Below are 56871 nucleotides of genomic sequence, written 5' to 3' on the forward strand. Positions count from 1 at the left end.
TCACCCTCGCGCAGCCGGTAGACCTGCACCGCGCCCGCCAGCATGCCGAGGCCACCGAGCACGCCGACGACGGCGTAGAGCCAACCGCCGAAGCCGAGCCAGACCGGAACGAGGGCGAGCGGGGCGAGCAGGAGGGAGTACCAGACGATCTGGCGACGGGTGGAATCGGGGCCGGCGACGTTCGGCATCATCGGGATGCCGGCGCGGGCATATTCACCACTCTTGACCAGCGCCAGCGCCCAGAAATGCGGCGGCGTCCAGATGAAGATGATCGCGAACAGGACCAGCGACTCGATGCCGACATGGCCGGTCACGGCCGCCTGACCCACCACCGGGGGGAGGGCGCCGGCGGCACCGCCGATGACGATGTTCTGCGCGGTCGCCCGCTTCAGCCACATCGAATAGATCACGGCGTAGAAGACGATGGTGAAGGCAAGGAGCCCCGCAGCCAGCCAGTTGGAGGCCAGCCCGAGGATCAGCACCGAGCCGACCGAGAGCACGACGCCGAAGGTCAGCGCCTCGTCGGGGCGGATGCGCCCGTCCGGGATCGGCCGCTTGGCGGTGCGGGTCATCAGCGCGTCGATGTCGGCATCCCACCACATGTTGAGGCAGCCGGACGCACCGGCCCCGACGGCGATCATCAGCAGCGAGATCGCGGCGATGACCGGGTTCACGGTGGCATCCGACACCACCATGCCGACGAGCGCGGTGAAGATGACGAGCACCATCACCCGCGGCTTGAGCAGGGCGAAGAAGTCGGAGACTTCGCCACCCGCGGCGGAGTTGAGCGACACGCGGCCGGCGTCGGCGCTCAGGCTGTTCGACAGGCTCGTCATGGAAACCGTGATCTGACGCTTGTTCTGTTGGTCTCGGATCGCGCCGTTCTCGGCGCCGCCCTTTGCGGGAGGCCTCACTCAAGCGATGAGGCCACCGGGAAAGAGCGAGGACCGCCTGAAGCGGTCCTCGCGATCCTTGTTGTCTCGACCGCCTTAGTGGGCCGGCTCGTCGACGATCTTGGGGAGCGTCTCGAACTGGTGGAAGGGCGGCGGCGAGGACAGGGTCCACTCCAGGGTGGTGGCACCCTCGCCCCACGGATTGTCCGCGGCGCGGGTCTTGGAGCGGAAGGCCAGCACGATGCCGATCACAAACACCACCATGCTGAGGGCGAAGACGTGACCGCCGAGCGTCGCGACCTTGTGCCAGCCGGCAAACGCCTCCGGATAGTCGGCGTAGCGACGCGGCATGCCGGCGAGACCCAGGAAGTGCATCGGGAAGAACAGGACGTTCGCACCGATGAAGGCCAGCCAGAAGTGCAGCTTGCCCGCCCATTCCGGGATGACGTGACCGGTCATCTTCGGGAACCAGTAGTAGACACCGGCGAAGATGATGAACACGGCGCCGAGCGAGAGCACGTAGTGGAAGTGCGCCACGACGTAGTAGGTGTCGTGCAGGTACTTATCGACCGAGGAGTTCGCGAGCACGACGCCGGTGACGCCGCCGACCGTGAACAGGAAGATGAAGCCCACCGCCCAGTGCATCGCCGCGGTGAAGCGGATCGAACCGCCCCACATCGTCGCGATCCAGGAGAAGATCTTCACGCCGGTCGGCACCGCGATCACCATGGTCGCGAAGACGAAGTAGGACTGCGTCTGGAGCGACAGGCCGACGGTGTACATGTGGTGCGCCCACACGACGAAGCCGACGACGCCGATGGCGACCATGGCGTAGGCCATGGCGAGGTAGCCGAAGACGGGCTTGCGCGAGAAGGTGGCGATGATGTGCGAGACGATGCCGAAGGCCGGCAGGATCATCACGTACACCTCGGGGTGGCCGAAGAACCAGAACAGGTGTTGGTAGAGCACCGGATCGCCGCCGCCGGCCGGATCGAAGAAGGTGGTGCCGAAGTTACGATCGGTGAGCAGCATCGTGATCGCGCCGGCGAGAACCGGGAGCGACAGGAGCAGCAGGAAGGCGGTGACGAGCTCGGCCCAGGCGAACAGCGGCATCTTGTGCAGCGTCATGCCGGGGGCGCGCATGTTGAGGATGGTGGTGATGAAGTTGATCGCGCCGAGGATCGAGCCCGCACCGGCGAGGTGGAGCGAGAAGATCGCGAAATCGACCGCCGCGCCCGGATGGCCAGCCGAGGAGGAGAGCGGCGGGTAGACGGTCCAGCCGGTGCCGGCACCGGACGATCCCGGCGAGCCTTCCACGAAGAGCGAGCAGAGCAGGCACGCGAAGCCCGACACCGTCAGCCAGAACGAGATGTTGTTCATCCGCGGGAAGGCCATGTCCGGCGCGCCGATCATCAGCGGGACGAACCAGTTGCCGAAGCCGCCGATGAGGGCGGGCATCACCATGAAGAACACCATGATGAGGCCGTGGCCGGTGACGAACACGTTGTAGGTCGCCGGGTTGGAGAAGTACTGGAGCCCCGGCTCTTCCATTTCCATACGGATGCCGAAGGACAGGAACGCGCCGATGATGCCCGCCATGAAGGCGAAGATCAGGTAGAGCGTGCCGATGTCCTTGTGGTTCGTCGAGAGGAACCAGCGGGCGAAAAAGGAGGGCTTGTGGTCGTGGTGGGCGTCATGCCCGGCATGTGCTGTGGCGGTGGCCATCGATCCTTGCCTTAATCAGATGTCTGTCGCCTCTGGCGAATGAAGGATCGGCCGGGACAGGGGCGCCCCGGCCCGATGAAGCGTCAGCGGGCGTCCGCGAGGCGGGCACCGTTGTCGATGGCGGCGTACTTGGTCTTCGCCTCGGTCAGCCACTCGGCATAGGCCTGCTCGCTGACCACGCGCACGGTGATCGGCATGTAGGCGTGACGGGCGCCGCAGAGCTCGGAGCACTGGCCGTAATAGGTGCCCTCGCGGTCGGCCTTGAACCACCACTGGTTCAGGCGACCGGGAATCGCGTCGATCTTGCCGCCGAAGGAGGGGATCGCCCAGGAGTGGATCACGTCCTCGGAGGTGACCTGCACCTTCACGATCTTGCCGACCGGAACGACCATGTCGTTGTCGGTGGCGAGAAGCTTCGGCTGCTGCTCCTCATCGACGTTGGCGTCGAAGGTGAAGCCGCCCTTGTCGCCCTCGGCCGGGTAGACGTAGGACCAGTACCACGCGTGGCCGACCACCTTGACGACGACGTCGGCCTTCGGATCCGAGAGCTGCGTGCGCAGGGTGCGGAACGAGGGGATCGCCACCGCCACGAGGATCAGGACCGGGATGATGGTCCAAGCCACCTCGATGGCCGTGTTGTGCGTGGTGCGCGACGGCGTGGGGTTCGCCTTCTCACTGAACTTGAAGATGCAGTAGAGAATGAGGGCGAGAACGAAGACCGAGATGGCGAAGGCGAGCCAGTGCAGCCCGTGCTCGAAGTTGAGGAGATCGACGGCCTCGGCCGTGACCGGGACCTGACGGCTCATCTGCCACGGCTCGGGCTGGCCGACACCGGCCGCGAGAGCGGAGGAGGACGAACCGAGGAGGGCGCCGAATGCGGCGAGCCCCCACGATGACCGATATTGCGCCTGCGTCGTCCGCATATCCCCGCTTGGCTCCCCTGATGCCTATGGTTTGTTTGCCCTTGAATTTGCCGACGAGCGTCGCAAATCCGAGGACTGCCCGACCTTGTCGCGGGCCTTGCCGGTTCCGGCGGGACCGTGTCGCTGCCGGATGGGCGGTTGCGACGTAGAACCATACTGATCGTAAAACCGCAACCGCAACAGCACGCCCAAGCGTCGCTTGGACGCGGTATCAGGCTTGCGCCACGAGCAATTTGGCTGCCTCTGGGGATACGGATGCAGGATTTCAGCCGGAAACCTGAAGATGACTTTCGCGGGGAGGGTCCCGCGACGTCGGTCAAGGTCGGAACCCTCGTCGTCGCCTACGATGCGCCCGAGGCCCGGCCCGACGCCCGGGCGCTTGCCGTCGAGATGCCCGTCAACGTCGTCTACGGCACCGTGCCCTACGCGGTGATGATGCTCACGCCGTCCGACCTCGAAGATTTCGCCTACGGCTTCAGCCTCACCGAAGGCGTGATCGAATCCCCCGACGAGATCCGCGGCGTCACCGTCGAGCCTGCCGAGGGCGGCTTGCGGCTTCTCGTCGATCTTGCCCCAGGGCGGCTGCGCGAGCATCTCGCCCGCAAGCGCGCGATCAGCGGCCGCACCGGCTGCGGCGTCTGCGGCATCGAGGATCTCGCCGCCCTACCGACCGCCAAGACGCGCTCCGGCCAAGGCTCGCATAAAGGTCCGCAGGTGACGTTGTCGGCGATCCAGGCGGCACTGACGGCACTGTTCGACCGCCAGACCCTCAACCGGGAGACCCGCGCGGTCCATGCCGCGGGTTGGGCGGGGCTCGACGGATCTCTGCTGGCGGTGCGTGAGGATGTCGGCCGCCACAATGCTCTGGATAAGTGCATCGGCGCGCTGCTGCGCGAGGGCGTGCGGCCGGACGAGGGCTTCCTCGTCATCACCAGCCGCTGCTCCTTCGAGATGGCGGAGAAGGCCGCGACGCTCGGCGCCTCGGTTCTGGTGGCGATCTCCGCTCCGACCTCGCTCGCCATCGAGCGGGCGCGCTGCCACGACATGACGCTGTGCGCCATCGCCCGCTCCGACACGCTCACCGTGTTCTCGGGTCGCGAGCGGCTCGTTCTGACCGGGGAGGGCGGCTGAACCATCGCCCCCGCCGCAGCCGATACCGCCTCAGTCGGCGGCGCCGGCCTCGCCGGTGCCGCCGGGAACGACCGTCGCCCCGCCGATCACCCGGACGTTCTTGCGCGGGCCGTCGACCGGCGGATCCTGCCAGCCCTTGCCCGCGGCCGGCGCAGGCTTGGACTCGGCGGACTTGGTGGGCTCCTTCGCGACCTCACCGGTCGCATCCTTGGCAGGTTCGGGCCTGACGGATTCCTTGGCCGGCTCCGGCCGCGCCGCATTCGCTTTCGGCTCGACTGCCCTGGCCTCCTTCGCATCTGGTTTCGCCGGCTCTGATCTGGCGGCTGGCGTCATCGCGGAGGATCCAGCGGGGCTGGAACCGAGGGAGGGTTCCGGAGCGGTCGGTGCGATTCGTGCCTGGGACGGGAGCTTGGGCGTCGGCGCAGTCTTGGCGGCCGCGCGACGCGGCGTCTCGGAACGAGCGACCGCGACCGGATTGACGCCGAGGGGATTGGCCTCCGGCCGCGGCGTCGGCGGCACACGTTCGATGCGGGCCTCGCGGGGCGCCGCCCGCTCGCTCCCGAGGGGTGCATTGCGCAGGCCGGGCACCGAGGGGATGTCGGCGGGCGGCACGATGCGCTCCGCCTCACGGATCGGGCGGCGCGGGCGCATGTCGTCCTCGGTCCAGCCGTAGCCGGGCGCCGCCGGCCGGACGCGCTCCGAGGGATAATAGACGCCGCCGAGCGGCTCGCGCCCGATCACGTCGCCCTCGCGGCCATCGACCACGAGCCGCAGCCGCTGGCCGCGCGGGCTCGTCGCCTCGACGCGGTAGTGGCGCCCGTCGTAACGGGGGCGGGCGATCTCGGTGAAGCCGCGGTCGCGCAGCTCGTCGACGACCTCGCGCGGCGGCAGCAGGCCGTCCTCCTCGAAGTAGACAGCCCGCGGCGGACCGTAGACCTCGCGGTAGAAGCCCTGAGCGGCAGCGCCCTGCAGACACGCTCCGGTCAGGAACAGGGCGGTCAGACCGAATCCGAGTCCGCGACGCAGCGCCGCTCCCTCGCGGCGACCGAGGGCACGAGGGCCGAAGACATGACGGCTCGAAGCCATAGGACCTCTCGAACCAAGCTGACTGTGAAGGAAGGTCCCGGGAGCCCGCTGTTGACCGCGGGTCCCCCGGCGTCACGGCAGACGCGATCCCCGCATTCCCTCCGTGTCGGCAACGTTTTCTAAACGATTGAATGGGGCGAGATTGCGGACCGGCTCGGAACCTGCCACGGGCATCGAAAGGTTTCCGTGCGGCCGGACACGCTGCGCCTGGCGTACCGAGAGCCGAGCCTCGGCTGCGCTGCGCGAAGTCAAGGCATGTTCAAAAGGCTGGCGGTGGCGGCCGACGGCCCCTTGCTGGAATGAATGAAATCTGGCAACGTCCCCCTATAGGACAGCAAGACTGTCCCATTTGTCGCGCTTACCTTTCGTCGTGCTTGGCCGTCGGGCGAGCTTTGGGGATTCATCACGTGATCGACGTGACGTCCGAACGAGCTGATAAACCGGCGATCGCCAAGGCGATCCGGGCGAACGCCGGCTGAACAGGCCGGGGTTTCAGCCCGCGGGTTGGCGGGCGGTTCCGGCAGGAAGAACCCCACCAGACCCGACTTGAAAACGATGGCGCCGGCCCGGTCACCGATGGTGTTCGGGCATGAAACATGCTCGCGTGCGGGCAGGGTCGGAGATCTGCGGACGATGCAAGAAATCCCGTCTGAACTGTCGGTGCCGGCCGTGATCGGCGAGAAGGCCGCCCCGTCGCGGGCCGGCGCCGCGCCGCTGATTCTGCGCGATCCGGCGCTGCCGCGGGCGCAGGGCGCCTACGATCCGGCCCACGAGCGCGATGCCTGCGGCGTCGGGTTCGTCGCGGACATGCATGACCGGCGCAGCCACACCATCGTCCAGCAGGGTCTCAAGATCCTGGAGAACATCGACCACCGCGGCGCGGTCGGTGCCGATCCGACCATGGGCGACGGCTGCGGCATCCTCACCCAGATCCCGCACGGCTTCTTCTCGGAGGAATGCTCGCGCCTCGGCTTCGAGCTGCCGCCGGCCGGCCAGTACGCCATCGGCCAATTCTTCATGCCGAAGGAGGCGGACGCCCGCGCCGCCATCGAGGCGATCGTCGAGAAGACGCTCGGCGACGAGGGCCTGCCGCTGCTCGGCTGGCGCGACGTGCCCGTCGACTCGACCGATCTCGGCAAGGCCGTGAAGGAGACCGAGCCGCATCACCGTCAGGTCTTCATCGGTTGCCCGGCGAGCATCACCGACCAGGATGCCTTCGAGCGGCGTGTCTACATCGCCCGCAAGGTGATCTCGAACCAGGTCTACGGCCTCGACGACGCGCGGGCGAAGACCTTCTACCCCGTCTCGGTGTCGAGCCGGACGATCGTCTACAAGGGCATGGTGCTCGTGCACCAGCTCGGCCACTACTATCTCGACCTGAAGGACACCCGCTTCGTCTCGGCGCTGGCGCTCGTCCACCAGCGCTTCGCCACCAACACCTTCCCGACCTGGCGCCTGTCGCACCCCTACCGGATGGTCGCGCATAACGGCGAGATCAACACGCTGCGCGGCAACGTGAACTGGATGGCCGCGCGCCAGGCCAGCGTCGATTCGGAGCTGTTCGGAAACGACATCTCGAAGCTCTGGCCGATCTCGTACGAGGGCCAGTCCGACACCGCCTGCTTCGACAACGCGCTCGAATTCCTCGTGCAGGGCGGCTACTCGCTCGCCCACGCGATGATGATGCTCATCCCCGAGGCCTGGGCGGGCAACCCGCTGATGGGCGAGGAGCGGCGCGCCTTCTACGAGTACCACGCCGCGCTGATGGAGCCGTGGGACGGCCCCGCCGCGGTCGCCTTCACCGACGGCCGCCAGATCGGCGCCACGCTGGACCGCAACGGTCTGCGTCCCGCCCGCTACATCGTCACCGATGACGGCCTCGTCGTGCTCGCCTCCGAGATGGGCGTGCTGCCGATCCCGGACGAGAAGATCGTCCAGTCCTGGCGCCTGCAGCCGGGCCGGATGCTGCTGATCGATCTCGAGAAGGGCCGCATCGTCTCCGACGAGGAGATCAAGGGCGAACTCGCCTCGGCGCACCCCTATGCCGAGTGGGTGAAGAACACCCAGATCGTGCTGGAGGAGCTGCACCCGATCAGCCCGCGCGCCTCGCGCACGGACGTGTCGCTGCTCGATCGCCAGCAGGCCTTCGGCTACACCCAGGAAGACCTCAAGCTGCTCATGGCCCCAATGGCCGTGACCGGCCAGGAGGCGGTCGGCTCGATGGGCTCGGACACGCCGCTCTCGGCGCTCTCCGATAAGCCCAAGCTGCTCTACACCTACTTCAAGCAGAACTTCGCGCAGGTCACCAACCCGCCGATCGATCCGATCCGCGAGGAGGCCGTGATGAGCCTCGTCTCGTTCATCGGCCCGCGCCCGAACCTGCTCGACATGGAGGGTGCCTCGCGCCGCAAGCGGCTCGAGGTGCGCCAGCCGATCCTGACGAACGGCGACCTCGAGAAGATCCGCTCGATATCGCATTTCGAGGACCGCTTCGACACCCGGACGCTCGACATCACCTACGCGGCCGAGTCCGGCGCGGCGGCGATGGAGGGTGCGCTCGACCGCCTGTGCGACCGGGCCGAGGTCGCGGTGCGCGGCGGCTACAACATCATCATCCTGTCGGACCGCATGGTCGGGCCGGACCGCATCCCGATCCCGGCGCTGCTGGCGACCGCAGCCGTCCACAACTACCTGATCCGCAAGGGGCTGCGCACCTCGGTCGGCCTCGTGGTCGAGTCGGGCGAGCCGCGCGAGGTGCATCATTTCGCGTGCCTGGCCGGCTACGGCGCGGAGGCCGTGAACCCCTACCTCGCCTTCGAGACGCTGGTCGCGATGAAGGACGAGTTCCCGCCGGACCTCACCAACGACGAGATCATCTACCGCTACATCAAGTCGATCGATAAGGGTCTGCTCAAGGTCATGTCCAAGATGGGCATCTCGACCTACCAGTCGTATTGCGGCGCGCAGATCTTCGACGCGATCGGCCTGAACTCCGACTTCGTGGCCAAGGACTTCTTCGGCACGGCGACGACCGTCGAGGGCATCGGCATGGCCGAGGTGGCCCAGGAGACGGTCCTGCGCCACCAGGACGCGTTCGGCGACGCCCCGATCTACCGCAACGCGCTCGATGTCGGCGGCGAGTACGCCTATCGGCTCCGCGGCGAGACCCACACCTGGACACCCGACACAGTGGCCACGCTGCAGCACGCGGTGCGCCTCGGCGCGGTCGAGCGCTACCGCGAATACGCCCGGCTGGTGAACGAGCAGGAGAACCACCTCAAGACCCTGCGCGGCCTGTTCCGGATCAAGACCGCGGCCGATCTCGGCCGCGCGCCGGTCGACATCGCGGCGGTCGAGCCGGCCGCCGAGATCGTCAAGCGCTTCGCCACGGGCGCCATGTCCTACGGGTCGATCTCGAAGGAGGCGCACGAGACGCTCGCCATCGCGATGAACTCGTTCGGCGGCCGCTCGAATTCGGGTGAGGGCGGCGAGGAGCCGCGCCGGTTCGTCACCGGCCCGGACGGTCGCTCGCGCCGCTCCGCCATCAAGCAGGTGGCCTCGGGCCGCTTCGGCGTCACGACCGAGTACCTCGTCAACGGCGACATGGTGCAGATCAAGGTCGCGCAGGGCGCCAAGCCCGGCGAGGGCGGTCAGCTGCCCGGCCACAAGGTCGACGCCAAGATCGCCAAGGTCCGCTACGCGACGCCGGGCGTCGGCCTGATCTCTCCGCCGCCGCACCACGACATCTACTCGATCGAGGATCTGGCTCAGCTCATCTTCGACCTGAAGAACGTGAACCCGGCGGCCGACATCTCGGTCAAGCTCGTCTCCGAGGTCGGCGTCGGCACGGTTGCGGCGGGCGTCGCCAAGGCGCGCGCCGACCACATCACGATCTCGGGCTTCGACGGCGGCACCGGCGCGGCCCCGCTCACCTCGATCAAGCACGCGGGCGGTCCCTGGGAGACGGGTCTGGCCGAGACGCAGCAGACGCTGGTGATGAACGGGCTGCGCGGCCGCGTCGCGCTCCAGGCCGACGGCGGCATCCGCACCGGCAAGGATGTGATGATCGCCGTGCTGCTCGGCGCCGATCAGATCGGCTTCTCGACCGCGCCGCTGATCGCGGCCGGCTGCATCATGATGCGCAAGTGCCATCTCAACACCTGCCCGGTGGGCGTCGCCACTCAGGACCCGGTGCTGCGCAAGCGCTTCAAGGGCACGCCGGAGCACGTCATCAACTACTTCTTCTTCGTGGCCGAAGAGCTGCGGGAGCTGATGGCGGCGATGGGCTTCACGCGGCTGGAGGATCTGATCGGCCGCTCCGACCTTCTCGACAAGCGCGAGGCGATCGAGCACTGGAAGGCCCGCGGCCTCGACTTTTCGAAGCTGTTCCACCGGCCCGACGTGGGTCCGGAGGTGGCGATCCGGCATGTCGAGACGCAGCACCACCCGATCGACACGGTGCTCGACCGCCGCCTGATCGCGGGTGCCGAGCGCGCCCTCGAGACCGGCGAGCCGGTCGTGCTCACCGACGTGATCCGCAATTCGGATCGCGCCGCGGGCGCCATGCTCTCCGGCGCGGTCGCCAAGAAGTACGGCCATGACGGCCTGCCCGACGACACCATCGTGGTGAAGCTGAACGGCACCGCCGGCCAGAGCTTCGGCGCGTGGCTCGCCGCCGGCGTCACCCTCGATCTGACCGGTCACGGCAACGACTATGTCGGCAAGGGCCTGTCGGGCGGCAAGCTGATCATCCGTCCGAGCGACGCGCTGAAGGCGCCGCCCGCGCGCACGATCATGGCCGGCAATACCGTGCTCTACGGGGCGATCGCGGGCGAGTGCTACATCCGGGGTGCGGCGGGCGAACGCTTCGCCGTGCGCAACTCGGGCGCCATCACGGTGGTCGAGGGCATGGGCGACCATGGCTGCGAGTACATGACCGGCGGCGTCGTGGTCTCGATCGGCGTAACGGGCCGCAACTTCGCGGCGGGCATGTCCGGCGGCATCGCCTACGTGCTCGACGAGGACGGCTCGTTCCGCGACCGCTGCAACCTGTCGATGGTCGATCTGGAGCCGGTGGAGGAAGAGGACGACATCATGCGCCGCTTCCACCAGGACGGCGACCTGGAGACCAAAGGCCGGGTCGACATCCTCGCCGACATGTCGGGCCACGACGAGGAGCGGTTGTCGCAGCTTCTGACGAACCACCTGAAGTACACGGGTTCGCCCAAAGCCAAGCAGATCCTCGACGACTGGCCGGGCTACCGCACCAAGTTCGTCAAGGTGATGCCGGTCGAGTACCGCCGGGCCCTGCGCGAGATGGAAATGGCGCGCATGCCGGTGGCGGCGGAGTAGCCAGACGTCACACGGCTGCGTTCTTTCGCGCCATACGGTCGGCGACACGGGCCGCCGACCGCCTCACAGCGATACGGACAGACGGCAAGGCCGCGTGGTCGAGGGATCCGCGCCTGCGAAGGGTTGATCGATGGGCAAGGTCACAGGGTTCCTCGAATACGACCGGCAGGAGCAGAAGTATCAGCTCGCCGCCGACCGCGTTCGGCACTTCCGCGAATTCACGCTGCCGCTCGATGAGCACGACCTGTCGAAACAGGCTGCGCGCTGCATGGATTGCGGCATCCCGTTCTGCCACGGGCCGACCGGCTGCCCGGTCCACAACCAGATTCCGGACTGGAACGACCTCGTCTACCAGTCGGACTGGGAGGAGGCTGCGCGCAACCTACACTCCACCAACAACTTCCCGGAATTCACCGGCCGCATCTGCCCGGCGCCCTGCGAAGAGGCCTGCACGCTCAACCTCGAGAACCAGCCGGTCGCGATCAAGACGATCGAGCAGGCGATCGCGGACCGCGCCTGGAACAATGGGTGGGTGAAGCCCGAGCCGTCGGCGACCCGCACCGGCAAGCGCGTGGCGGTGATCGGTTCCGGCCCGGCCGGCATGGCGGCGGCGCAGCAGCTCGCCCGCGTCGGCCATGATGTCCACGTCTACGAGCGCGAGCCCAAGGCCGGCGGCCTGCTGCGCTACGGCATCCCCGACTTCAAGATGGAGAAGCGCCATATCGACCGGCGTGTGAAGCAGATGGAGGCCGAGGGCGTCGTCTTCCACTACAAGGCCAATATCGGCGTGAACGTGCCGCTGGAGGACCTGACGAGCCAGTTCGACGCCGTGCTGTTCTGCGGCGGCGCCGAGGAGCCGCGCAACCCGCAGCTTCCGGGCCAGGAGCTCGACGGCGTGCACTACGCCATGCCCTACCTCGTGCAGTCGAACCGACGCGTCGGCGCCGAGCCGATGCCGGGCAACGGCGAGCTGCCGATCCTGGCCGCCGGCAAGAACGTCGTCGTCATCGGCGGCGGCGACACGGCGTCCGACTGCGTCGGCACCGCCTTCCGCCAGGGTGCGCTCTCGGTGACGCAGCTCGACATCAGGCCGCGTCCGCCCGAGCGCGAGGACAAGCTGACGGTGTGGCCCTACTGGCCGACCAAGATGCGCACTTCGTCGAGCCAGGCCGAGGGCGCCGAGCGCGAGTTCCAGGCCGCGACCTTGCGGTTGGAGGGCAACCGCAAGGGCCAGCTCACCGGCGTGGTCTGCGCCCGCGTGGACGAGCGGCGCCAGCCGATCGAGGGCAGCGAGTTCGTGTTGCCGGCCGACCTCGTCTTCATGGCGATCGGCTTCGCCGGCTCGGTGCGCAAGGGCCTGCTCGAGGAGTCGGGCGTGGCGATGGACAAGCGCGACAACGTCATCGCCAACGACGAGGACTACCTGACGTCGAACCCGAAGATCTACGTCGCCGGCGACATGCGCCGCGGCCAGTCCCTGGTGGTCTGGGCGATCCGCGAGGGCCGTCAGGCCGCCCGCTCGATCGACGAGGCGCTGATGGGCGCGACCGTGCTGCCGCGCTGAGCCGCGTCGCGTAGAATTAGATGGGGCCATCGCCGGAAGGCGGTGGCCCTTTTCGTTGGATCCTACGGGCGGTCAGCGAGACGCGCCGCCGGACCCGGTCGGGTCGCGCACGTCCCATAGGTAACCCGATCCGTCGCGGGTGATCCGGCCGCGGGTCGCGAGATGCATCCCGGCGACATCCAGCCCCTCGGCGGCGGCGCGGTCCAGGATACGGCGGCGGGTGGCGATCGCCTCCGCCGGGTCGGCGTCCCAGATCACGGTCCAGTCCGGATGCGGCATCTGCAGCACGCGCGAGTGCAGGATGTCGCCCCAGATCAGCAGTCGCTCCGGCCCATCCTCGATCAGCACGCCGGCATGGCCCGGCGTGTGCCCCGGCAGCGGCAGGAACGAGACGCCGGGGGCGAGCTCCGCCCCGCCGGAGACTCGGCGCACCCGGCCGGCATAGGCCGCCAGCACGGCCTGCGCGGTGTCGAAGAAGACGGCCATCGCGGCGGGCGCCCGAGACCGGGCGCCTTCGTCCGACCAGAAGGCCGCCTCCCGCTCCTGCACCAGCAGCTCCGCCCCGGTGAAGCGGGCGCGGCCCTCCGCCGTGAGGAGACCGCCGGCATGGTCCGCATGGAGATGGGTCAGCCAGACCGTCTCGATCTGATCGGGCGTCACGCGTTCCGCCGCGAGCGCCGCCGAGATCTGGCCGAAATCCGGGCCGAACACGGTTCCGCAGCCGGCATCGAGCAGCCAGTTGCGGGCGCCTCGCCGGATCAGGAACGCGTTGACCGGCTCCGGCGAGGGTCCGCCCGGCGGAAGACCGGCCCCCGTGAGCAGGGCGCGCCCAGCCTCGCTGTCGGCGCCTGGGATCATGCTCGGCTGGAGCGGAAACAGACCGTCGCGCAGCGGCGTGACGGTGTAGGCACCGACGGCGGCTCCGAATCCGGTGAACGGAGCTTATGATCCTGACCGGCCTCGTCGCGAAGGCCAGGGACGGCGGCCCGCCGTCATCAGGGAATCTCTCCCGATTCCGCTTCAACCCGCCCGCGCCGTTGCTTTTGGCCGGCATGACCGGGCGAGGAGGTCGCTCCCCACCCTTCGATGGACCCCTATCCCGGCGGCCAGCGGAAATCATCCGCTCGACCCGGCTGCGGCAGCGGCGCCGCCCCGCGTTGCAGGCTGCGCTCACGGGTGCCGGTGGCATCACCCTCCTGTGAGCGACCGGTGATCAGCGTCCCGCCCGGCGAGATTTCGGTGCGGCCGAGCGGCACCACCGGTCCCGCGGCGGGCTTGACCGGCAGACTCGGGATGCCGGGCGGCTCGGGCAGGCTTGGCAGCATCGCGGTGATCTTGCGGTCGATCGCCGCCGTGTCCTCGCTGCCGAGCCCCGCCCCGCCCTCACCGGGCGTGGCTGCGACCGCGGCAGCGGGCTGCTCGGAGGGGAGGCCGCCCTTTGCACCCATCAGGCGCTTCAGCTCCACGTCGGCGAAGTGGGCGACCTTGCGCGAGCCGGCGGCGGTGAAGTGGATGCCGTCGGAGGTGCGCAGCCGCGCCTCCTGGCCGTCCACGTCAGGGCCCGACGCCGTGAAGCGGTTGCGGTCATCGACGAAGCCCTGCCAGACCTCGGCATAGGATTGGCCGGCCCGCTGCACCCGCTCGCGCACAAGGTCGTTGATCGCCGCGAAGTCGCGACTCAGGCTCTCGCTGCGGACCGGCGGCAGTCCGACCCAGACCAGCGGCACCTTGTGCTCGGCGAACACCTTCGCCACCGCATCCACCCGTGCGCCGTAGAGCTCGCGCCACTTGTCGGAGAGCGCCTCGTAACTCTGGTCGCCCTCTCGGATCGCCTGCCGGTCGTTCACGCCGATCATCATCAGCGCGTAGGAGAGGTTGGGCGTGGTCTTGAGGGCATCCTCGGCGCTCTTGGCCCAATCGACCAGATCCTTGCGCACAAGGCCGCTATCGGCCTTCGAGCGGTCGAGCACGGCGATCTCGGCATTGTCGGAGAACGCCTCGTCGACCCCCTTGGCGAGGTAGCTTGCGAGCGAGTCTCCGAAGACGGCGATCTGGGTCGTCGGCGCCGTTTTCGGGATCTTGGCCTTGGGCTGCGCCACGGTGGGGGCAGGGCTCGGCCGGCGGCGGCGGGCGGCGCGCTCCTCATCCGAGCGACCGGTCGCCGTGGGTGCGGGTGCGGGCGCGCGGGGGCGCTGCGGCCGGGCATAGCCGGGCGTGGGCTGCGGCGGCGGGGTCGGCTGGGCGCGCGGCTGGTCCTCCCACGGCCAGTAGAACTGGCGCGGTGCCTCCTGCGGCGGCGGCGCCCGGCGGACGGGCGCCCGGCCGTAATCGTCGGCATAGGCGCCCCGCGCCCGGCGGCGCGGGGGCGGCGCAGCGTAGGGATCGGCGGCGGGCGCGTCGTAGCTGTCGCCCCATTGTGCCGCGGCCGGCTGCGGCAGCACGGACCACGCAGCGGCGAGCGAGAGGACGGCAAGGGCGAGAAGGCCGAGGATCGCAGTCGAACGCGGGAGCGCGGTGCGATCGGTCGGGCGACGTGGCATGCGCGAAGCCTCGATCGAAGGGGAGGGGCGGAAGGACCCCGGAGTTCGACAGGATAACGCGCGGAAGCCGGCGCGTCTAAGAGTGCCTCACAAACCTCCCGGTCACCGGCCGCGCTCGCTCAGGCAAGGACGGCGCGGCGGGAGTTGTGTGAGAGACGCGCGAGCCTCGTCCTGGATATCCGATCCAGGCCGAGGCTCGGGCTCATTGGTTTTGCATCGTCTTTTCCGAAAGCCGGTGGCCACCTATCGGGACGATGCTCTATGGCCGCGCCTCCAGCCGCTCCAGCAGGGCCGGCCGAGCGTAGCCGTCCGCCGGCAGACCTTCTCGGATCTGATATTGCCGCACCGCCTCGCGCAGCTTCGGACCGGCCCGCCCGTCCTGTTCGCCGGCATAGAGCCCTTGGGCGGCGAGTCCGGCCTGAAGGCGCTTGAGACCCGGCCCGTCGAGGCGGACGGCCCCGCTCGGCCAAGCGGCCGCGAGCGCCGGACCGCCAGCCAGCCGGTCGGCGAGGTGGCCGACTGCGAGCGCGTAGGAATCGGAGGTGTTGTAGCCGCGGATCACCTCGAAATTATCGGTGATGAGAAAGACCGGGCTCCCGAGCCCGCCGGGCAGGAACAAGCTCGCCTCGCCGCTCGCCGGCAGGGGCTTGCCGTCGGTGCGGCGCACGCCACGGGCGGCAAAGCCGGCGAGGGGCCCGCGATAGCGGGTCAGGTCGAAATCCTTCGGCAGGCTGACCTCGTAGCCCCAGGACAGGCCGGGCTTCCAGCCGAGCGAGCGCAGATAATGTGCGATGGAAGCCAGAGAATCGGCCTCCGAGCGCCAGATGTCGCGCCGCCCGTCGCCATCGAAATCGATGGCCTCCCGCAGGTAGACCGAGGGCAGGAACTGCACCTGTCCCATGGCGCCGGCCCAGGAGCCGACCATCCGCGCCGGCTCGATGTCGCCGTTCTCGAGGATCTGGAGGGCTGCCAGCAATTCGTCGCGAAACAGGCTGCCGCGATAGCGGGCGTAAGCGAGGCTCGCCAGCGCCTGGACCGTCGGCAGGGAGCCGGCGCTGGCACCGAAATCCGACTCGACGCCCCAGAAGGCCAGCACGACCGAGCGCGGCACGCCGGTCTTCGTCTCGATCGCCGCAAGCGTGCCCGCGAGCCGCTTGCCCTGCGCCTGCCCCCTGGCGATCCGCGCACCCGACACCGCGCCGACGAGGTAGTCCCAGACCGGTCGGCTGAACTCGCCCTGGCGGCGGGTGCGGGCGACGACGTCCGGGTCCGGTCCGCGAAGGTCGGCGAAGGCCGCGTCGAAGGTTTTCTGTGAGATGCCGCGGGCCGCCGCATCGGAGCGCAGGGACGCGACGAAGCCCGCGAAATCGCCGTCCTGCGCCCGCGCTGGCCCCGCCAGCAGCACGAGCGCGAGGAGGAGGGCAGCGCGGAGTGTGCTCACCGGCGGTTCCGCTTCACCAGGGCGTCCTCCCAGGCCAATGCCTGGGCGACGATGGCGTCGAGGTCGTCATGCTTCGGGGTCCAGCCGAGTTCGTTGCGGATGCGGTCGGCGCTGGCGATGATCTGGGCCGGATCACCGGGACGGCGGGGCGACAGGCGCACCTCGAAGTCACGGCCGGAGATGCGCTTGACCACCTCCACCACCTCCAAGACCGAGTAGCCTCGGCCGTAGCCGCAGTTGAGCGTCAGGCTCTCTCCGCCGCCGCGCAGGTGGTCGAGCACGACCATGTGCGCGTCCGCCAGATCCGAGACCTGGATGTAGTCGCGCAGGCAGGAGCCGTCGCGCGTCGGATAATCGGTGCCGAACACCTCCAGATGCGTGCGCTGACCCAGTGCGGCCTGCGTCGCCACCTTGATCAGGTGGGTGGCCGCCGGCATCGACTGCCCGGAGCGCCCGCGCGGATCGGCCCCGGCCACGTTGAAGTAGCGCAGGATGCCGTAGGTGAAGCCGTGCGCGGCCGCCGCATCGGCGAGCATCCACTCGCTCATCAGCTTCGAGCGGCCGTAGGGGTTGATGGGGTTCGTCGCCAGCGTCTCGGGTACGGGCACGATCTCCGGTTCGCCATAGACCGCGGCCGTCGAGGAAAAGATGAAGTGCCGGACGTTCGTGCGCGCCGCGGTCTCGATCAGCGCCCGCGTCTTCACGGTATTGGCGAGATAGTAGCCGAGCGGATCGGCGACCGATTCCGGCACCACGATCTTGGCCGCGAAATGCGCGACCGCATCGATCCGGTGGCGCAGGATCGTCTCGGTGACGAGGCCTTGGTCGGCCACGTCGCCGACGACGAGCCGAACTTCCGGGGGCAGGGCCCAGTCGTAGCCGGTCGAGAGATCGTCGAGAACCACGACCTCCTCGTGCCCGGCATCGACCAGCGCGAGCACCATATGGCTGCCGATATAACCCGCACCACCCGTGACCAGAACCGCCATCGTCTCCCCCGATTCGTCTCCCGCCGTCCGTCGGCGGAAGCTTCAAGCCCTGTTTAATGACGAAATCCTGCCAATCACACCCAAGCGGGGCTGTTAGCGGCCGCCCGAGTCCTATTTGATCTCCGTCGATCAGGGCTTGCCCCGACCAACGCCAAAAACGGGTCCCGCCACATGAAACCAATCCGCAAGGCCGTCCTTCCCGTCGCGGGCCTCGGCACGCGCTTCCTGCCGGCCACCAAGGCCGTGCCGAAGGAGATGCTTACCGTCGTCGATCGCCCTGTTGTTCAGCACGTCGTCGACGAGGCGCGTGAAGCCGGCATTGAGCATTTCATTTTCGTCACCGGCCGCGGCAAGGCGGTGATCGAGGATCACTTCGACATCGCGTTCGAACTCGATCACACCCTGCAGGCGCGCGGCAAGACGGCCGCCTATGAGGAACTGAAGAAGGACCTTCCCAAAGCGGGACAGACCAGCTTCACCCGTCAGCAGGCGCCGCTCGGCCTCGGCCACGCGGTCTGGTGCGCCCGAGAGATCGTCGGCGACGAGCCCTTCGCGGTTCTGCTGCCCGACATGCTCAGCCGCGGCTGCATGGGCCAGATGCTCAAGGCCTACGAGCAGCACGGCGGCAACGTCATCGCCGTCGAAGAGGTCAAGCCCGAGGAGACTCACCAGTACGGTATCGTCGCAGTCGGCGAGACGTTCGGCCAGACCTTTGAGATCACCGGCATGGTCGAGAAGCCGAAGCAGGGTACCGCGCCCTCGAACTTCATCATCTCCGGCCGCTACATCCTCCAGCCCGAGATCTTCTCGATCCTGGAGCGGGGCGAAACCGGCGCCGGCGGCGAGATCCAGCTCACCGACGCGATGATCCGGCTCGCCGAGCAGCAGAAGTTTTACGGCATGCGCTTCGATGGTCGCACCTATGACACCGGCTCCAAGATCGGCTTCCTCACCGCCAATCTCGCCTACGGTCTGGAGCGTCCGGAGCTCGCCGATGCGCTGAAGGCAGAAATTCGGGCCCTTCTGGGCGACGCCTAAGGTTCCATGCGCGCGCGAGACCGATCCATGCGCCAGGCGCATGTGGAAACGTTATCAGCGCCCTTGCGATTTGTGCAGCGCGATGCGATTTGTGCATTGCGAGATCGCGATGGCGTCGCGGTCCCGTAGCCCTTCTTGGGCGTTTCCTCCCTAGACTTCGGGCCGTCCTTCGGGGCGGCCTTTTTTCTTGCCCGATGCGGAGACCGCACTAACGCCACGCTATCGGCCGACCGGCTCCTACTCGGCCGCCATGCGGAGGGACGACGCCTCCACCGTCTCGGCCGCGACCTCGGCGAAGACCCTGGCGAGATTGTCCGCCAGCAACGCGAATCCGACCGTCAGCGCCAGCGACTGCTCATTCATGTAGAGCGCGCGGTTGATCTCGATCTGCAGCGCGTGCCGCCCGAGTCCCGGCTCGCCGTAATGCTCGGTGATGAAGCCGCCGGCATAGGGCTTGTTGCGCACCACCTTGTAGCCCAGCGCCCTCAGGCGGCTCTCGACGCCCTCCACCAGGAACGGCTGGCAGGCCGTGCCGAAGCGGTCGCCGAGCACGAAGTCCGCCTGGGCGCTCTCGTCCCGCCCGAGGCTCGACGAGGGCATCGAGTGGCAATCGATCAGGAAGGCACGGCCGAAGCTCCGCGCCGTGCGGTGGATCAGGCCGCGCAGGGTCCGGTGATAGGGCTTGTAGAGCGTTTCGATGCGCTGCACCGCCTCCTCCACCGGCAGACGCTCCCGGTAGATCTCCTGCCCGTCGGCGACGATGCGCGGCACCGTCCCCAGGCCTCCCGCCACCCGCATGGAGCGGGTGTTGGCGAAGGCGGGCAGGCGGCCGGCGAACATGCGTGGGTCGAGTTCGTAGGGCTCGCGGTTCACATCGAGATAGGCGCGGGGGAAATTCGCCCGCATCAGAGGCGCGCCAAGGCCGACGACCGAGGCGAACAGCCGGTCGACATGGGCGTCCTCCGAGCGGCGCAGCGCCAATGCGTCGAGCCGTGAGGCGGCGAGGAAGGAGCGGGGATAATGCGCACCGGAATGGGGCGCGTTGAACACGAAGGGAATCGCGTGCTGCGCCGGCTCGTCCACGACGAAGGGTGGATCGAACGCCTCGGGTCCGTCGGGCTGTGAAGGGCTCATCGAGAGGCGGAGGCCTGCGCGTGGCGCGGAAGGGACATCGCGCCAGTTTGCGGCGCCGCGTCCGCCCTGTCCACCATGCGGCGCACAGAGCTGCGAGAGGGGCACGACAGGGTGCGGAGAGTGTCGGGTGCGGCGCGACACCGGCCCCGTTTAACGCTCTGTTTACCAAGCCGCAGCTTTATGAAATGAACACCCACCGAGCATGTCTCGCGAAGCGCCGGCCGCGCTGTCGTGCCCTCGATCGGCATGGTAGCGACCGGGCGTATCCTGAGACACTCCAAGGCGCATGGGCACCGGGACGCCGTTCGATGAAGATCCTGCTCGCGGAAGACGACAACGACATGCGCCGGTTTCTGGCCAAGGCGCTCCAGAACGCCGGCTACGACGTGCTGTCCTTCGACAACGGCCTGTCCGCCTATAACCGCCTGCGCGAGGAGCCGTTCGAGCTTCTCCTGACCGATATCGTCATGCCGGAGATGGACGGCATCGAGCTGGCGCGCCGCGCCACCGAACTCGACCCGGACATCAAGGTGATGTTCATCACCGGTTTTGCCGCGGTGGCGCTGAACCCGGATTCGAAGGCGCCGAAGGATGCGAAGGTGCTCTCGAAGCCCTTCCACCTGCGCGACCTCGTCAACGAGGTCGAGAAGCTTCTCGCGGCCTGAGCGGACGCTCGTGCGGCGATCGTCCGACGCTGTGTCCCGGCCGCAGTAGGAAGATCCGCACGGCTCGCCTATATCCGTCGCTTTCCCCCTCGGGCGCGCGACGGACCCATGCAGCCGGTCACGATCTACACCACGGCCTGGTGCCCCTATTGCTCCGCGGCCAAAAGCCTGCTGCGTGAGAAGGGCGTGTCGTTCAACGAGATCGACGTTGAGCGGACGTCGGGGGCTCGCGCGACCATGGTCCAGCGGGCCGGCGGGCGCACTTCCGTGCCGCAGATCTTCGTCGGCGACCGGCATGTTGGCGGTTGCGACGACCTCTACGCCCTGGAGCGGGCCGGCGACCTCGATCCGCTGCTCGCCGCATGACGGACCTGTCCGGATACAAGCCGTTCGTCGCCGCCTGCGTGCAGATGCGCGGCGGGCGCGACCCTGCTGCCAACCGCGAGGCTGCCGTGGCGGCGGTGCGTGAGGCGGCGCGCCGGGGTGCGGCCTACGTGCAGACGCCGGAAACGACCTCGCTGATCGAGCGCGACCGCACGGCTTTGTTCGAGAAGGTCGGCCCGCAGGAGCGTGACGCGACGCTCGCCGCCCTGCGCGAGGTCGCGCGGGCGGAAAAGATCGTCCTGCAGATCGGTTCGCTCGCGATCCGCGAGGGCGAGAAGATCGCCAACCGGGCCTTCCTGATCGACGCCGCGGGCGAGATCCAAGTCTCTTACGACAAGCTCCACCTCTACGACGTGGACCTGCCCAACGGCGAGAGCTGGCGCGAATCGGCGACCTATTCGGGTGGCGATTGCGCCGTGGTGGCCGAGACGCCGCTCGCCAACCTCGGGCTGACGATCTGCTACGACATCCGCTTTCCCGCCCTCTACCGGGCGCTGGCCGAGGCCGGCGCGACGGTGATGACGGCGCCGGCCTGCTTCACCCGACAGACCGGCGAGGCGCACTGGCATATCCTGCAGCGGGCCCGCGCCATCGAGACCGGCTCGTTCATGATCTCCGCCGCGCAAGGCGGCCGGCACGAGGACGGGCGCGAGACCTTCGGCCACTCGCTCATCGTCGATCCCTGGGGGCGCATCCTCGCCGAGGCCGAGGGCGACGCGCCGGGCCTCATCCTGGCCGAGATCGACCTCGCGCGGGTCGCGGATGCGCGCGCCCGCATTCCCACCCTGTCCCACGCGCGCAGCTTTCACGTGCGCCGCGCCTGAACCGTCCCCATCTCTCCGTCATGATCCGCTTCACCCTCGCCTGCGACTCGGGCCACGCGTTCGAGAGCTGGTTTCCGTCCAACGCGGCCTACGACGAGCAGTCGGCCCGCGGCCTGGTCACCTGTCCGTTCTGCGACTCCCCCAAGGTCGCCAAGGCGCCGATGGCGCCGGCCGTGGCGCGGACGGATCGCGGCCGGCCCGAGACGCCCGCGCCGCAGCTTCCCGTCCCGTCAGGTTCCGGCGTGCCCCCGGCGCCGGCCGAGGCGCCGATGCCGATCCTTGCGACCGAGCCGGAGCGGCAGTTGCGCGCCCTGCTGCGGGCCGTGCGCGAGCAGGTCGTCGCGAGCGCGGAGCATGTCGGCGACCGCTTCGCCGACGAGGCACGGGCCATTCATTACGGCGACGCGGAGGGGCGCCCGATCTACGGCGAGGCGAGCCCGAAGGAGGCGCGGGCGCTCCTCGACGAGGGCATCGACGTGATGCCCCTGCCGCCAGCGCCCGACGACCGACACTGAGGTTCGGCTGACAGGATGGGGGTTCAGACCTCGATGTGCCCGGCCGGGAAGCGGAGCTCGACGGTGGTGCCCGCCGGCTGCCGGGATCGGACGTGGTTCGTACCCCCGATCTGCCGGATGAGGGCATCGATCAGGGTCGACTCGAAGCTCCCGTTGCCGACGGTGGTGACGCCGATTCCGTCAGCTTCCACCGTCACGACCAGATCCTCTCCGTCGCGGACGACGCGCAGGACGAGCCGACCGGCCCGTGACGGGACGGCGTGCCGGATGGCGTTGGAGACGACCTCGTTGACGACCAGTGCCAGCGGTCCCGCCGCCTTCGGCCGGATACGGACGGGGGCCAGATCGAACGCGATCGCGAGATCGCTCCGGCCCGATGCCTCCACCAGCGTCTCGGCGATCTCACGGACGAGGTCGGCGAGATCGTGGCCCGCATGTTCATCCTCCGGCACGGGTTGGCGATAGAGCGCTCCGAAGGCATCGACGCGCCCGATCGCCTCGTCGAGCGCCGCGCGAACCGCCGGATCGGCGCTGTTCCGGCTTTGAAGCGACAGCATCGCCGAGATCATCTGGAGATCGTTGCGGGCGCGGTGACCGATCTCGCGCAGCAGCAGGGCGTTGGCGTCAAGGGCGGCCCGCGTGCGGTCGCGCTCTTCGGCGAGCGCGTGGCGCTCGCTCACGTCGAGCTGCGAGGCGAAGAAGAACAGCAGCGTGCCGTCCTCGTCGTGGACGGGGCTGATGTACAGCGCATTGTGGAAGGTCGAGCCGTCCTTGCGGTAGTTCAGGACCTCGGCACTCACGTCCTGCTCGGACCGGATCGCCGCGCGCAACCGTGCCACCGTGGCGAGATCGGTGCCCGGCCCCTGTAGGAAGCGGCAATTGCGCCCCATGACCTCCAGCCGGGTGTAGCCGGTCAGCCGCAGGAACGCGTCGTTGGCGTAGATGATCGGATTGTCGATCTGGCACGGGTCGGTGATGATCATCGCCATCCGCGTGGCCCGCACGGCCGCCGCGAACGGATCGCCCTTGCCGGAGCGAGCGCTGGCCCGGATCCGCTCGGTCAACCGCCAATCGTCGCCAGGCTCCATCCGCTCCCGATGCCCCAATCCGATCGCGGCGCATTGCCGAAGGTCGTGCCTGCCGTGTTCGCCAAATCAGACGGCGATGACCATATCAAGCGAAACCGAGCTCGGCCTCCGCTGTTTCCTTGGCCGCTCACCGGGCTTGGCGATCATCGAAGGACAATAGCGATGCTCCTGTTCCGCAAGCGCCCCGAGATGCCGGCGCCGTCCGAAGCGCTCCCCGGCCGGCCGCATCCCCTGCCCACCGCCGAGCGCCACTTCGTCAACGGCAACCCTCTCAAGGGGCCTTATCCCGAGGGCATCGAGACGATCGTGCTCGGGCTCGGCTGCTTCTGGGGCGCCGAGCGCAAATTCTGGCAATTGCCGCAAGGGGTCCACGTCACCGCGGTCGGCTATGCCGGCGGCACCACGCCGAACCCGACCTACGAGGAGGTCTGTACCGGTCTCACCGGGCACAACGAGGTCGTGCTCGTGGCCTTCGATCCGGCCGTGCTGCCGCTGGAGGCCGTGCTCAAGACCTTCTTCGAGAGCCACGACCCGACCCAGGGCTACCGCCAGGGCAACGATGTCGGCACGCAGTATCGCTCCGGGATCTACACGCGGAACGAAGCCCAGGCTGCGACAGCCCGCACGGTCCGCGACGCCTATGCGCGGGCGCTCGACGCGCGCGGCTACGGCCCGATCACGACGGAGATCGTGCCGCTCGAGACCTTCTTCTTCGCGGAAGAGTACCACCAGCAATACCTCGCCAAGAATCCCGGCGGCTATTGCGGGCTCGGCGGAACCGGCGTGTCCTGCCCCGTGGGCGTCGGCGTGGCGGCGGAATAATGCCCCACCCGGATCCTGCAAGGCGACCCCAAGCTTGACCGTCTTGCGGGGCCGGAGTCCCCGTGCCAAATCCCGGCCGCTTCGGATGGCCGGGCAGATGGCCGGGGTTGAGAGACATGCTGGAACGTGGCTTCGAACGCTTCCTTTTCGCCTGCCGGTGGCTGCTGGCCCCGTTCTACGCGGCGCTGACGGTCACCCTCCTCGTCCTGCTGGTCCGGGTGCTGATGGAGCTCGGCCACGTCGTCTCGCACACGCTCGAATCGACCGAATCGCAGACTATCCTCGGCGTGCTGGCGCTCGTCGACCTGACCTTCACCGCGTCGCTGCTGATCATAGTGATCTTCTCGGGCTACGAGAATTTCGTCTCGAAGTTCGATCACACCGACCACAAGGACTGGCCCACCTGGATGGGCACGATCGACTTCAGCGGGCTCAAGCTGAAGCTGATCTCCTCCATCGTCGCGATCTCGGCGATCCAGCTCCTGAAGTCGTTCCTTGACGTGAAGAACTACAGCGACCGCGACCTCGCCTGGCTGGTGGGCATCCACATGGTCTTCGTGGTGTCCGGCCTGCTGATGGCGCTGACCGACCGGCTCTCGGCCGGACACCACGAGAAGTGAGCGACGGCTACCGCGCGTGCAGCACCGCGCGGCAGGCGTCCGGCAGGCCGGCCAGCGTCATCGGCGGGCGGGGCTTCGGCGGCGTCTTGGGCTTGGGCGGATTCAACACGGCCGGGCTGAACCAGTAATCGAGCTCGGCGCCGCAGCCGTCGCCGGGGGGCGGGGGAGCCTGGTCGTCGCAAGAAGCTTCGCCGCCGGGGCAGGCGAGGCGGATATGGTAGTGGTAGTTGTGCCCGTACATCGGGCGCACCTTCGTGAGCCAACCGCGATCTCCGCCCGCCTCGCGGCACAAGGCCTTCTTGATCGCCGCGTTGACGAAGATGCGCGCCACCTCCGGCTGCTTGGCCGTCAGGCGGATCAACGCCGTGTGCTGGCGCGTCCAGACGTCCGGGTCGATGTCGAGCCGGTCGGAGCGCACGACGTTCGTGGCCGAGGTCTCCTCGCGCTCGGCCCGGCTCATGCGGTGATCCGGCATCGGGGTCAGCCAGACGTCCACGTCGAGGCCGAGCTGGTGCGAGGCGTGGCCGGTGAGCATCGGCCCGCCGCGGGGCTGCGACATGTCGCCGACGAGGAGCCCCGGCCAGCCGGCCTGCGGCGCGCGGGCGGCGAGCCGCTCGATGAAATCCACGAGATGAGGCGTGCCCCACATCCGGTTGCGCGAGGGCCGCATCACCTGCCAGTTTGCGCCGTCCATGGCCAGCGCCTCGCCGCCGGAGAAGCAGCCTTTGGCGTAGGAGCCGAAGGAGCGGGCCGGGCCGGCGGCCGGCCCCGTCATGCGGCCGAACAGTGCCTTGGCCGGCGTCGACGGATCGTCGGGATTGGCCAGCGGCGGCAGAGGTTTCGGGTTCACGCTGCCGCGGTCCTGCGCCGCGGCCGGCCCCAGCAGCGCCGGCAGGGCGAGAGCGAGGGCAGGGAGTGTCAGGCGGGTCAGCGGCATGCGCGTCGGCTCGTCTGGAATGATGGGGCAGGGACGGGAACGGCCGGAACGTGCCCGGCCGCATGGGCGTTTTTTAAGGCAAGCTGTAACAACGTTGCAGGGTGATCGCCATGGATCCGGTTCTTTCCGATCGAGCGGCCGATGCGGCCCCTCCTGCGCTGACCCACAGTCTGATCGCCAGCGACCGCGTCATCGGCACCGAGGTGCGCCGGGTGGACGGGAGCAAAGTCGGCCGCATCGAGCGGCTGATGCTCGACAAGCGCTCGGGCCGCGTCGCCTACGCGGTGATGAGCTTCGGCGGATTCCTCGGCATGGGCGAGGAATATTACACGCTGCCCTGGGCGGTCCTGCGCTACGATACCGGGCTCGACGCCTACGTCGTCGACATCACCGAAGAGCAGTTGCGCGACGCGCCCGCGCGCTCGCCGGAGGGCGGCGACCCGGAGGACGAGCGCGCCTGGGAGGAGCACGTCCACCGCTACTACAACGCGGCGCCGTATTGGGGGATCTGAGGACGCCCTCGCCGAAGCGCGTTCAAGGCCGCGTCAAAAACCCGATCGGCTCCCGCGGCGGCTGGCCGAGCCAGACCAGCACCGCCCCAAGGCCGAGTCCGAACAGGGCTGCCGGAACGAGGCCGAGCGGCGTCAGCAGCACCGTCTCCACCCAGGGCGCCCCCTGCCGGATCGTGGCGCCGAGAGCACTCATCCGCTCCTGCGGCAGGGACTGGATCAGTTCGGCGAGGCTCGTCACCCGCAGGCCGTTATTGGCGATGGAGCGGGCGCCATCGTAGCAGAGCTGCACGAAGCCGGCCGCCATCACCACGAGCCCGAGCGCCCGGCTGAGGAACGGCAATCCGAGGAAACGGGAGACGGTTCGCAGCATGTTCGCCCTCGCGCGGAGGCGGCTGGCCCGCCACCGCGACGCTTCCGGCCTGAGTAGGCCGAGGCCGCCGCTCAAGGCAAGCCGGCCGACCCGGCTCCGGCCTCCTGTCGCGGCGTCGCCTCTCGCGGCGCCGCGCGGGCGAGCAGCACGGCCCCGAACAGCGCCGAGAGCAGCGAGCCGCCGAGCACGCCGAGCTTGGTCTCGGTCTCGTGCAGTCCGTCGGTGAAGGCGAGCGCGCCGATGAACAGGCTCATGGTGAAGCCGATGCCGCACAGGAGCGCGACGCCGTAGACCTGAACCCAGGTTGCCCCCGCCGGGCGCGTGACGAGGCCCAGCGCGGCGGCGAGCCGCACGCTCGCGAAGATGCCGATCTGCTTGCCGAGGAACAGGCCGAGCGCGACGCCGAGGGTGACGGGCTCGATCAAGGCCCGCGCCGGCAGGCCCAGCAGCGTCACCCCGGCATTGGCGAAGCCGAAGATCGGCACGATCAGGAAGGCGACCCAGGGGGCGAGGGCGTGCTCCAGCCTGTGCAGGGGCGAGGTCGTGTCCTCCGGCCGGCCCGGGCTCGGGCGGATCGGCACGAACAGGGCGAGCAGCACCCCGGCCACCGTGGCGTGGACGCCGGAGCGCAGCACGAAGACCCAGAGCACGAGGCCCGCGAGCAGATACGGCAGGAGCGCGCGCACGCCGAGCCGGTTGAGCGCGAACAGCACCGCCAGCATCCCGGCGGAGGCCGCCAGCATCGTCGCGTCGAGCTGCCCAGTATAGAACAGCGCAATGATGACCACGGCGCCGAGATCGTCGACGATGGCCACCGCCGACAGGAAGATCTTGAGCGAGATCGGCACGCGCGAGCCCAGCAGCGCCAGGACGCCGAGCGCGAAGGCGATGTCGGTGGCCGCGGGGATCGCCCAGCCCCGGGCGCTGGGCTGGCCGGCGTTGAAGGCGAGGTAGACGAGCGCCGGCACGGCCATGCCTGCAGCGGCGGCGAGGCCCGGCAGCACCCGGTCGGGCCAGGTGCGCAGGCGCCCGTCCAAACCCTCGCGCTTGATCTCGAGGCCGACGAGCAGGAAGAACACGACCATCAGGCCGTCGTTGATCCAGTGCATTAGGCTCAAGGGGCCGAGATAGATGTGAAGGACGTCGTGATAGGTCTGCGCCAGGGGCGAGTTGGCGACCACGAGCGCGGCGCCCGCGGCGGCCATGAGCACGATGCCGCCGGCCGCCTCGTTGGTGAGGAAGCGGCGCGTCGCCGAGAGCGGGCGAAGCAGGGGACGCGGCAAGGCGCGAACGGAGCGAGGCGGCGACTTCATGCCGCCGGGATGCCCGCCAGAGACCGGAGCCGCAACCCGGCGGGCACGAAAATGATCACGCGGCGGGTGCCAGCGCCGCCCGGATCAGCCGCTTGCCGTCCTCTCTCGACCATTCCGCCGGCCCCTTCATCACGCCGAGCGTGCAGCCCTTGGCATCGATTAGCATCGTCGTCGGCAGACCCGTCGAGCCGACCGCGGACTGGATCGCCGGCAGCACCTTGCCCTCGGGATCGCCGTAATAGGTCAGGTGGGTGATACCGTTGGCCTTGAACCAGGCCGGCGGCTTGTCGAGGTTGCGGGTCTCGACATTGATCGCCACCACCTGGAAGGCGTCGCCGCCGAGTTCGGCCTGGAGACGGTCGAGGGCCGGCATCTCGGCCTTGCAGGGGGCGCACCACGTCGCCCACAGGTTCACCAGCAGCAGTTTCCCGCGCAAGGCAGCGAGGTCGGTCGGCGCCCCGTCCGGCCCCTTGAAGACGACGGCCGGCGCCGGCTTCGGGGCGGCCGAAGCGTCGAAGGCCGCGACCTCGCCGCGGGCGAGCGGCGCCAGCCGCGCCGCCACAGGCGCCGCCTCGGCGCAGGGACCCGTGGCCACGAGGTTGCCGAGGTTCGAGCCCGTCCCGTATAGGGCGAGGCCGCCGACGAGGACGGCGGCAAGGGCGCCGCCGGCAAGGATGACGGTAGGAATGTTCGGGGTCGCCTTCACGGCCGAGCCTCGTTTCGCGTGCGGAAGGTGGGATCAGCCATGAGCAACCGGATGTGGGGCGGCCGTTTCGCCAGCGGCCCGGCCGAGATCATGGAGGAGATCAACGCCTCCATCGGGTTCGACAGGCGGCTCGCGCCCCAGGACATTCGCGGCTCTCTGGCCCATGTCGCGATGCTGGGGCGCCAAGGCATCCTGCCGGCCGAGGATGTGGCAGCCATCGAAGCCGGGCTCAAGTCCGTCGAGGCGGAGATCGAGCGCGGCGAATTCGTCTTCCGGCGTGAACTCGAAGACATCCACATGGCGGTGGAGAGCCGCCTGACCGAGATCGTCGGCCCCGCCGCCGGGCGGCTCCACACGGCCCGCTCGCGCAATGATCAGGTCGCCACCGACATGCGGCTGTGGGTGCGCGACACCCTCGATGCGCTCGACGCTCAGGTCGCCGACCTGCAGCGGGCGTTGGCCGAAACCGCGCTGGAGCATGCCGGAACGGTGATGCCGGGCTTCACCCACCTGCAATCGGCCCAGCCCGTCACCTTCGGCCACCACTGCCTCGCCTATGTCGAGATGCTGGCACGCGACCGCGGCCGCTTCCGTGATGCCCGCGCGCGGCTCAACGAGTGCCCGCTCGGCGCCGCAGCGCTCGCCGGCACCTCCTTCCCGATCGACCGGCACGCCACGGCGGCGGCGCTCGGCTTCGACCGGCCGACGGCGAACTCGCTCGATTCCGTGGCCGACCGCGACTTTGCGCTGGAATCGCTCTCCGCCGCGTCGATCTGCGCGGTCCACCTCTCGCGCTTCGCCGAGGAGCTGGTGGTGTGGACCTCGGCCCAGTTCGGCTTCGTGAAACTCTCCGACGGTTTCACCACCGGCTCGTCGATCATGCCGCAGAAGCGCAACCCCGATGCCGCCGAACTGGTGCGGGCCAAGGCCGGCCGCATCATCGGGGCGCTCACGGGCCTGCTCATCGTGATGAAGGGCCTGCCGCTCGCCTACTCAAAAGACATGCAGGAGGACAAGGAGGGCACGTTCGATGCCCTGCAATCGCTCTCCCTGTGCCTCGCCGCCATGGCCGGCATGGTGCGCGACCTCGAACCCGTGGCCGAGACGCTCAAGCGCGCGGCGGGCTCCGGCTACGCCACCGCCACCGATCTCGCCGACTGGCTGGTGCGCGAGATGAACATGCCGTTCCGGCAGGCCCACCACGTCACCGGCCGCGTCGTCGCCGCGGCCTCCGCGCGCGGCATCGGGCTGGAGGAACTCTCCCTCGCCGACATGCAGGCGATCGAGCCGGGGATCACGCAGGCCGTCTTCGCGGTGCTCGGCGTCGAGAACTCGGTCGCGAGCCGCACCAGCCACGGCGGCACCGCGCCGGACAACGTGCGCCGGCAGGCGGCCGCTTGGCTGGGAAAGCTCGGACCTGTGGAGAAGTAAAAGCAGCCCTGCGGGAACGGGCACGGAAAATGCGGCGTTCAGGTTTCAGATAACCGAGCTTGGCTATCCGACCGTCCGAACCCGCGGAGTGCCGTCGATGAACGTTGAGAGTTGGATCACCGTCGAGGAAACGCCGGCCCTGGCCGCGCAGGCCATGGCGGTGATCGACGCCCGCCTCGCGCGCCTGACCGACACGGAGCGGGACGCCTTCTGGACCTCGATCCGCAAGGCCTACAACACCCCCTACAACGATCCGGCCAAACCCGCTCAGCCGAAGCCGGACGATCCGGTCTCGGCGCCGGCGGCCGTCGAAATCCGTCTCCCCGCGATCGATCCTTCGATCGACCTGCCGGCGGCGGCCCTCGCCTCCGCTTCGCTCGCAGCCGAGATGCGGGCGGCCTGACATCCACTCGAGGGGGAAGGCGGCCGCGCGGGGTGCGGCCTGTTGCCGTTTTCGGTTGATCGGGACAAGCGGGGCTTTCCTGTTCCGCCCAGCGTCGGCATCCTGACGCGCACGAAGACGGCCGGATCGTCCCCGCCGTCCGTACATACGAGTTGAGATGCTGCGGCCCCGCCTCCCGTTCCTTCGCCCGACATCCCGCGCCGGCCGCTCCGTCACGGCCCTCGTTCTGGCCGCCACGGCCCTGTCCGTCCCCTCCGAGCGGGCCTTCGCGCAACAGGGGGTGCAGGGCGCGGAGATCATCCCCGCCCGGTCGAGCCGTCGCCAGCAGAAAAGTTCGGCGCTGCCGCCCGGCATGCAGCAGGCGGTGCCGCTTGCGGTGTTCGGAGACTGGAACGTCTTCACCAACGGCGCACAGGGCCGTGACAAGCTGTGCTACGTCATCGCCCAACCGACGACGCGCAGCCCCAAGACGCTGGCGCGCGACACCGCCTACCTGTTCGTGACCTTCCCGAAAGGAGGCGCCCAGGGTGAGATCGCGGTGATGCTCGGCTTCAAGCCGAAGCCGGCGGCGGCGCAAGGCAAGCCCGGCGCGGCCGCTGCCCCCAGCGACCCTTACCTGACGGTGGGCAACACCCGTTACGGCCTCGTTGTGAAGGACGAGAACGCCTGGATCCAGAACCAGGCGGACGAGCCGCGCATCGTCACCGAGATGGGGCGGACCCAGACCGCGACGGTCCGTACCACCTCACAGCGCGGCAAGCCGACCCAGGACGACTATGCGTTGGGCGGTTTTTCGGAGGCGCTCAAACGCGCCCGCGAGGAGTGCAAGTAGCGCATTAACGGACAAGGTGCTCCCCGGCCGTTGGGACGATGCACAAGCACGCCGCTCCGGTCGAAGGCGAAGCGGACGCAAAAGTCGCGTGAGGCGGCTTCCGGCCGAGGATCTGAGGCTTGCGGCACCTCCGTCATCGCAGGCGCATGCGAAGCGATCCAGCGCGAGCCGCGCCGCCGACTTGCCTAGCCGACTTGCCTAAAAGAAAGCCGGCGGCTCGGGGGGAGCCGCCGGCTTGTTCGAGAAGCCGATCTGTGGCGAGACGCCTCACACCGCGCGCAAGCGCGGCTGGCGGTCCTTCTCCCGCGCGGCGCGGGCGGCCTGCTCCACGGTGCGGAACAGGGTGCCGTCGAGGCCGTCGAAGCGGCGCTCGGACGAGAAGAAACGGACGCCGCCGCGCTCGGGCACGGCGATGCCGGCGGTGATCTCGCCGATCTCGATCACGCGGGCGGGGGCGGCGTCGGCGCCGGAAAGGTCGAGCGCGTCGTCGTCGAGGTAAGCGGTCTGCACACGGGTCATGACGGGATGAACTCCTGCGGCCATTGTCGGCCGGTTGTCGGCAGGGCGGTCGTGGGCGCTGGATCGCGGCATCATCGGATCCCGGAAGCCGGGGTCATCGTTCGCCGCGACGCTCTAGCCCACGGATGTGACTGTCCGCCGACAACATCCCTCCGACCGGCCCTTCCAGGCGTCGGGCTGTTTCGAAGTCTTCCAAATAAAGAGACCGACCAAGGCAAGTCCTCCTCTCTCGCGAGGACCACGACGCAAGTGCGTCGTGATGCATTAGCGTTTGATAACGCGGCGCAAGCGTGCCACTACAAATCACCGCGGTGCGAAGTGTTTCGCACGTCCTTAAGATGAGCGGTCCAGGCCAAACCGTCAACGGAATGTTCTTTCGAAGTTCAGCTTGACAGGGAAAGATCGCGCCGTGATTCGCGCCCTGGTTGGCGCGTCTTAGCTGTCCCGAGAAGCGCTTAGGCACACGCGAGCCGGACCGCGCGCGGCCGTCATGCGGCGCGCGGTCGCCGGGGGCTGCGGCGCACGCCGAGGCCAGCCTGATCGAGGACGCGATTCGACGCGTGTAGGGCCTATGCCGGCCCATCGCGAACTCCGAGCCGGGGAAGCCGCGCTCAGCCCGCGGCAAGGATGCGGCCGAGCTCCGCATGGGCGGCGAAGACCGTGGAGGCCCCGGCCGCCAGGAGATCGCGGCCGTCCCGGTCGTGACCCCAATGGCCGCCGCCGGTGAAGCCGACGACCCGCATGCCCGCGGCGCGGGCCGCCTGCACCCCCGGCACGCTGTCCTCGATCACGAGGCAGGTCTCCGGCGCCACGCCCATCCGCTCGGCGGCGAACAGGAACAGGTCGGGAAACGGCTTTCCGCGCTCGACTTGTGCGGAGGAGTAGACGTGTTCGCCGAACAGCGGCAGCAGCCCGGTGAGCGAGAGCGAGCGGCGCAACCGCACCGGATCGCTGCTGGAGGCGACGCAGAAGGGCAGGGGCAGCAAGCCCAGGGCCTCGGCGATGCCGGCCATGGCGGTCAGTTCCGCCTCGAAGGCTTCGAGCGTCTCCGCCTTCACCCGCTCGACGAATCCATCCGGAGCGACGACCCCGTCCTCGCGGGCGACGCGCTCCATGATCGAGGTCATGGACGTGCCGGCGAAGCGCTCGCGCACGCTGTCGAGGCCGATCGCGAGCCCGATCCCGTTGAGGCCGCGGGTCAGAGTCGCGAGGCTGATCGGCTCGCTGTCGATCAGCACGCCGTCGCAGTCGAAGATCACGAGGGCAAGGGGAGGCGAGGCGGGGAAGGCGTCCGTCATCGGCGGCCCCTCTCGCACGGCCATCGGAGCACCGCAACGCGGTTGTCGCCCCGCCTGCCGGCGTGTAGCCCGGCAGGATGCGCACCTATCTCGGCCTCGCCACGACCTTCCACGATCCGGCGCTCGCCCTCGTCGGGCCGGACGGGACCGTGCTGTTCGCCGAGGCCGCCGAGCGCTACCTGCAATACAAGCGCGCCCCGAATTGCGAGCCTGATCCCGGCACCCGCATGGCGGGCCTGCTGAAGCGCCACGTCCCCGAGGGCACGGACCTCGTCATCGCCACCTCCTGGGGCGAGCAGTTTTCCGACTTCCTGAAGGGACAGGCCGCCTCCGGCGCCTTCGACCTGCCGGCTCTGGCCGCGCACCCCTCCACCCTCAACCGCTCCTTCGTGCCGGAGCGGGCCGAGCGGGTCTTCATCGCCGACCTCCACGCCATGCAGGCGCGGGCCGGCAACGGCACGGTGCTGGCGCTCGACAACGAGACCCGCGGGCTCGGCGGCAAGCCGCGGGCGACCATCGCCGGCCGGCGGCGCTACGCCCACCATCTGGCGCACGCCGCCTACGCCCTGTGGGGCAGCCCGTTCGAGGAGGCGACCGCGCTCATCGTCGACGGCATGGGCGAGACCGGCGCGGCGGCGATCTACCGCCTCAAGGACGGCCGGATCGAGGAGGTACGGCGCCAGCGCGGGCGCGGCTCGGTCGGCTTCCTCTACGGGCTGGTCACGGACCTCGCCGGCTTCGACCAGATCAAGGGTGAGGAATGGAAGATCATGGGGCTCGCGCCCTATGGCCGGACCGACCCCGAGCTGATGGCGATCCTGCGCCGCCTCTACACGGTCGAGGACGGACGCCTGAAGTTTTCCGACGAGGCCACCGTGCAGGCGGTCGCCGCCGAGATCCTGGCCCGGCGGCCGAAGGATGTCGGCGAGCAGGGCTGGGCCGATCTCGCCCGCTGCGGCCAAAACATCTTTTCCGAACTCATGGACGTGCTGGTGGCCGAGGCGTGGCGGCTGGCTCCGAGCGAAAACCTCGTCATCGCCGGGGGCTGCGGGCTCAACTCATCGTACAACGGGCGTGTGCTCGGGCGCTCCGGGTTCGAGCGCCTGCACGTGCCCTCGGCGCCCGCCGACGACGGCAACGCCATCGGCGCCGCGTGGCTGGCGCTGGCCGAGGACGATCCGGATTGGCGCGGACCGCCGCGCGCGGCGCGTCCGCTTACGCCCTATCTCGGCTCGCTTGTCTCGACCGAGCCACTGGAGCGGATGGGCGAGTGGGAGCCTCGCGCCCGCCGCCTCGGCCACGAGGGCGTGACGCGGGAGGCGGCGAAAATTCTGGCCGAGGGCGGCCTGGTCGGCTGGGTGCAGGGACGGGCGGAATTCGGCCCGCGGGCGCTCGGCAACCGCTCGATCCTCGCCGACCCGCGCCCGGCCCAGGCTAAGGAATCGCTCAACGCCAAGGTGAAGTACCGCGAGGCGTTCCGCCCCTTCGCGCCGTCGATCCTGGCCGAGGCCGGGCCGGACTGGTTCGAGGATTATTCGGATAGCCCCTACATGGAGCGGACGCTCGTCTGGCGCGAGGCTGCGCGCGAGCACGTGCCGGCCGTGGTCCATGCCGACGGCACCGGGCGGCTCCAGAGTGTCACGGCCGAGCGCAACCCGGCTTACGCGGCGCTGATCGCGGCGTTTGCCGAACTCACCGGCGTGCCGATCCTGCTCAACACCAGCTTCAATGTGATGGGAAAGCCGATCCTCCACACGGCGGAGGACGCGATCCTGATGTTCTACACCACCGGCCTCGACGCCATTGTTGTCGAGGACTGGATCCTGACAAAAAAGGCGCCCGCCTGAGGCGGACGCCGCTCCTCGTCACGCGCGAAGAATCCGCGAAAAGCTATTCGCAGACCTCGACCCGGCGGTAGGTGAACTCGACCTCGTCGAGCCACACCTTCCGGCGCTCGTAGTGGCAGATCGGGCCGCGGCGCGGCGGCGCGACATAGATCGGCTCTTCCTCGACATAGACCCGGCGCGCAGGCGGCGGGGGCGGCGGCGCGGCACCGTTGAGGAGCGCGCCGACGGCCAGCCCGCCGATGACGCCGGCGGCGGCACCACCGATCAGGGCGCCGTTGCGGCCGTCGCGGGCTTGAGCCGGCGCGGCGGAGAGGAGGGCGGCGCCGAGAAGCGCCGTGCAGACGCCCTTGCGGGCGAGAACGGAGAGCGACAGAGCGGGCACGAGAACCGATCCTCTGGACAACCGGACTGAGCGGGCAGGGAAACGACAGGCGAGAAAACGACAGGCCGTGCGCCCGAGTTAATCCGGTCAAGCTTAAGGATTGGCGAACGCGACGTTGCCGGCGGTTCAGATCACGTCTTCGAGGCTTTTCACGACCGCGCACGGCGGCTGGTCCGGGTACTCGTCGGGCAGCTCTTTGCGATTTACCCACACCGCGTCGAAGCCGAAGGCGGTGGCCCCGGCGATGTCCCAGCGGTTCGAGGAGAAGAACAGCACGCTCTCCCGCGCGGTGCGGAGCCGATCGAGGACCATCCGGTAGGCTTCGGGCGCCGTCTTGAAGGTCTTGACGGCATCGACCGAGAGCACCGCGTCGAGCCGCGCGTCCAGACCGGCCGAGGCCACCGCCCGCTCCAGCATCGCGGCGTTGCCGTTGGAGAACAGAGCGGTCCTCACGCCCCGCCCGCGCAGGCGCTCCAGCAGGCCGGGCACCTCGTCGTAGGCATCGAGATCGCGATAGGCGTCGAGGAGCTTTTCGCGGCAGGCCCGGTCGATCTCGGGGTGGAGGGCCAGGGCGAAATCGAGGGCACGCTCGGTCAGGTCCCAGAAACCGACATAGCGGCCCATCAGGCCGTGGACCCAGGAATATTCGAGCTGCTTCGTGCGCCAGACTTCGGACAAGGCCTGCGCCCGAGGCCCCAGTTCGCCGGCATGGCGCGCCACCGCCGCATGCACGTCGAACAGGGTGCCGTAGGCGTCGAAGACGGCGTGGCTCTTGCCGGCGAGGAGATCGGGACGGGGCATCGACGGTAAGATGAGGCGCCCGCCCGGTTCGGAAAGGCTACCGGCGGCGCAGGCGCACGCCGAAGGCGCCCATCACCGCGAGCAGGGTGCCGGCATAGGTCAGCACCCCGGCGATGCCGAGAAGCCCGAGCACGGCGATCTCGCGCAAATGGGGCAGGGCGGGCACGATCCGTTCGGCAAACGGCAGGCCGTAGACGGCGAGCGCCGCCAGCACTGCGCTCGCCACGATCACCGCGGCGACGGTGACGCCGAGCACCCGCCCCGGCGCGGTCCAGCCGCGACGCAAAGCCAGCCCGTAGAGCAGGGCCAGATTGATCCACTGGCCGATGGCGGTGGCGAGCGCGAGGCCGGCGACGCCGTAGGGGCCGGTGAGCACGAGCTTCAGCCCGACATTGACGGCGAGCGCCGTCAGCGAGGCGTAGAGCGGGGTCGTGGTGTCCTGCCGCGCGTTGAAGCTCGCCACCGCCGAGCGCACCAGCACCACGGCCGGCAGGGCCAGCCCATAGGCCGCGAGCACCGAAGCCGCACGGGCGGCGTCCTCCGCGGTGAAGGCGCCGCGCTGAAACAGGGCTGCCATGATCAGACCCGGAAGGGTCAGGAAGGCGATGGTGAACGGGGCCGAGAGCGCGAGCGAGAAGCCGGCGGCCCGGTTCTGCGCCGCGTGCGCCCCGGCCACGTCGCCCGCGGCGATGCGCCGGCTCATCTCAGGCAGCAGCACAGTGCCGGCGGCGATGGCGATGACGCCGAAGGGCAATTGGTAGATCCGGTCGGCGTAGTAGAGCGCCGAGACCGCGCCGGTTGGCAGGAAGCTCGCGATGATCGTGTCGGCAAAGGTCGCGATCTGGAAGCCGGCCGAACCGATCACGGCGGGGCCCAGGATCTTGAAGAAGCGGATCATGTCGGGATCGCGCAACGTGGGCTTCGTCAGCCGCGGGGCGTAGGCGCGGGCCCGCGCATCCCACCACACGAGCGCGAATTGCAGCACGCCGGAGACCGAGACGCCCCAGGCGGCGGCATAGGCCGCGTTCGGGAACAGGAAGGCCAGCGCGAGGGCCGTCAGCATCGCGAGGTTGAGCAGAACCGGCGCTCCGGCCGCGGCGGCAAAGCGGCGATGCGCGTTGAGGATGCCGGAGAACAGCGTCACCAGCGTCATGAACAGCAGGTAGGGGAAGGTGATCCGCGTCAGGCTCACGGCCAACGCGAACCGCTCCCCGTCCTCGGAGAAGCCCGGCGCCAGCGCGCGCACGATCCAGGGCATCGCCGGGAGCGCGAGCGCGAGCAGCAGCACCTGCACGATCAGCATCAGGGTGAAGACGCGGTCGGCAAACCGCGCGGCGGCGCCCGCCTCGCCCGCCTGCTCCAGATGGGTGTAGGCCGGCACGAAGGCGGTGTTGAACGCTCCCTCGCCGAAGATCGCGCGAAAGTGGTTCGGCAGGCGGAAGGCAACGACGAAGGCATCTGCCAGCGGCCCGGCGCCCATCACGGCGGCGGTGACGACGTCGCGGGCAAAGCCCGTGACCCGCGAGACCAGCGTCCAGCCGCCGACGGAGAGGATCGAGCGGATCATGTTTTTGGCAGACGATCCCGTGCGGACGGCCGATCCCGCTCAGCACCTCAGGATGAGGACGCGGGTGGGATCGCCCCGTCGAAAACTTCGCCGTGCAGTAGGCCGGCTGTTGACGGCGCGACAATGACGGTGGGGTCACGCCCTGCACGAAAAAGCCGCCCCGTCGGCAAACGGGGCGGCTGCATCACGTGAGCGGGGCGGGCCGGATCAGGCCTTGGCTTCCCCGTACAGCTTCTCGACGTACTCCCAGTTCACGAGGTTCTCGATGAACGCCTTGAGGTAGTCGGGACGGCGGTTGCGGTAGTCGATGTAGTAGGAGTGCTCCCACACATCGACGCCGAGGATCGGGGTGGCGCCGTGGACGAGCGGGTTCTCGCCGTTCGGGGTCTTCAGGATGGCGAGCTTGCCGTCCTTGACCGCGAGCCAGGCCCAACCGGAGCCGAACTGGCCGATTCCGGCCTGGATGAAGTCAGCCTTGAACTTCTCGTAGCCGCCGAGATCCTCGTCAATCTTCTTGGCCAGCTCGGCCGGGGGCTGGCCGCCGCCGTTGGGCTTCATCCAGTTCCAGAAGTGGAGGTGGTTGTAATGCTGACCGGCGTTGTTGAAGAGCGCCTGGTTGGTGTTGTAGCTCGCCTTGACGATCTCCTCGACGCTCTTGCCCGCGAGGTCGGTGCCCTCCAGCAGCTTGTTGCCGGTGTCGACATAGGCCTTGTGGTGCTTGTCGTGGTGGAACTCGAGGGTTTCCTTCGACATGTAAGGGCCCAGCGCGTCGTAGGCGTAGGGCAGCTCGGGCAGGGTGAACGTCATGCGTGTCTCCTGGGTTGTCCGGGTCTCGCGGGAAGCGATGGCAGGGCGCGCGGTCCGTTTTCCGTGCGCGCCGGCGAGGTGACGGGCGGGTAGGTAAGTCGGTGGGTCGGGCTCGGCAACGCCACCGGGGCCGTATCCACGCGCCTGTCACCGGTGAAAGCGCGGCATCCACCGTTTTGCGCAGGCGCCCAGCTGTGCAAGGAGAGACAAAAAGGCCGGTTTCCAGGACAAGGAGGCCGGGCGATTTTGCAATGCGCGGGCCGGGGGTTATCCTGTTCCCTCCACGCCGCCCGCGACAGTCAGTCGAGAGTACCATGGTCGTCGCGCTGCTCGCGCTCAGTTCCGTCATGATCCTCGGTGGCATCGCCGCCGTGGTCCAGGGCTTTCCCTATGTCCGCCTGGAGAGCGGGCTCGCGATGGTGATCGGCGGTTCGACCGCGGCCTCGGCGGGCGTGGTCCTGCTCGGGCTGACCGTGATCGTCCACCGCCTGCTCAAGCTGCAGGACGTCATGTCCGACCTGCGCGCCGCATCGCCCCAGCCGAGCGTTCAGGCCGCGCTTCCCGTCGGGACGGCGCCCTGGGAGGCTTCGACGCCGGAGGCGCCGGCCTTCGCGGCGCCCGAGATCACGCCGCCGGAGCGGCCCTCCTTCGGCGGCCTCGCTGCGGCCGGTGCGGGCGCGGCCGGTCTCGCCGGCCTGTCGATCGGCGCGCTGCGGCCGGGCGGCCGGGGTTCCGAGCCGGTCTTCGAGGATCCGGCCCCCTCCGCCGCGCCGCAGCCGAGCGCGGCAGAGCCGTTGCTGCCCGATCTGCTGCCGGAGGCCGCACCGGCGCGTGCGAGCGACGACGAGTTGTTCCGCGCCCCCGAACCCGCACAAGACGGCACCCCCGCACCGGTCCCCGTCGCGTTCGAACCCGAACCGGTGAAGGTCGCCGACCCGGTCGTCGAGCCGCACGTCGAGGTTCAGCCTGCCGCCGAACCGATCGGCCTGCGCTCCTTCCTCGACGAACCGGCGCCTGCTCCGGTGCCGGACGCGCCGGCCGCACAATTCGAGCCTTCGCCCGAGCCTTCGCAAGAGCCGGGGGCCCCCGCGCCGGTGGTGCAGGAGCCGGCGTCTCAGGAGCCTGAGCCGAAAGAGGCCATCACCGAGGAGCGGCACGCGGTCGGCTCCTACGCGTCGGGCGCCAACACCTACGTGATGTTCTCCGACGGTTCGATCGAGGCGGATACGCCGCGCGGCCGCTTCACCTTCGGCTCACTCGACGAGCTGAAGAGCTTCGTGAATGCCGGCGGCGAGGAAGCGCGCGGCGCCGCCTGAGGGCGGCTTGCGGGCGTCCGCTCAGGCGAGCGGGTTGAGCGCCGGGTTGCGCGTCGGCAGCGGCGCGGCCAGCGTCAGGTGGAACCCTTCCGGCGCGTAATCCGTGGTGATCTGCGCCTGGACCTGGGTCGTCAGCACCCGCTGCAACAGGCGTGAGCCGAAGCCCTGGCGAGTCGGCGGGGCAACGGTGGGACCGCCGCTCTCGCGCCAATCGAGGTGCAGCACGCCGGCCTCGACGCTCCAGGTGATGGTGATCCGGCCGCGGCCGGTCGAGAGGGCGCCATACTTGGCCGCGTTGGTGGTCAGTTCGTGGATCGCCATGCCGATCGGCACGGCCACCTCGGAGGGCAGGTCGACCGCCGGGCCGTCGAGGACGATGCGCAGGTCCGGCGAGGTTTCGGTCTCGCTCTCGGCATAGGGCATCAGCTCGGAGGAGAGCAGGTCGCGCAGGCTCGCCGTCTGCCACGTCGCCTCGGTGAGCACGCTGTGAGTGTGGGCGAGCGACTTGATGCGGCCGACGAAGGCCTCGTGGAAGCTGTCGATGCTGGTGGCGGTGCGCGCGGTCGAGCCGACGATGGCCTGGACCGTGGCGAGCGTGTTCTTCACCCGGTGGTGCAGCTCGCGGATCAGCAGGCTGCGGCGCTCCTCGGAGAGGTGGCGGTCGGTCACGTCGGCGACGACGCCGATCAGGCGCCGCGGCAGCCCGCCCGGCCGGGTCCGCTCGAAGCGTCCCGCCATGTCGATGGTGCGCCACTGGCCATCGTCGTGGCGGCGGATGCGCCCCGTCGCGTGCAGGATCACGTCCTCGCGCAAAGCCCGTAGGATCGCCTGCCGGAAGACGGGCCGATCCTCGGGATGCAGGATTTCCTTCAGGAAGGTGGCCTTGCCGATGCTGCCCTCTTCCGGCCGGCGGCCGAAGATCGCGAACATCCGCTCGTTCTCCCAGGTCGCACGATCGTCGAGGACGTGCCACTCGAAGATGCCGAGATTGGCCACCGTGGTGGCGACCCGCAGGCGCTCCTCGCGCTCGGCCAGGGCTTCGCGGGCCTCGACACGGGTGGTGACGTCCTGCACCACGCCGACGATGCCGACCGGCGTGCCGTCGGCGGCGAGCAGCGCCTCGCCGCGGGCGCCGATCCAGATCTCGGCGCCGTCGGTGGCGCGGCGGAAGCGGGTCTGGAAGGCGTAGGGGCGGCGCTCGGCGATGGCGGCCGCGACCGCGGCCTGGATCCGCTCGGCATCCTCCGGATCGACCTGCCCCCGCATGCCCGCCCAGGTGACGGAGCGGCCCGGCGCGTAGCCGAGGATCTGCGCGGCGCGGCGCGAGAACACCATCTGCCCGGTCATGAGGTCCCAGCGCCACTCGCCGAGGCCTGCCGCCGTCAGGGCGTCGCGGTTCTGCTCGGCCCGGACCAGATCGTCGGCATCCACGACGGTCACCACCGCCACCGGTTCCGCCGCGTCCTCGCCGGAGAGAGTGAGACGCAGGTCGAGGCTGCTGCCATCCGCCCGCAGCCAGCGGCGGATGCCGGCCTTCACCTCGGGACCTACGTCGCCGAAGGCCTCGCGGCCGATCACCCGATCGATCGGGCAGCGGTCGAGGGTGCCCGGCGCGTAGCCGAGCCAGCGGCACAGGCAGGCGTTGGCGGTGCGGATCGTGCGACCGTCGGGCGTGAAGACGGCGAGGCCCACCGGCGCACCGTCGAAGGCGGCACGGTAGAGGGCGGGCGACAGGTCCGCCGGTCGAAAGCCCTTGTCCGCACTGTCGTACACGCCGCTTCCCGTTCAGCCGCCCGCCGCGGGTGCAAGCGGGACCGTCCGGAGGGCGGCACCATGACGGAGGCCGACGCGGACGACAAGATGCCCCGCTTCAGGCAAGCCTCATCGGCCGCCGCGGGTCAACAGGCCCGGCAGGGCCGTCACGAGCATTCGCCCTGCGCGGATCACCGCACCCGCGTCGCCCGGTGCGCCCCGCACCAGCGCCCGGCCGAGCCGCACCGGCAGGTTCACGGCGAGCGCGGCGGCCAGCACGGCCAGAGCGGTCGCCCGGCCGTGATGCTTGTGCGCGTAGAGCGCCTGCGCCCGCAGGAAGTAGAACAGGCGGCGATCCTTCACCGCCCCGGTGGTACCCTGGCCACGGTGGCGGATCTCGGCCTCTGCGACATGGCACACGGCGAAGCCCGCGGCGGACGCGCGAGCGCAGAGGTCGGCATCCTCCCAGTAGACGAAGAAGCGCTCGTCGAATCCGCCGAGACGGGCGAAGAGCGGACGCCGGATCATCAGGAAGGCGCCCATCACCGCATCGACGTCGCGGGTCTCGGCGTGGTCCCAGTCGAGCAGGAAGTGCGGGCGGACGCGGCCGGGCAGCAGACGGTCGAGGAACAGGGTGTGAGCGATCAGGCTCGGCCCCGTCGGATGGCGGGCGCAGGTGCGGTGCGTCTGCCCCGCCTCGTCGACCAGCCGGGCGCCGACGATGCCGGTGCTAGGCTCCGCCTCGAGCCGGGCGCGGGCGCGGGCGATGCCGTCCCGGCTCACCTCCGTATCGGGATTGAGAAACAGGATCGCATCGGCCGAGCCCAACGCGGCGCCCTGGTTGCAGGCGCGGGCGAAGCCGAGATTTTCGCGGTTTCGCAGCAGCGTGAGCGCGAGGCCCGGCAAGTCGAGACCGTCCGCCGAGCCGTCGCCGGAGGCGTTGTCGACGACGACGACGCGCAGATGCTCCGCGCCCTCGCTCGCGGCCAGGCTCGCAAGGCAGGCCCGGAGTTGCTCCCCGGCGTTCCAGTTGACGATGACGACATCGAGGGCCGCCGTGAGGGCGGCAGTCATGGCGGCGCATCTGCCGGCCGGCCGAGGCGCCCGGCCAGCCCCTGCGCCAGCGCCGCGAGAAGGCGCACCAGCACGCGGGGCGAGAACCGGTGCCGGCTCCAGTAGAGCCCGATCTGCAGCGGCAGGTAGGCCGCCTGTTTCAGCTTCCACCGGACCGGAACGTGCGGCAGGCGCCAGCCATAGGCGGTGTTGCGCACGTAAACCGCCATGCGGAAAAGCGGCTGGTCGGGCATCGCCACGGGCAGGAACCGCGCGCGGATGGTGCCGCGCCCCACGCTGTGCGGGATCGCGGTGGCAGGGTCCATCCAGCAGCTCCGGCCCCTTGCCCAGGCGCGAAAGCACCATTCGAGATCGACGGCGTCGATGAAGAAGTCCTCGCGGAACGGGCCGACCCGCGCGTAGGCGGACAGATCCACGAGCGAGCCGGAGGTCGCCAGGAATTCCACCGGCCGGAGAGTTTCGCGGGGCGGCACGCCGGGGCGCGGCGGGTAGACCGGCGCCTTATGGCCGGGCTTCGGCGCGGGCGCCGGCCCGACGAGCGCCGGGGGCGGGTCCGCGTCCGCAAGCCGGTCGAGGGCATGACCCAGCGCCCGCGCCGTCTCGACACTCGTGTCGGCATCCTGGTCGAGCAGGAAGAGGCGGGCGAAGCCCGCCGCGATCGCCGCCTCGGCCAGCGCGTTGAGGGCGGCGGCGATGCCGCGATTGCATCCTTCGCCGAGCCGGGTGAGTCCCTCCGCCGCGTGCAATTGGGCCATCGCCTCGGGCGGGATGCCGCCGTTGTCATAGACGAGCACCGGCATGCGCCCGGCGAAACGCTCGACGACCCGCTCGACCTGCTCGGGGGAGGGGCGGAAGAACACGACCGCGACGGCGGTGTCGGCTGGGAGATCGGTGGGCGTCACATCGGACCCGCTGCGGTGGGGCATCGGCCTAGAGCGCTTTCCGACGAAGTGGATGCCGGTTCGTCGAAAAGAAAGCGTGACACTACAAAGACCTAGAGCCGCCGAGCTGATGCAATCAGGTCGAGCAGGGCTCTCGGCGCCATGCACCGGGCGCGCAAGACCGCTGGACAAGACCGATGGAGCGGAACCCTATTCCACCACGAGCTTGTAGCCCTGTCCGGGCTTCACCGCAGCCCCCCGCTGCAGGCCGTTGAGCACGAGGAAGCGATCGACGGCGCGGTCGGGCACACTCATGCGGCGGGCCAGACCTTCGACGGTGTCGCCCGGCGCGGCGGTGACGATCCGCAGATGCGCCGGCTTGAGGGCGGCAGCCTCCTCCGGTTCGATCGGCCGCAGGCTTTCCAGCCAGCGCCGGAAGGCCGGCTCGGGATCGGTCGCGCCCTTGGCCGCCATGATCATGCGGTAGGTGGTCTCGCCCATGCGGATCGCCGCAAGCCGGAAGGTCCAGTCCTTGCCGCGCGACAGCGCGGTGACGGCAGAGCGCCCGCCGATGATGCGGTTCTCGATCGAACTCGCATCGATGGCGTCGTTCCAGGTCGCGCGCAGCACGTCCTCTAGGCTGCGGTCGCCGCTCGCCTCCACCTGATCGAACAGCAGGCGGCGGCTGCCCTCCGGCGTGGTGCCGAGCACGGCGTTGCGGGTGTTCTCGATAGCGAAGGCGTCCGGCACCTCGAACGCGATGCTGAGGCCCGGATGCAGGAAGCGGCGCCCGCGCACGAGGCCCTCGCCGGGATTGTCACCGTAGGCGAGCCCATCGATCGCCGCGAGGTAACGCGAGCGGTCGTCGGCGCCGAGGCCGGGGGCGCCGATGCGCCGGGCCGCGCGGGTGACGAGCGCGATCCGCTCGGCAGTGGCGGGATGGGTCGCCAGCATGTCGGGCTCGGCCGCGCTGCCGTTACCCGATTTGAGCGCCATGGTGCGCTGGAGCGCGTCGAGGAAGCGGCCGGCGCCGAAGGGATCGTAGCCGGCCTGGGCCAGCACGCGGACGCCGTTGGTGTCGGCCTCGAGCTCCTGCTCGCGGGAGAAGCGGGCAAGGGTGAACTTCGATTGGTTCTCAAGCTGCGCGCCCGTGACCGGATCGTTCAGCACGTCGGCGACCACGCGGCTCACGAGCTGCGAGCGAAGCGCCATCTCGCTGCGGGCGGTGGCATGGCGTAGCGTCACGTGGGCGATCTCGTGGGCGAGCACGGCCGCGACCTCCGAGCTGTCGCTCGCGAGCGCGAGCAACCCGCGGGTGACGTAGAGCCGGCCGCTCGGCAGGGCGAAAGCGTTGACGACGGGCGAGTCGAGCAGCGTGACCGCGTAGCTCTCTTCCGGCCGGTCGCTCACGCGCACGAGGCGGTCGGTGATCTCGGCAACCAGCCGGTGGGCGGCCGGGGCACGGTACTCGCCGCCGAAGGAGGCCACGAGCTTAGCGTGGTCCGCCTCGTCCGAGCGCGTGCGCCCCGTCGTCTTGGGTGCCTGCTCCGGTACCTTGATGACCGCAGGTGTGAGCACGGTGCCGGTCTGGTCGGCCGCGCAGGCGGCCAGAAGGCTCGCGAGCACAAGCAGCGTGCCGGCCTGCACGCCGGCCCGGCCCGGTCGCCTCCCACGGCGCCCGCACCCGCTCCGCCGCCTCGATTCGTGCTGCCGATCCCCCGTCATGCCGTTCTAGCGCCGCAGCGCCTGCTCCCCCTCGACGACCTCGATGCTCTCCACGCCGGCAAGATCGATGAGCGGTCCCCGCCCGATCTCGACCATGCCGCGGATTCTCACGAGGCGGCCCTTCAGCGTGGCCGCCGACAAACCATGTTCGCTCAGAATCCGCCAAGTGCGTTTCTGCACCGTTACGGTCAAGCCCTGCTCACCCCGGCGGGTGAAGTCGAGATAGGTCCGCGTTGCGCGTTCGCCGATATGCAGGATGCGCCCTTCGACCACCGCGAACCGCCCGGCCCGCGCGCTCAGGACCGCCGCATCGGTCGCGGCGAGCGGTCCGCCCGCCCACAGGCCGAGCCCGGCCGCCCGCGGCGCAGCTTCGAGGGTGCGGAGCGCCGGACGGCAGAGGGCGTCGGCCTCGCCGGGATCGGCATAGGCGAGCCCGGCCGCGACCAGCCCCCCGGCGAGATCGATCGGCTCGGCCTCGCCCGCGATTCCGTCGGCACGCCGGCGGCCCCAGCGATCCTCGGCGCCGCGCTCGGTCAGTGTCAAAGGCGCGCCCCGGAAGGTCAGGAGCCAAGCCCGCGCCCCGGCATCGATCGCGGGCTCGTCGGGCCAGCGCAGGCCGGAGAGCACCGCCCGGCGGCCCGAGGCGAGGATCAGCTCGCCCCGAGGCCCGACATCGGCGAGACGATCCACACGCGCGGCCAACGGCCGGCAGGTGTCCTCGGCGCGCGGGGCGGCCGATACGCCGTGAGAAGCGACGCTCCCGCCGCAGGCGGTCGCGAGGAGCCAAGCCAGACCCGAACCGCTGCGGCGGCCAGCCCGTCGCTGGTTGGGTACAATACTGCGCCCCTCGCCGCGCCCCATCACCACCGCTCGCGCTCGGCCTCTCGTGACGGGAAGGATGCCGCACGAAAAGCGCCCGGATCGCGGCACGTGAGAGCATCAGGCATTCACAATCGCGGATTGTCGCCCCGTGAGTCTCGGGGGCCACAGGCCGAACGGCCCTGACAGCAGGCGAACGGCGAGGACTGCCAGGGTTAGGCCGCTCCGCAAGCCTGCAATGCCGTCTCTTTTGGGCTCGGGGCTCAACGTCCCGGAATGCCGACGGCCGTCTCCCGCAAATAAAACGTCCGACACGTCCCCCCCGGCGCCCGGCTCCGGCCGGGATCGGACCGGTTGGCGGTCCCGTGCGATGATGCTAAGCCTTCGCCGACGTCTCCGTAGCTCAGCTGGACAGAGCACAGGTTTCCTAAACTCCACAATTGGGCGCCGCGATGGGAAACCGCGCGGCGGATCCGCTCAAATTCGGGGAAAGCTTCCGGCGCCGCGGCGCCCTGCCGATCCCGAGCCAAGCCTGAGATCCATTGAGGGTCGCGGGAAGGTGTAGAGACTAGACGGGCGGCACCTAAAGGCCTCGCACGAGACCCAGGGTGAAGGGATAGTCCAGGCCACGAACGCGCGCACAGCGCGGCGGCGAAAGCCGAAGTGGTATGAAACCTGGGGTCGCAGGTTCGAGCCCTGCCGGGGACGCCATTCTTGTATTCGATCTTGTGATTGCGGTGCGTCGACACATTCACGCCTGGATCGACCTGCGACGCCACGTCGCACCATTAACAAATGACATATTCCGTCTTGCGTCGCAGTTGCCGCTTCGGGCGGTCTTGCAACAGGAAAGTTTTCGTTCGAAGCATCGCCCAATAAATCGTGGGCAGAGAGAAGATGGCAGGCCAGAAGACCGATGAGCGCGACGTCCTTCTCGGACGTCGTATTGCCGAGCAGCGCAAACGCTCGAAGCTGACGCAACGCACCGTCGCTGACAGCTTCGGGATGTCGGCTGCTCAACTCCAAAAATACGAAAAGGGGGTCAACCGGATCAGTGCCATCCACCTCGCGATCCTGAGCCGTCTCACCAATACTCCGGTCTCCGAGTTCCTCGACGGCATTCCCCATCCTGATCCAGAGACGGAACGCGGTTTCTCAGATAATGGACAGCAGCCTTACGCGACCGATCCGTGGTCTGATCTTGCCCGCGCTTTCGCGCGCCAGTTCGTCGAAACGTTCAGCGAGGACCAGCGCCGCGAACTCTCCGCCGCGGTCGAAACCCTGAGCCGCGAACTCAAGAGCTGACGCTCACACCTCGAAGTCGTCCGTCCAATTCCCAATCTCGGCACCGTGCGCGGATCGCGGCCGGGCATAAGTACATCCCGAACCGTTCGTTAAAACGGACGATTTCGCCATTCCGGCTTGACCGTCCGTAACGCCGATGCGACAAGCCGCGCCTCTGGAGACCGGGTCAAGCGCCGTGACAAGACGAGGCGCACCCGACAATCGGGGGTGCATGATGCCTCGTTCCGACTATCTCTTCACCAGCGAATCCGTCTCCGAAGGCCACCCGGACAAGGTGAGCGACCGGATCTCGGACACCGTGGTCGATGCCTACCTATCCGCGATGCCGGAGGCCCGCCTCGGCGTCGAGACGCTGACGACGACGAACCGCGTCGTGATCGCGGGCGAGGTGCGCGGCCCCGATTCCGTGACCTTCAAGGACCTTGAGGAGCTGACTCGCGAGGCCGTGCGCGACATCGGCTACGAGCAGTCGGGCTTCCACTGGAAGAACAACGACGTCGCCATCCACCTGCACGCCCAGTCGGCCGACATCGCCCAGGGCGTGGATGCCGCCGGCAACAAGGACGAGGGCGCGGGCGATCAGGGCATCATGTTCGGCTACGCCGCCGACGAGACCCCGGCACTGATGCCAGCCCCGATCTTCTACGCCCACAAGATCCTCAAGGACCTCGCCGACGCCCGCAAGGCCAAGCAGGGTGATGCGGCCAAGCTCGGTCCCGACGCCAAGAGCCAGGTCACCGTGCGCTACGCCGACGGCCGCCCGGTCGAGGTGACGCAGATCGTGCTCTCGACGCAGCATCTCGACGAGTCGCTCGACTCGGCGGACGTGCGCGCCATCGTCGAGCCCTACATCCTCAAGGCCCTGCCCGAGGGCTGGGTCAACGAGAGCACCGTCTGGCACGTCAACCCGACCGGCAAGTTCGTGATCGGTGGTCCCGACGGCGATGCCGGCCTCACCGGCCGCAAGATCATCGTCGACACCTACGGCGGCGCGGCGCCCCACGGCGGCGGCGCCTTCTCGGGCAAGGACCCGACCAAGGTCGATCGGTCGGCGGCTTACGCGGCCCGCTATCTCGCCAAGAACGTCGTCGCCGCCGGGCTTGCCCGCCGCGCCACGATCCAGCTCTCCTACGCCATCGGCGTGGCCAAGCCCCTGTCGATCTACGTCGACCTGCACGGCACCGGCACCGTGGACGAGGCGAAGCTCGAGACCGTCCTGATGGACGCCCTCGACCTCTCGCCCCGTGGCATCCGCACAGCGCTTCAGCTCAACAAGCCGATCTACGCCCGCACCGCGGCCTACGGCCATTTCGGCCGCGAGCCCGATGCCGATGGCGGCTTCTCCTGGGAGAAGACCGATCTGGCCGCTAAGCTGAAATCGGCCTTCTGAGCCCGAACCATGATGGGGAGGGATGACAGCGTCCCTCCCGAAACGGGCGGGACGGCCGAGACCGAGCGGGCCTTCTACGGGCGCCGCAAGGGCAAGCGGCTGCGGCCGGGCCAGGAGCAGCGCCTCGAAGGGGCGCTTCCCCACTTACGCGTCGCTCTGCCCGAGCGCGGCGAGTTTCTCGATCCGCCGAGCCTGTTCCCGGTGCCGGTCGACGAGGTCTGGCTGGAGATCGGCTTCGGCGGCGGCGAGCACCTCGCCGCTCAGGCCGAGGCCCATCCGCGGACCGGCATCATCGGCTGCGAGCCCTTCGTCAACGGCGTGGTCAAGCTGCTACGCGCGGTGGACGAGCGCGCTCTGCGCAGCGTTCGCGTCTGGGACGAGGACGCCACCGCCCTGCTCGCCGCCCTGCCGGATGCGAGCCTCGCCCGCGTCTACCTGCTCTATCCCGATCCCTGGCCCAAGCGCCGCCAACGCAAGCGCCGCTTCGTCTCGGACGCCTCGCTCACCGAGATCGCGCGGGTGCTGCGCCCCGGCGGCCATTTTCGGTTTGCCAGCGACATCGACGACTATGTCGGCTGGACCCTGGTCCGCGCCGCGCGCTGCCCGCATTTGCGCTGGACGGCCGAGCATGCCGACGATTGGCGCCGGCCTTTTCCCGGCTGGCCGGGCACCCGCTACGAGGCCAAGGCCCTCGCGGCCGGCCGGTTGCCGAGTTACCTGACGTTCGAGCGGGTCGGCGCAGACTGATCTCGAAGCATAAGCTCGCCGCGTATGCCCTCTCCCCTCTGCGGGAGAGTGTGGCCCCCAAAGGGGTCCGGTGAGGGGAGCGCCGCTTCCGCCGGACCGACGCCGGTTGAGAAGCCACCGTCGCGCCGCCCCTCCCCCGTCCGCACCGCGGACACCCTCCCCCGCAGAAGGGGAGGGTTGAGGCGTCGCTCGCCTCAGCTCGCCTTCGTCTTCGCCGGAGCCTTCTTCGCAGCCGCCGGCTTGGCCGCAGCCTTGGTCGCCGTCTTGCGCGCGGCAGGTTTCTTGGCCTCGCCGGCCTCCGCCTTCTTCGCGGGTGCGCGAGAGCGGGCCGCCGTTTTGCGAACCGGCTTCTTGCCGCCGCCGGAGGCGCGCTTGGCATTGACGAGGTCGATTGCCTGTTCGAGCGTCAGGCTCTCGGCGCTCATCGTCTTCGGCAGCGTCGCGTTGACCGAGCCGTCGCTGACATAGGGGCCGTACTTGCCCGCCTTGACCACGAGGGCGGCGCCATCCGGATGCGCGCCGAGGGCGCGGCCGGGATCGGAGGAGGGGCGCCCGCGCCCGCCGCCCTGCTCCTTGGCGACGATGAGGTCGATGGCGCGGTTGGCGCCGATCTCCAGCACGTCGTCGTCCTTGCCGAGATTGGCGTAGGTCTTCCCATGCTGCACGTAGGGCCCGAAGCGGCCGAGATTGGCCAGGATCGGCTCGCCGGTCTCAGGATGCTTGGCCACTTCGCGCGGCAGCGACAGCAGGCGCAGCGCGATCTCCAGGGTCACGCTGCCCGGCGTCATGCCCTTCGGCAACGAGGAGCGTTTGGGCTTCTCCGCACCCTTCTCGGACGACGCCTCGCCGAGTTGCACGAACGGCCCGAAACGCCCGTCGCGCAGGGTTACGGGCAGGCCGGTGGCGGGATCGTCGCCGAGCACCCGCACGCCGGGCTGGCCGCCGTCGGCCGAGGAGCCGTCACCCTCGCCCTCGACGCCGGAGGCCGAAAGCTGGCGGGTGTACTTGCACTCGGGGTAGTTCGAGCAGCCGATGAAGGCGCCGAACTTGCCGAGCTTGAGCGAGAGCTGGCCGGAGCCGCAGGTCGGGCAGGCGCGCGGATCGCCGCCATCCGCCTTCTCGGGGAAGATGTGCGGCCCGAGCAGGCCGTTCAGCGCCTCCAGCACTTCCGCGACGCGCAGTTCCTTGGTGCCGCCGATGGCGGCAGAAAAATCGCGCCAGAAGTCGCGCAGCACGGTGCGCCAGTCGATCTCGGCATTCGAGACCCGATCGAGCTGCTCCTCCAGGCTCGCGGTGAAATCGTACTCGACGTAGCGCTTGAAGAAGCTCTCGAGAAAGCCGGTGACGAGCCGTCCCTTGTCCTCCGGCTGGAGGCGCTTCTTCTCGATCTTGACGTATTCGCGGTCGCGCAGCGTCTGCAACACCGCGGCGTAGGTCGAGGGCCGGCCGATGCCGAGCTCCTCCATCCGCTTGACGAGGCTGGCCTCGGAATAGCGCGGCGGCGGCTCGGTGAAGTGCTGGGTCGAGGCGATGCGCTCGCGCTTCAAGGGGTCGCCCGCCCTCATCGCCGGCAGACGCTTGGAATCCTCGTCCTCCTCGTCGTCCTTGCCCTCCTGGTAGAGGGCGAGGAAGCCGTCGAACTTCACGACCTGACCGGTGGCGCGCAGGTCGATCCGGCGCGGGCCGACGCTCGCGGTCACCTCGACGGTGGTGCGCTCGAGTTCGGCCGATTCCATCTGGCTCGCGATCGTGCGGGTCCAGATCAGCTCGTAGAGCTTGGCCTGCTCAGGCTCGAGATAGCGGGCAACCTGCTTGGGCAACCGGCCCATATCGGTCGGGCGAACGGCCTCGTGCGCTTCCTGGGCGTTCTTGGCCTTCACCGAGTATTTGCGCGGAGCGCCGGGGACGTAGTCGTCGCCGAACTCGCGGCCGATCACCCGGCGGGCATCCTGGATCGCCTCCGGCGCCATGTCGACGCCGTCGGTTCGCATGTAGGTGATGATGCCGACGGTCTCGCCGCCGACGTCGACGCCCTCGTAGAGCCGCTGCGCCACGCGCATGGTCTGGGCTGGGGCCATCCCGAGCTTGCGGGAGGCCTCCTGCTGGAGTGTCGAGGTGGTGAAGGGCGGCTGCGGATGGCGCTTGGCCGGCTTGGCCTCGACGCTCGCCACCTGGAAGGTCGCGAGTTCGAGGTCGCGCTTGAAGGCGGCCGCTTCCTCGGCATTGCCGACATCGAGGCGCTGGATGCGCTTGCCGTCGGCGCCGACGAGACGGGCCTCGAACACGCCGCCGTTCTCGGTCGCGAGCGTGGCGACGATCGACCAGTACTCGCGGGGCTTGAAGCGCTCGATCTCCATCTCGCGCTCGACGACGAGACGGAGCGCGACCGATTGCACCCGGCCGGCGGACTTGGCGCCCGGCAGCTTGCGCCACAGCACCGGCGAGAGGTTGAAGCCGACGAGGTAATCGAGCGCGCGCCGCGCCAGATAGGCATCGACCAGCGCCTGATCGATCTCGCGCGGCTTCCTCATCGCCGCGTCGACGGAGGCCTTGGTGATGGCATTGAAGGTCACCCGCTCGACCGGGATGCCCTTGAGCGCCTTGCGGGCCGTGAGCGCCTCGATGACGTGCCAGGAGATCGCCTCGCCCTCGCGATCCGGGTCGGTGGCGAGGATGAGCTTCTCGGCGCCCTTCACGGCGCGCGCGATCTCGGACACGCGCTTCGAGCCGCGATCCTCCAGCTCCCAGATCATGGCGAAATCGGCCTCCGGATCGACCGAGCCGTCCTTGGCCGGCAGATCGCGGATATGGCCGAAGGAGGCCAGAACCTCGTAATCGCGCCCCAGGTATTTGTTGATCGTCTTGGCCTTGGCCGGCGACTCGACGACGACGACTTTCATGAACCTCTGCCTCTCGCCAGAGCCTCACCGCGGGTACGGTTTTGGGGATGGCGCGGATAGCGTACCGGTCGGAGGCCGGCTCTCGCGCCGCGCAGAAGTGGGTGAGCGGCGCGGCGTTGTCAAATCGGGAGAACGGGTGAGACCCTCTCTCAAATCCCCGCGTACCACTCGTAGCCGCGGTCTTCCCAGTAGCCGCCCCCACCGTCGCCGATGCGTTTCAGGCTCTCGGTGACCTCGATCCGCATGATGTATTTCGCCTGCTTGTAGCCGAGTTGCCGCTCAACCCGAAGGCGCAAGGGGGCCCCGTTCGAGACCGGCAGGGCCTGGCCGTTGAGGTCGTAGGCGAGGATCGTCTGCGGGTGGTAGGCGTCCGTGAGATCGATGCTTTCATAGTAGCGGACCGGGATGCCCTGGGCCTCGTCGCCCTCGTCAGCCGGCGCTTCCGCCCCTGCGGCCTGCGAATCGCTTGCTTGGTTCTCGGCGCCCTCGGGCCGCGCCTCCATGCCGGGATTGGCGGTCGTGTCCGTCTCCGGCTCCTCCTCGCCGCCGGCCGCATATTCCATCGTGTCGGCGCAGTGGAACACGATGTAGCGGGCATCCGGCTTGAGGCCGGCGCGCTGCAGCACCTCCGAGAGGGGCACGCCGGTCCACTTGCCGATCGCGCTCCAGCCCTCGACGCAATCGTGCCGCGTCGTCTGAGTGCGGGCGGGCAGCGCCCGTAGGTCGGAGAGGCTCAGATCCTGGGGCCGCTCGACGAGGCCGTCGACGCGGAGGCGGAATCCTTCGAAGCGCGTGGCGGCGAGTGCCTTGTAAGCCCGGTCCGGCGGATCGATCGTCCCGTTCGGCTTGAACCAGGGCGAGATCTCCGAGTCCGGAAATTCCTTGGCGAGCGAGGCCGGCGTCAGCAGCAGGCGTTGCACGAACAGGTTGGCATCTTCCCCGAGCTTCAGCGTGCGCTGGCCCATGGGGCTCGCGGCGAAGCGGTCGCAGCCGCCGAGCGCCGCGGCGCCGAGGAGGCCGGCCGCCGCCGTGAGGAAACCGCGGCGATGGGGGCGAGGAATGTGCAGGCGGGGTCTCATCGGCCGTCTCCCGAACCGGCGGGAAGTTTCTGCCGCTCGATCACGAACCAGCCGGTGATCATGCTGCGCATGTTGTTGGCCACACCCGAGAGCAGGACGAGCAGGACGTGGACGATCACGAACAGCACCAGCAAATTCGTGACGATGAAGTGGATCGTGCGAGCCGATTGCCGGCCGCCGAACAGGTCGGGCAGCGGAATCACCGCGTTGACGCCCGGCGACATCGCCAGACCGGTGAGCAGCATTAGAGGCAGCAGCACCGCCACCACGACGAGGTAGCTGAGCTTCTGCAACACGTTGTAGCGCTTGGCCTCGTCGCCCTCCGGAAAGTGAAGCGTCAGGTGCTCGCGGATCGAGGATCCGAAACCGCGCATCTGGTCCCCGTCGGGGATGAGACGGCGGCGCAGCTGCCCCGTTCCGATGCCGTAGACGAGGTAGATCAGCCCGTTGATGACGAAGGCCCAGGCGAACAGGAAGTGCCAGCGCCGGCCCGTGGCGAGATCCTGATGCGCCGGCAGGGTCGACCATGACGGGAAGGCGCGGCCCGCGGGCCGGCCGTTGAGGTTCGACAGGCCGAGCACGCCGGTGGTGTCGAAGGTGTAGCCCGCAACCGCGACGATGCCGCGCGGCGTGCCGTCGTCCCCCTGGTCGGCGGTGATGGCGACGAACGGCTTGTCGAAGGTCGAGGCCGAGCCCCAGTACAGCGCCGGATGGGCGTTGAAGATCTGCAGCCCGCTCATCAGGAGGATGGCGAGGCAGACCACGTTGATCCAGTGCGCGAGCCGGATCACCAGCGGGTGGCGAAACATCCAGCGCCGCCGCACCGTCTCCACGATGTCCGGCCCCGAGAGCGTCGATCCTGCGGCCACGGCGCGGCTGTTCCCTGTTGCAGCACCCCGCGCCGGGGGGAGGGACCGCTCGGCACGGGAGGACTTGGAAGGCTTCATTCGACACGAAAAGGCCCGCCCGGTTTAACCGGGCGGGCCGAGGATCGCCTAGATGGCGCGTTGGTCACAGTCGGGTGACGGGTGGCTCACATCCCGCCCGCACCGGACTCCATGCCGGAGCCGGAATTCATGCGCTTCGAGCGCATCATCTTCTTGCTCTTCATCGGCTTTTTCATCTTCTTGGAGCTGCGCTTCATCGGGCGCTGCTCCTGGCCCATGTCATCACCCATGGCGCCCTGCTGCATTTGGCCGCCCATCTGGCCGCCCATCTGCCCACCCATGCCGGGCTCCATGCCACCCCGCTGCATGCCCTGAGCGTAGGCGCCCGAGGAAAGGGCGAGACCGAGCGAGAGCGCGCCGGCGGTCAGAAGAAGTCGCGTATTCATCGGCTACCTTTCGGCTTCCGGGCCCGCGGCCGAACACCGGAACAGGCATTCGACAGGCTCAGGCCCAAACAGATGTTTGAAAAACGGAAGCGAAGCCGGATCGTTCAAATTCTTCTCGATCACGGGCTCGCGATGACGAAAAAAATCTCTCAGCCGCGACCGGACCAGATCGTTTTCCCTCTGACCAGCAGCAGCACCGGCCACGGGACGCTCCGGCGCCTTGCCGCGTCCCTTCGAGACACCTATAGCGCAGGGCCGACGACAGAACCGCCGCATGACCGCTCAGACCGCACCCGCCTTCCCGCACCGACACCTGCTCGGCATCGAAGGCCTGAGCCGTCCGGACATCGAATCGCTCCTGGAGCGGGCCGACGCCGCGGTCGCCCTGTCGCGGCAGGTCGAGAAGAAGCGCAACGTGCTGCGGGGCCGCACGCAGATCAACTTGTTCTTCGAACCCTCGACCCGCACGCAATCCTCGTTCGAACTCGCGGGCAAGCGGCTCGGCGCCGACGTGATGAACATGTCGGTGGCCTCGTCCTCGGTGAAGAAGGGCGAGACGCTGATCGACACCGCGGCGACGCTCAACGCCATGCGGCCCGACATCATCGTGGTCCGCCATCATTCCGCGGGCGCGGTGCATCTGCTGGCGCGCAAGGTCGATTGCGCGGTGGTCAACGCCGGCGACGGCGCCCACGAGCACCCGACCCAGGCGCTGCTGGACGCGCTGACCATCCGCCGCAACAAGGGCGGCATCGAGGGGCTTCAGGTCGCGATCTGCGGCGACGTCCTGCACTCGCGGGTGGCGCGCTCCAACATCATCCTGCTCCAGGCACTCGGCGCCCGGGTGCGGGTGATCGGCCCCTCGACGCTGCTGCCCACCGGTATCGATCGCTTCGGCGTCGAAGTCTTCACCGACATGCGCGCGGGCCTGAAGGGGTGCGACATCGTGATGATGCTGCGCCTGCAGCGCGAGCGCATGAACGGCTCCTTCGTGCCGAGCGTGAAGGAATATTTCCGCTATTACGGCCTCGACGGCGACAAGCTGGCGCTGGCCAAGCCCGACGCGCTGGTGATGCATCCGGGTCCCATGAACCGCGGTGTCGAGATATCTTCCGAGATCGCCGACGGGGCGCAGTCGCTGATCCGCGAGCAGGTCGAGATGGGCGTCGCCGTGCGCATGGCCGTGCTGGAAGCGCTGGCGACCCACTTGCCGAACGGGTGACCCGAATGAGCGCGCTCGTCCTCTCCAACGCCCATCTCCTCGATCCGGCCACCGGCCGCGAGGGCCCCGGTGCCGTCCTCGTGCGTGACGGCCGCATCGCCGACGTCGCCTTCGGTGCGGCGCCCGGCACACCCGAGAGCGCCCAAAACATCGAGTGCGGCGGCCTCACCCTCGCCCCCGGCCTGATCGACCTGCGCGCCTTCGTCGGCGAACCCGGTGCCGAGCATCGCGAGACCCTAGCCTCGGCGAGCGCGGCCGCCGCGGCCGGCGGTGTGACGACGCTCGTCTGCATGCCCGACACCAACCCCGTCATCGACGGGCCGGCCATCGTCGATTTCGTGCTGCGCCGCGCCCGCGACACGGCGAGCGTCAACGTGCTGCCGGCCGCCGCCATCACCAAGGGGCTGGCGGGGCGCGAGATGACCGAGTTCGGCCTGCTGGCGGAAGCCGGAGCGGTGGCTTTCACCGACGGGCTGAAGGCCGTGACCAACGCGCAGGTGATGCGCCGCGCGCTGACCTATGCCCGTGATTTCGGCGCGCTGCTGATGCAGCATGTCGAGGAGCCGGACCTCGTCGGCGACGGCGTGATGAACGAGGGGGAGATGGCCTCGCGGCTGGGCCTGCTCGGCATCCCGCGCGAGGCCGAAACGGTGATGCTGGAGCGCGACATCCGCCTCGTGCGCCTCACCGGCGGGCGCTACCACGCGGCGATGATCTCCTGCGCCGATTCCGTCGAGATCGTTCGGCGGGCCAAGGAGGCGGGCCTGCCCGTCACCTGTGGCGTCTCGGTCAACAACCTCGTGCTCAACGAGGGCGACATCGGCCACTACCGCACCTTCTGCAAGCTCTCGCCGCCGTTGCGCCGCGAG

49 protein-coding genes and 1 pseudogene (2 of these 50 cut by a window edge) are annotated in these 56871 nt (G+C 69.3%); 21 read left to right on the top strand and 29 right to left on the bottom strand.

Annotated features, from left to right (window positions below; translation table 11 throughout):
* From MFF24_RS12270 to coxB, 3 genes are all read right to left on the bottom strand, one after another.
* Positions 1-836, bottom strand: the 5' portion of a protein-coding gene (locus MFF24_RS12270) for a heme o synthase (protein WP_108941091.1). The gene continues 118 nt to the left of window position 1, outside the view; only the first 836 of its 954 coding nucleotides appear in the window; the start codon lies at positions 834-836; its stop codon lies off the left edge, out of view.
* A gap of 153 nt (positions 837-989) precedes the next feature.
* The gene (gene ctaD, locus MFF24_RS12275; RefSeq protein WP_108941092.1) at positions 990-2618 is read right to left on the bottom strand and encodes a cytochrome c oxidase subunit I; all 1629 of its coding nucleotides are present in this window, start codon (positions 2616-2618) and stop codon (positions 990-992) included.
* A gap of 83 nt (positions 2619-2701) precedes the next feature.
* Positions 2702-3541 carry a cytochrome c oxidase subunit II gene (coxB, locus tag MFF24_RS12280; protein WP_108941093.1) on the bottom strand — a complete coding sequence of 280 codons (840 nt, stop codon included), beginning with the start codon at positions 3539-3541 and terminating at the stop codon, positions 2702-2704.
* Positions 3542-3796: 255 nt separating this feature from the next.
* Here coxB and fdhD point away from each other — a divergent pair, with 255 nt between their 5' ends.
* Entirely contained in the window at positions 3797-4672 is an 876-nt protein-coding gene (gene fdhD / locus MFF24_RS12285) for a formate dehydrogenase accessory sulfurtransferase FdhD (RefSeq protein ID WP_238224685.1), read from the top strand.
* A 30-nt stretch (positions 4673-4702) separates the two neighbouring features.
* On the opposite strand, the gene MFF24_RS12290 is transcribed toward fdhD, so the two are convergent.
* Positions 4703-5758: a hypothetical protein gene (locus tag MFF24_RS12290; RefSeq protein ID WP_238224687.1), complete on the bottom strand. Its 1056-nt coding sequence runs from the start codon at positions 5756-5758 to the stop codon at positions 4703-4705.
* Positions 5759-6391: 633 nt separating this feature from the next.
* Here MFF24_RS12290 and gltB point away from each other — a divergent pair.
* Both gltB and MFF24_RS12300 read left to right on the top strand, forming a co-directional pair.
* The gene (gene gltB, locus MFF24_RS12295; RefSeq protein ID WP_238224690.1) at positions 6392-11110 is read left to right on the top strand and encodes a glutamate synthase large subunit; all 4719 of its coding nucleotides are present in this window, start codon (positions 6392-6394) and stop codon (positions 11108-11110) included.
* A 130-nt stretch (positions 11111-11240) separates the two neighbouring features.
* Positions 11241-12674, top strand: coding sequence for a glutamate synthase subunit beta (locus tag MFF24_RS12300; protein ID WP_133090871.1), 1434 nt, complete (start codon positions 11241-11243; stop codon positions 12672-12674).
* 72 nt (positions 12675-12746) lie between these two features.
* On the opposite strand, the pseudogene MFF24_RS12305 reads toward MFF24_RS12300, so the two are convergent.
* The 4 genes and pseudogenes from MFF24_RS12305 to galE all read right to left on the bottom strand — a co-directional run.
* A pseudogene (locus tag MFF24_RS12305) lies at positions 12747-13589 on the bottom strand (MBL fold metallo-hydrolase); the annotation flags it as partial.
* A gap of 179 nt (positions 13590-13768) precedes the next feature.
* The gene (locus MFF24_RS12310; protein WP_238224692.1) at positions 13769-15214 is read right to left on the bottom strand and encodes an SGNH/GDSL hydrolase family protein; all 1446 of its coding nucleotides are present in this window, start codon (positions 15212-15214) and stop codon (positions 13769-13771) included.
* A 259-nt stretch (positions 15215-15473) separates the two neighbouring features.
* Positions 15474-16655: a lytic murein transglycosylase gene (locus tag MFF24_RS12315; protein ID WP_238224694.1), complete on the bottom strand. Its 1182-nt coding sequence runs from the start codon at positions 16653-16655 to the stop codon at positions 15474-15476.
* Positions 16652-17644: a UDP-glucose 4-epimerase GalE gene (gene galE, locus MFF24_RS12320; protein WP_238224695.1), complete on the bottom strand. Its 993-nt coding sequence runs from the start codon at positions 17642-17644 to the stop codon at positions 16652-16654. The genes MFF24_RS12315 and galE overlap by 4 nt, the downstream gene beginning before the upstream one ends.
* A 171-nt stretch (positions 17645-17815) precedes the next feature.
* Between galE and galU the strand changes: the two genes are divergently transcribed.
* A complete protein-coding gene (galU, locus tag MFF24_RS12325; protein ID WP_108941102.1) occupies positions 17816-18682 on the top strand; it encodes a UTP--glucose-1-phosphate uridylyltransferase GalU in 867 nt (288 codons plus the stop codon).
* Between the two features lie 237 nt (positions 18683-18919).
* On the opposite strand, the gene MFF24_RS12330 is transcribed toward galU, so the two are convergent.
* A complete protein-coding gene (locus tag MFF24_RS12330; RefSeq protein WP_238224696.1) occupies positions 18920-19816 on the bottom strand; it encodes an N-formylglutamate amidohydrolase in 897 nt (298 codons plus the stop codon).
* Positions 19817-20124: 308 nt separating this feature from the next.
* Between MFF24_RS12330 and cpdR the strand changes: the two genes are divergently transcribed.
* The 4 genes from cpdR (at position 20125) to MFF24_RS12350 (ending at position 22204) form a co-directional block, all read left to right on the top strand.
* The gene (gene cpdR / locus MFF24_RS12335) at positions 20125-20481 is read left to right on the top strand and encodes a cell cycle two-component system response regulator CpdR (protein WP_003603128.1); all 357 of its coding nucleotides are present in this window, start codon (positions 20125-20127) and stop codon (positions 20479-20481) included.
* Between the two features lie 108 nt (positions 20482-20589).
* Complete coding sequence (grxC, locus tag MFF24_RS12340) at positions 20590-20847, top strand: glutaredoxin 3 (protein ID WP_108941104.1); 258 nt, start codon at positions 20590-20592, stop codon at positions 20845-20847.
* Entirely contained in the window at positions 20844-21689 is an 846-nt protein-coding gene (locus MFF24_RS12345) for a carbon-nitrogen hydrolase family protein (protein WP_238224697.1), read from the top strand. Before grxC ends, MFF24_RS12345 begins: the two co-directional genes overlap by 4 nt.
* Positions 21690-21709: 20 nt before the next feature.
* Positions 21710-22204, top strand: a complete 495-nt coding sequence (locus MFF24_RS12350) for a DUF1178 family protein (RefSeq protein WP_133090864.1) — start codon at positions 21710-21712, stop codon at positions 22202-22204.
* 23 nt (positions 22205-22227) lie between these two features.
* On the opposite strand, the gene MFF24_RS12355 is transcribed toward MFF24_RS12350, so the two are convergent.
* Complete coding sequence (locus tag MFF24_RS12355; RefSeq protein WP_238224698.1) at positions 22228-23268, bottom strand: PAS domain-containing protein; 1041 nt, start codon at positions 23266-23268, stop codon at positions 22228-22230.
* A gap of 186 nt (positions 23269-23454) precedes the next feature.
* Here MFF24_RS12355 and msrA point away from each other — a divergent pair, with 186 nt between their 5' ends.
* Together msrA and MFF24_RS12365 are read left to right on the top strand one after the other, a co-directional pair.
* Positions 23455-24114: a peptide-methionine (S)-S-oxide reductase MsrA gene (msrA, locus tag MFF24_RS12360; RefSeq protein WP_166059994.1), complete on the top strand. Its 660-nt coding sequence runs from the start codon at positions 23455-23457 to the stop codon at positions 24112-24114.
* 116 nt (positions 24115-24230) lie between these two features.
* Positions 24231-24734: a TIGR00645 family protein gene (locus MFF24_RS12365; protein WP_108941109.1), complete on the top strand. Its 504-nt coding sequence runs from the start codon at positions 24231-24233 to the stop codon at positions 24732-24734.
* A 7-nt stretch (positions 24735-24741) separates the two neighbouring features.
* On the opposite strand, the gene mepA is transcribed toward MFF24_RS12365, so the two are convergent.
* Positions 24742-25671: a penicillin-insensitive murein endopeptidase gene (mepA, locus tag MFF24_RS12370; protein ID WP_238224699.1), complete on the bottom strand. Its 930-nt coding sequence runs from the start codon at positions 25669-25671 to the stop codon at positions 24742-24744.
* A 110-nt stretch (positions 25672-25781) separates the two neighbouring features.
* Here mepA and MFF24_RS12375 point away from each other — a divergent pair, with 110 nt between their 5' ends.
* Entirely contained in the window at positions 25782-26183 is a 402-nt protein-coding gene (locus MFF24_RS12375; RefSeq protein WP_108941111.1) for a PRC-barrel domain-containing protein, read from the top strand.
* A gap of 22 nt (positions 26184-26205) precedes the next feature.
* Here the strand turns inward: MFF24_RS12375 and MFF24_RS12380 are convergent, their stop codons facing one another.
* The 3 genes from MFF24_RS12380 to tlpA form a co-directional block, all read right to left on the bottom strand.
* On the bottom strand, positions 26206-26553 hold the full coding sequence (locus MFF24_RS12380) for a PetM family of cytochrome b6f complex subunit 7 (RefSeq protein WP_133091547.1): 348 nt from the start codon (positions 26551-26553) through the stop codon (positions 26206-26208).
* Positions 26554-26624: 71 nt separating this feature from the next.
* Complete coding sequence (nhaA, locus tag MFF24_RS12385; protein WP_133091546.1) at positions 26625-27866, bottom strand: Na+/H+ antiporter NhaA; 1242 nt, start codon at positions 27864-27866, stop codon at positions 26625-26627.
* Between the two features lie 55 nt (positions 27867-27921).
* The gene (tlpA, locus tag MFF24_RS12390; RefSeq protein ID WP_238224700.1) at positions 27922-28572 is read right to left on the bottom strand and encodes a thiol:disulfide interchange protein TlpA; all 651 of its coding nucleotides are present in this window, start codon (positions 28570-28572) and stop codon (positions 27922-27924) included.
* Positions 28573-28611: 39 nt separating this feature from the next.
* Here tlpA and argH point away from each other — a divergent pair, with 39 nt between their 5' ends.
* The 3 genes from argH to MFF24_RS12405 all read left to right on the top strand — a co-directional run bounded on the left by argH (position 28612) and on the right by MFF24_RS12405 (position 31238).
* Positions 28612-30003 (top strand): argininosuccinate lyase, encoded by a 1392-nt coding sequence (gene argH / locus MFF24_RS12395; RefSeq protein WP_238224701.1) that lies wholly within the window; start codon positions 28612-28614, stop codon positions 30001-30003.
* Between the two features lie 97 nt (positions 30004-30100).
* Complete coding sequence (locus tag MFF24_RS12400) at positions 30101-30406, top strand: hypothetical protein (protein ID WP_238224702.1); 306 nt, start codon at positions 30101-30103, stop codon at positions 30404-30406.
* 157 nt (positions 30407-30563) lie between these two features.
* Positions 30564-31238, top strand: a complete 675-nt coding sequence (locus MFF24_RS12405) for an invasion associated locus B family protein (protein ID WP_166059999.1) — start codon at positions 30564-30566, stop codon at positions 31236-31238.
* 267 nt (positions 31239-31505) lie between these two features.
* Here MFF24_RS12405 and MFF24_RS12410 read toward each other — a convergent pair whose 3' ends face one another.
* Positions 31506-31757, bottom strand: a complete 252-nt coding sequence (locus MFF24_RS12410) for a hypothetical protein (RefSeq protein WP_133091542.1) — start codon at positions 31755-31757, stop codon at positions 31506-31508.
* Between the two features lie 611 nt (positions 31758-32368).
* A complete protein-coding gene (locus MFF24_RS12415) occupies positions 32369-33055 on the bottom strand; it encodes an HAD family hydrolase (protein WP_238224703.1) in 687 nt (228 codons plus the stop codon).
* Between the two features lie 77 nt (positions 33056-33132).
* Between MFF24_RS12415 and MFF24_RS12420 the strand changes: the two genes are divergently transcribed.
* Positions 33133-34902, top strand: a complete 1770-nt coding sequence (locus tag MFF24_RS12420; protein ID WP_238224705.1) for a carbamoyltransferase family protein — start codon at positions 33133-33135, stop codon at positions 34900-34902.
* Positions 34903-34945: 43 nt separating this feature from the next.
* Here the strand turns inward: MFF24_RS12420 and MFF24_RS12425 are convergent, their stop codons facing one another.
* The 4 genes from MFF24_RS12425 to MFF24_RS12440 form a co-directional block, all read right to left on the bottom strand.
* Entirely contained in the window at positions 34946-35284 is a 339-nt protein-coding gene (locus tag MFF24_RS12425) for a hypothetical protein (protein ID WP_238224707.1), read from the bottom strand.
* A gap of 126 nt (positions 35285-35410) precedes the next feature.
* Positions 35411-36085, bottom strand: a complete 675-nt coding sequence (locus MFF24_RS12430) for a haloacid dehalogenase type II (RefSeq protein ID WP_238224708.1) — start codon at positions 36083-36085, stop codon at positions 35411-35413.
* A 37-nt stretch (positions 36086-36122) separates the two neighbouring features.
* Positions 36123-37652 (bottom strand): murein biosynthesis integral membrane protein MurJ, encoded by a 1530-nt coding sequence (murJ, locus tag MFF24_RS12435; RefSeq protein ID WP_238224709.1) that lies wholly within the window; start codon positions 37650-37652, stop codon positions 36123-36125.
* 207 nt (positions 37653-37859) lie between these two features.
* Positions 37860-38459 carry a superoxide dismutase gene (locus MFF24_RS12440; RefSeq protein ID WP_108941123.1) on the bottom strand — a complete coding sequence of 200 codons (600 nt, stop codon included), beginning with the start codon at positions 38457-38459 and terminating at the stop codon, positions 37860-37862.
* Positions 38460-38773: 314 nt separating this feature from the next.
* On the opposite strand from MFF24_RS12440, the gene MFF24_RS12445 reads away from it, so the two are divergent.
* On the top strand, positions 38774-39775 hold the full coding sequence (locus tag MFF24_RS12445; protein WP_238224710.1) for a hypothetical protein: 1002 nt from the start codon (positions 38774-38776) through the stop codon (positions 39773-39775).
* A gap of 21 nt (positions 39776-39796) precedes the next feature.
* On the opposite strand, the gene MFF24_RS12450 is transcribed toward MFF24_RS12445, so the two are convergent.
* The 5 genes from MFF24_RS12450 to MFF24_RS12470 form a co-directional block, all read right to left on the bottom strand.
* On the bottom strand, positions 39797-41548 hold the full coding sequence (locus tag MFF24_RS12450; RefSeq protein ID WP_238224711.1) for a sensor histidine kinase: 1752 nt from the start codon (positions 41546-41548) through the stop codon (positions 39797-39799).
* 108 nt (positions 41549-41656) lie between these two features.
* Complete coding sequence (locus tag MFF24_RS12455) at positions 41657-42601, bottom strand: glycosyltransferase family 2 protein (RefSeq protein WP_238224712.1); 945 nt, start codon at positions 42599-42601, stop codon at positions 41657-41659.
* Positions 42598-43503: a glycosyltransferase family protein gene (locus MFF24_RS12460; RefSeq protein ID WP_238224741.1), complete on the bottom strand. Its 906-nt coding sequence runs from the start codon at positions 43501-43503 to the stop codon at positions 42598-42600. Before MFF24_RS12460 ends, MFF24_RS12455 begins: the two co-directional genes overlap by 4 nt.
* A 189-nt stretch (positions 43504-43692) precedes the next feature.
* Positions 43693-45207: a M48 family metalloprotease gene (locus tag MFF24_RS12465; RefSeq protein ID WP_133091533.1), complete on the bottom strand. Its 1515-nt coding sequence runs from the start codon at positions 45205-45207 to the stop codon at positions 43693-43695.
* A 6-nt stretch (positions 45208-45213) separates the two neighbouring features.
* The gene (locus MFF24_RS12470; protein ID WP_373322687.1) at positions 45214-46068 is read right to left on the bottom strand and encodes a DNA-binding protein; all 855 of its coding nucleotides are present in this window, start codon (positions 46066-46068) and stop codon (positions 45214-45216) included.
* Between the two features lie 855 nt (positions 46069-46923).
* Between MFF24_RS12470 and MFF24_RS12475 the strand changes: the two genes are divergently transcribed.
* From MFF24_RS12475 to trmB, 3 genes are all read left to right on the top strand, one after another.
* A complete protein-coding gene (locus MFF24_RS12475; protein ID WP_108941128.1) occupies positions 46924-47331 on the top strand; it encodes a helix-turn-helix domain-containing protein in 408 nt (135 codons plus the stop codon).
* A 214-nt stretch (positions 47332-47545) separates the two neighbouring features.
* Entirely contained in the window at positions 47546-48721 is a 1176-nt protein-coding gene (metK, locus tag MFF24_RS12480) for a methionine adenosyltransferase (protein ID WP_238224742.1), read from the top strand.
* A 9-nt stretch (positions 48722-48730) separates the two neighbouring features.
* The gene (gene trmB / locus MFF24_RS12485) at positions 48731-49468 is read left to right on the top strand and encodes a tRNA (guanine(46)-N(7))-methyltransferase TrmB (RefSeq protein ID WP_238224714.1); all 738 of its coding nucleotides are present in this window, start codon (positions 48731-48733) and stop codon (positions 49466-49468) included.
* 194 nt (positions 49469-49662) lie between these two features.
* Here the strand turns inward: trmB and topA are convergent, their stop codons facing one another.
* The 4 genes from topA to MFF24_RS12505 form a co-directional block, all read right to left on the bottom strand.
* A complete protein-coding gene (gene topA / locus MFF24_RS12490) occupies positions 49663-52368 on the bottom strand; it encodes a type I DNA topoisomerase (RefSeq protein WP_238224715.1) in 2706 nt (901 codons plus the stop codon).
* 149 nt (positions 52369-52517) lie between these two features.
* Positions 52518-53447 (bottom strand): molybdopterin-dependent oxidoreductase, encoded by a 930-nt coding sequence (locus tag MFF24_RS12495; RefSeq protein ID WP_238224716.1) that lies wholly within the window; start codon positions 53445-53447, stop codon positions 52518-52520.
* Positions 53444-54316, bottom strand: coding sequence for a cytochrome b/b6 domain-containing protein (locus MFF24_RS12500; protein WP_238224717.1), 873 nt, complete (start codon positions 54314-54316; stop codon positions 53444-53446). The genes MFF24_RS12495 and MFF24_RS12500 overlap by 4 nt, the downstream gene beginning before the upstream one ends.
* A gap of 164 nt (positions 54317-54480) precedes the next feature.
* Positions 54481-54780, bottom strand: a complete 300-nt coding sequence (locus tag MFF24_RS12505) for a hypothetical protein (RefSeq protein ID WP_108941134.1) — start codon at positions 54778-54780, stop codon at positions 54481-54483.
* A 274-nt stretch (positions 54781-55054) separates the two neighbouring features.
* Here MFF24_RS12505 and MFF24_RS12510 point away from each other — a divergent pair, with 274 nt between their 5' ends.
* Together MFF24_RS12510 and MFF24_RS12515 are read left to right on the top strand one after the other, a co-directional pair.
* On the top strand, positions 55055-56002 hold the full coding sequence (locus tag MFF24_RS12510) for an aspartate carbamoyltransferase catalytic subunit (protein WP_238224718.1): 948 nt from the start codon (positions 55055-55057) through the stop codon (positions 56000-56002).
* 5 nt (positions 56003-56007) lie between these two features.
* A protein-coding gene (locus tag MFF24_RS12515) for a dihydroorotase (RefSeq protein WP_238224719.1) crosses the window boundary here: on the top strand, positions 56008-56871 show its 5' portion. 441 nt of this gene lie beyond the right edge of the window; the window shows 864 of its 1305 coding nt (coding positions 1-864); the start codon lies at positions 56008-56010; its stop codon lies beyond the right edge, outside the window.

The sequence above is a fragment of the Methylorubrum aminovorans genome (assembly GCF_022179725.1).
In the GTDB taxonomy this organism is placed as follows: Bacteria; Pseudomonadota; Alphaproteobacteria; order Rhizobiales; family Beijerinckiaceae; genus Methylobacterium; species Methylobacterium aminovorans.

Excerpts from the sequence above, each read along its gene's own strand:
- topA (WP_238224715.1), bottom strand. The coding sequence starts at position 52,368 with ATGAAAGTCGTCGTCGTCGAGTCGCCGGCCAAGGCCAAGACGATCAAC.
- fdhD (WP_238224685.1), top strand. The coding sequence starts at position 3,797 with ATGCAGGATTTCAGCCGGAAACCTGAAGATGACTTTCGCGGGGAGGGT.
- MFF24_RS12465 (WP_133091533.1), bottom strand. The coding sequence starts at position 45,207 with ATGACGGGGGATCGGCAGCACGAATCGAGGCGGCGGAGCGGGTGCGGG.
- murJ (WP_238224709.1), bottom strand. The coding sequence starts at position 37,652 with ATGATCCGCTCGATCCTCTCCGTCGGCGGCTGGACGCTGGTCTCGCGG.
- MFF24_RS12365 (WP_108941109.1), top strand. The coding sequence starts at position 24,231 with ATGCTGGAACGTGGCTTCGAACGCTTCCTTTTCGCCTGCCGGTGGCTG.
- ctaD (WP_108941092.1), bottom strand. The coding sequence starts at position 2,618 with ATGGCCACCGCCACAGCACATGCCGGGCATGACGCCCACCACGACCAC.
- MFF24_RS12475 (WP_108941128.1), top strand. The coding sequence starts at position 46,924 with ATGGCAGGCCAGAAGACCGATGAGCGCGACGTCCTTCTCGGACGTCGT.
- msrA (WP_166059994.1), top strand. The coding sequence starts at position 23,455 with ATGCTCCTGTTCCGCAAGCGCCCCGAGATGCCGGCGCCGTCCGAAGCG.
- nhaA (WP_133091546.1), bottom strand. The coding sequence starts at position 27,866 with ATGAAGTCGCCGCCTCGCTCCGTTCGCGCCTTGCCGCGTCCCCTGCTT.
- MFF24_RS12455 (WP_238224712.1), bottom strand. The coding sequence starts at position 42,601 with ATGACTGCCGCCCTCACGGCGGCCCTCGATGTCGTCATCGTCAACTGG.
- MFF24_RS12380 (WP_133091547.1), bottom strand. The coding sequence starts at position 26,553 with ATGCTGCGAACCGTCTCCCGTTTCCTCGGATTGCCGTTCCTCAGCCGG.
- argH (WP_238224701.1), top strand. The coding sequence starts at position 28,612 with ATGAGCAACCGGATGTGGGGCGGCCGTTTCGCCAGCGGCCCGGCCGAG.
- MFF24_RS12415 (WP_238224703.1), bottom strand. The coding sequence starts at position 33,055 with ATGACGGACGCCTTCCCCGCCTCGCCTCCCCTTGCCCTCGTGATCTTC.
- MFF24_RS12310 (WP_238224692.1), bottom strand. The coding sequence starts at position 15,214 with ATGCCACGTCGCCCGACCGATCGCACCGCGCTCCCGCGTTCGACTGCG.
- MFF24_RS12445 (WP_238224710.1), top strand. The coding sequence starts at position 38,774 with ATGGTCGTCGCGCTGCTCGCGCTCAGTTCCGTCATGATCCTCGGTGGC.
- MFF24_RS12330 (WP_238224696.1), bottom strand. The coding sequence starts at position 19,816 with ATGAGCCCTTCACAGCCCGACGGACCCGAGGCGTTCGATCCACCCTTC.
- coxB (WP_108941093.1), bottom strand. The coding sequence starts at position 3,541 with ATGCGGACGACGCAGGCGCAATATCGGTCATCGTGGGGGCTCGCCGCA.
- MFF24_RS12410 (WP_133091542.1), bottom strand. The coding sequence starts at position 31,757 with ATGACCCGTGTGCAGACCGCTTACCTCGACGACGACGCGCTCGACCTT.
- trmB (WP_238224714.1), top strand. The coding sequence starts at position 48,731 with ATGATGGGGAGGGATGACAGCGTCCCTCCCGAAACGGGCGGGACGGCC.
- MFF24_RS12495 (WP_238224716.1), bottom strand. The coding sequence starts at position 53,447 with ATGAGACCCCGCCTGCACATTCCTCGCCCCCATCGCCGCGGTTTCCTC.
- gltB (WP_238224690.1), top strand. The coding sequence starts at position 6,392 with ATGCAAGAAATCCCGTCTGAACTGTCGGTGCCGGCCGTGATCGGCGAG.
- MFF24_RS12375 (WP_108941111.1), top strand. The coding sequence starts at position 25,782 with ATGGATCCGGTTCTTTCCGATCGAGCGGCCGATGCGGCCCCTCCTGCG.
- MFF24_RS12290 (WP_238224687.1), bottom strand. The coding sequence starts at position 5,758 with ATGGCTTCGAGCCGTCATGTCTTCGGCCCTCGTGCCCTCGGTCGCCGC.
- grxC (WP_108941104.1), top strand. The coding sequence starts at position 20,590 with ATGCAGCCGGTCACGATCTACACCACGGCCTGGTGCCCCTATTGCTCC.
- MFF24_RS12400 (WP_238224702.1), top strand. The coding sequence starts at position 30,101 with ATGAACGTTGAGAGTTGGATCACCGTCGAGGAAACGCCGGCCCTGGCC.
- galU (WP_108941102.1), top strand. The coding sequence starts at position 17,816 with ATGAAACCAATCCGCAAGGCCGTCCTTCCCGTCGCGGGCCTCGGCACG.
- MFF24_RS12345 (WP_238224697.1), top strand. The coding sequence starts at position 20,844 with ATGACGGACCTGTCCGGATACAAGCCGTTCGTCGCCGCCTGCGTGCAG.
- MFF24_RS12420 (WP_238224705.1), top strand. The coding sequence starts at position 33,133 with ATGCGCACCTATCTCGGCCTCGCCACGACCTTCCACGATCCGGCGCTC.
- MFF24_RS12300 (WP_133090871.1), top strand. The coding sequence starts at position 11,241 with ATGGGCAAGGTCACAGGGTTCCTCGAATACGACCGGCAGGAGCAGAAG.
- mepA (WP_238224699.1), bottom strand. The coding sequence starts at position 25,671 with ATGCCGCTGACCCGCCTGACACTCCCTGCCCTCGCTCTCGCCCTGCCG.
- MFF24_RS12510 (WP_238224718.1), top strand. The coding sequence starts at position 55,055 with ATGACCGCTCAGACCGCACCCGCCTTCCCGCACCGACACCTGCTCGGC.
- MFF24_RS12430 (WP_238224708.1), bottom strand. The coding sequence starts at position 36,085 with ATGCCCCGTCCCGATCTCCTCGCCGGCAAGAGCCACGCCGTCTTCGAC.
- MFF24_RS12505 (WP_108941134.1), bottom strand. The coding sequence starts at position 54,780 with ATGAATACGCGACTTCTTCTGACCGCCGGCGCGCTCTCGCTCGGTCTC.
- metK (WP_238224742.1), top strand. The coding sequence starts at position 47,546 with ATGCCTCGTTCCGACTATCTCTTCACCAGCGAATCCGTCTCCGAAGGC.
- cpdR (WP_003603128.1), top strand. The coding sequence starts at position 20,125 with ATGAAGATCCTGCTCGCGGAAGACGACAACGACATGCGCCGGTTTCTG.
- MFF24_RS12405 (WP_166059999.1), top strand. The coding sequence starts at position 30,564 with ATGCTGCGGCCCCGCCTCCCGTTCCTTCGCCCGACATCCCGCGCCGGC.
- MFF24_RS12440 (WP_108941123.1), bottom strand. The coding sequence starts at position 38,459 with ATGACGTTCACCCTGCCCGAGCTGCCCTACGCCTACGACGCGCTGGGC.
- galE (WP_238224695.1), bottom strand. The coding sequence starts at position 17,644 with ATGGCGGTTCTGGTCACGGGTGGTGCGGGTTATATCGGCAGCCATATG.
- MFF24_RS12350 (WP_133090864.1), top strand. The coding sequence starts at position 21,710 with ATGATCCGCTTCACCCTCGCCTGCGACTCGGGCCACGCGTTCGAGAGC.
- MFF24_RS12470 (WP_373322687.1), bottom strand. The coding sequence starts at position 46,068 with ATGGGGCGCGGCGAGGGGCGCAGTATTGTACCCAACCAGCGACGGGCT.